This window comes from Emticicia fluvialis, from assembly GCF_024793945.1.
Lineage (GTDB): Bacteria > Bacteroidota > Bacteroidia > Cytophagales > Spirosomataceae > Emticicia > Emticicia fluvialis.
Window position 1 is genome coordinate 114,205 of the sequence record NZ_JANUSD010000004.1, and the last position, 57,671, is coordinate 171,875.

Below are 57,671 nucleotides of genomic sequence, written 5' to 3' on the forward strand. Positions count from 1 at the left end.
TGGCCAACAGAGCTATACAAATTGAGGCAACCGAGGCCATAAATAATATGTATAATTTTAATTATGATGCCGCCGAGCGGGATTTTAAGTGGTTGACGGTGAAATACCCTGAGCATCCGATTGGTTATTTTCTGATTGGCCTGAATGAATGGTGGAAGATACTACCCGATAGTAAGAATGAGAAATATGACGACGCCTGTTTTTATTACATGGATAAAGCCATTGACCTGGCCGATGACATGCTGGATGATGACAGTGAAGACAAAGAAGCCGCATTCTTTATGTCGGCGGCGTATGCTGTAAAGGGACGCTTGCATTCAGAACGTGAAAACTGGATAAAGGCCGCCTGGGCCAGTAAACAAGCCATGAAATACCTTGAAAAATGCCGGGGCTTTGGCGATTTCAGCCCCGAACTGGCTATTGGCGATGGCCTATATAATTACTATTCAAAGTGGATACCTGAGAATTATCCATCTTTAAAACCTATGCTGATTTTCTTCCGTAAGGGTGTAAAGAATGATGGTATTAAACAATTGGAGTATGTAGCACAAAATGCTTTTTATACCCGCATGGAAGCCAAGTATTTTCTGATGCAGATATACTCTATGGAAAACCAGCATCTGAAAGCCTATTACCTGGCGCAGCAGTTGCATCAGATGTACCCTAACAACTCCTTTTTTCATAGGTATGCTGCGCGCACGGCCTTTGTTATGGGGAAGTCGGCAGAGGCTGAGCAACTGGCTGAAGAGCTGCTGCATAATGTTAATTCGGGCAAAACGGGTTATGAAGCCACTGCTGGCCGATATGCCGCGTATATACTGGGCTATATAAACATGAATTACAAAAATGATATACCCAAAGCCAAAGAGTATTACCTGAAAACAATAGAATATGCCGAACAAGCCAAAGCCAAAGAATCGGGATATTTTCTGGCAGCTAATATGGCATTAGCTAAGGTTTCAGTAACCGAAAAAGATTATCCGAAGGCCATTCAATATTATACCATTGTGATGAATAATGCCGAAAAGAAATCTGACAATTATAAAGAAGCCAAAAAACAGATTGATGATTTGAAGAAACAAATGAAGGCAGCTAAAAAGAAGTAACCTTTTGCGAAAGATTTTTTCGGATAAAAAAAGAGCCTTTTCCGGCAGGAGAAGGCTCTTTCGTATAGAAAGCCGTTATTTTCATGGCACAGGTAATACCTGACTGTCTTTGAAACTGGAAAGAATAACCATTGTTTGTGTATTGGCTACTTCTTCTATTTCATTAATAGTTTCCATTATCAGTTTTTGATATGAATTAATATCTTTGGCAATAACTTTCAATAAGAAATCGCAAGAACCTGTCACATGGTGGCATTCAATAATTTCCGGAACCCTCAGTATTTTCTCTACAAAAGCATCAGTAATAGATTTTCTATGGCCTGAAAGAGAAACCTGAACGAAAGTCATAACACCAAGGCCAACTTTTTCTCTGTCAATCTGGGCATGGTAACTTTTAATAATTCCTGATGATTCAAGTTTTTTTACACGTTCTAGTGTAGGTGCAGGTGATAATCCAATTTCTTTTGAAAGCTGTGCGTTGGTAATCTTGCCATTGCTTTGGAGAATCTCCAGAAGTTTATGGTCGATCGGGTCGAGTTTATTAATACTCATTGCTTATAGGTATTTTGAAGTGCAAAATTTTATTTGGCGCAAAGTTATCGGTTTTTTCTTTAAAAGCCTAATATAATACGGAATAGTTGCCAAAATGGGAAATTATTTTTTGTAAATCCTGAAAAATCAAAAAACTGCCTTGTTGCTTTTATTGAAAGTAAATATGGAATGTAATTTTTCCAATTAGTGTTATTTGATTAATAAAACAGAATTGATTCAGGTAAAATACGTATAGAAATGGCTTCTCAGATAAACGTAATTGTAACAGGCGCCACTGGCATGGTAGGCGAGGGGGTTCTGCATGAATGCCTTTTACATAAGGAAGTGGCTCAGGTATTGGTTATTAACAGAAAGCCTTGTGGTGTGCAGCACCCTAAGTTAAAAGAAATTATTCATAATGATTTTCATGATTTTTCTGCAATTGAATCTCAACTGACTGGATACAACGCCTGCTTTTTTTGTCTGGGGGTTTCGTCTGTGGGCATGAAAGAAGAGCAGTATTACAAACTTACCTATTCGTTAACCATACATGTAGCCTCTACATTAGCAAAACTTAATCCGGACATGACATTCTGCTATGTTTCAGGTTCAGGTACTGACAGCACCGAGGCTGGCCGGTTAATGTGGGCCCGAGTAAAAGGAAAAACCGAAAATGATTTGGCGAAATTGCCATTCAGGCAAGTGTTTAACTTTCGTCCTGCGGCTATTGAAGCCACCAGAGGCCTTAAAAATGTGCTGCCATATTATAAATACTTTAGCTGGCTTTTTCCGGTTGTTAAGTTATTTGCCCCAAACGCAGTTGTGAAACTCAGTGAAGTAGGTTTGGCTATGATTAACACAGTAACAAAAGGGTATGAAAAGCAGATTCTGGAAGTAAGCGATATAAAAATACGGGCAGCCAGATAAAAGAAAAGTCTCGCTAAAACAGAGAGACTTTCTTGCATTTAACCAACAGTTACATTTCTGTAAATGCTTAAATAATCTTTAGAGCAAGTGTTAATTGCCAGCCACTTGCTTTCTGGCTAAACTGAGCATTGTTTTGCAGGTTCAGGGCAGATATCTCAGACAAACTACCTTCTTTTCGCAGGTCTATATCAAATCTTAAAAGCTTAATGCCTACACCAACCTGATACCCAAAGGTGGCTTTTTTCATAGCTTCATCAAAACTGCCTGATGAATAGCCCTTAATGGCGTCTTTCAGGCTTTGGTCTTCGCTAACTTTAAAAGTGGCTACCGGGCCACCCATAATGCGTATAAATTTAAATACTTTTACACCCAGCAGAACAGGTACATCAATGTTACTGTATTTATACTTTACTTTGCCAATGTTCTGCACTTCAATGGTGCCGCCGCGTTGGGCAAATAATACTTCCGGTTGTAGAAACAACTTATTACCGACACGACCAAAGGCACCAAAAACATAGCCTGTCTGGGTATCAAGGCTTTCTTTTATATTGGTTTCCATGTTTCCGGCATCGGTATAAACCTTATTGAAGTTTACACCGCCTTTAATTCCTATACCAGACTGAGCCACGGCAGAGGTATAACAGGTAATAAGAGCAAAAAGACCAAGCAATTTGATTTTTTTCATAAAGTTTTTTGTTAAAATGTTGGCAATGAACAATGATTTTGTTTCTGACTGTAAAGTTGAATCATCAATATTTCTGTAATGATTAACGATAATCAATTTCAAAATTGTATTATTAAACTCATTTTCCAAACTGAATGTTACCAGTTTTTTATTTAACAGCCAAAACGTATTTATTTTATATAACAATTGTGTATCTGCATAAACTTTAAAAATTTAATAGAAATCTAAATGGCAAAAATCAGAACCGCATACTTCTGTCAGAATTGTGGCTATAATTCACCTAAATGGTTAGGTCGTTGCCCATCCTGCGGTGAGTGGAACACCCTGGTTGAGGAGGTTCTCACAAAAGAAGAACCCGAGAAAGGTAACTGGAAGTTCTCAACATCTGGCGCACCCAAAACGGCCAGTAAGCCTAAAACCCTGGCTGAGATTTCAAAACATGAAAGATACAGAATCATAACTGAGGATAATGAGTTAAATCGTGTGCTTGGCGGTGGGCTGGTACCGGGCTCGTTGGTTTTAATTGGCGGAGAACCGGGCATTGGTAAGTCTACCCTAATGCTTCAGATAGCACTAGGGTTGCAAGATTATACGGTATTGTATGTGTCGGGCGAAGAAAGCGAGCAGCAGATAAAAATGCGTGCCGAACGAATGGGTATCATGAACGAGCGCTGTTACATTCTGAATGAAACTTCTACTGACAATATTTTCAGACAAATAGAGTTGACAGAACCAGATATTGTAGTAGTAGATTCTATTCAGACACTTACTTCTCCTTTAATCGAATCAGGTGCCGGGAGTGTATCGCAGGTGAAGGAATGCACTGCAGAGCTAATGAAGTTCTCGAAAGAATCTGATACGCCGGTTATAATGATAGGGCATATAACCAAAGACGGCTCTTTGGCCGGGCCTAAAGTACTTGAGCACATGGTAGATACCGTTCTGCAATTTGAAGGCGACAGGCACATGACTTACCGCATACTGCGTACCACCAAAAACCGATTTGGCAGTACCTCTGAACTGGGCATTTATGAAATGCAGAGCGAAGGGCTCAGGCAGGTGAGTAATCCATCAGAAATATTGATTTCGCAGCGCGAAGAAGACCTGAGTGGCATTACCATTGCTGCCATGCTGGAAGGTAACCGCCCCTTACTGATTGAGATACAGTCTTTAGTTAGTGCGGCTACTTATGGTACGCCTCAAAGAACCAGCAATGGTTTTGATAGCAGGCGTTTACAGATGCTATTAGCCGTTCTTGAAAAAAGAGGGGGATTCAGGTTGGGTACTCAGGATGTATTTCTGAATATTGCAGGTGGGCTGAAGGTGGAAGACCCGGCCATTGATCTGGCCATTTGCACATCACTGGTGTCGTCATTTGAAGACCTAAGCGTGCCTCATTTGTTTTGTTTTGCCGCAGAGGTGGGTCTTGGCGGAGAGGTACGCGCGGTAAACAGAATAGAAAACCGCATTACTGAAGCTGAAAAACTGGGTTTTACCAAGATATTTATTTCAAAGTTTAATATGAAAGGTTTGAATCCGAAAAACTATAAGATAGAAATTTTTGCTGCCAGTAAACTGGAAGAGGTTTTTACTGAGCTTTTCGGATAACAAAAGTTTTTACCGATATGAGCCTGCTGAGGCAACTCGCTGGCTCATGCTTTTGTCAATCCGGTATTTGATTGTTTTGTTATCTGACAGCCAGAACTTTTGCCTGCGAGTACCCACCACAGGAAAGTCTGATAACATAATTGCCAGCAGGCAAGTTTTGCAACTCAATTTTTCTTGAATACTTTCCTGCGCTTAGTTTTTCATCAGGCAAGGCTTTTATTTTTTTGCCTGATGAATCAAAAACAGAAATGGATAAACTGGTATTTTGTTTGATTGAGAAATCTACCGATACTTCGTCTGCCGCCGGGTTAGGCAATATTTTCCAGTCAACAAAATTGACCTTTGGTTCTACTCCTGTAAGCGAGGGCCTTTCTTCTTTTACATTTTTCAGAATCTTGTTTTCAGGGTCAAAAATAACTTCAAGAACCTCGTCTTTCAGATTCGGAACTTCAATTTGAAAGGTTTCTTTATCTACAAAAACAGTAGTGGTAAATTCTGTTGAAGAAGTAACAATTTTAATATCTACCGGCATAGTAAAATACGCTGGTGTTGTATTTTTTTCCTGCGTTATTTTTAAGGTTAAGGTCGTTGTTCCGTCAGCAGTCGGCCTGACATCCCAGGCATAAGTATAAACCGGGAAATTCTCTCCGTATATCCATTGCTTAAAAAAGTAATCCAGATTTAAGCCAGTGGTGCTTTCGGCAATCTTCTGAAAATCTTCAGTGGTGGCTGACTGATAAGCTAGCGGTGAGTTAAGGTAATTCTGCAATATTTTAAAGAATTTATCATCGCCCACTATTCCTCTTAGCATGTGCAGTACCACCGAACCTTTGGCGTAGGTTCTGTTATAGTTAAAAATCTGGTTTTCGTCTTTGGTGTTCTGCACATAGATGCTGCCAATAGCTTTTTTTGCATAAATCATATTTGAGTTGATGTCTGCCTGATAACCTGCTTTGCCGCCGGTTGCCTCTGCATAAATTGACTCGCTGAAATTGGCAAATCCTTCGTTTAGCCAGATGTGTTCCCAACTTTTGCAGGTAATTTTATTGCCAAACCATTGATGCGCCAGCTCATGCGCCACAAGGCTGCTTTCAAAGTTCCCCATTGAGCTGCAGGTCTGGTGTTCCATGCCACCGCTTATTTTGCATTGGGCATGACCATATTTTTCTTTTATAAAGGGGTACTGCCCGTATTTTTCGGTGAAAATCTTCAGCATGGCAGGCGTTTTGTCGAGCTGTTCTTTTACGGCAGGCGACAAATACTCCGGATATACATAATGCGTAACAGCCATTGAATCGTCAGGCGCGTATCTGAAATAATTTTTGTATTCTGTATAGTTGGTACAGGCAATAGAAATTAGATAGTGGGCAATGGCGTATCTGTTCTTCCATTGGTAGGTACGCGTTCCGTCTGAATTATCAGTTACCTGCCCAAGAACCCCATTTGAAACAGATACAAATTCTTTGGGCATAGTTACCCAAACATCAGAAGAGTCGGCTTTGTCAGCCGGGGTGTCCTTACAGGGAAACCAGCCAGGCGCACCATAAGGTTCGCTGAGTGTAGAAACAATTGGGGCGGGGTTTATTGTGCCATGTGTGCCAAAACTGAAACTACCAAAACCCGTGTTAGCCGGGTAACCTCTGTAGAAAACAATTATTGTAACATTTTCATTTTCAGAGTAAGGGTAATCAAAATAAATATAGAGTCGGGAATCTGCCTGATTGAAAGCCAGTTTTTTGCTGCCGAGTTTAATTGAATCAACCTTCATATTATTGTTCAGGTCAAGAAAACAATCTCCAATGGTTTTTACGGTTTTAAAGCCGATGGCTGCCTCGCCTTTCAGGTATTTTTGTGCATAAGAGATATCCAGATTCAGCTTGTAATAGCCAATATCAATGGTTTCGTCGCCAGTGTAAGCGGTTACACCGATACGAGCATTTTTTTTAAATGCTGCCTGCTTGGTAATCGCACAACTTTGCCCACCTATTAAGGTTTGGGCAGACGCAAACAGCGGCAAAAGTAAAATAGCCAGCAACAAAAAACGGTTTCTCATGTTTTTAGTAAATCAGAATTCCCAACGGTAACTTAGAATCGGTATAAGGCCTAATTGATATTGTTTCACCACTTTTTTCTGATACACATCATAATAGCTGTAGGCTATGTTCTGATGCCCTGCTACATTTTGCAGGTCTAAAGCCAGGGTGCGAGCGTATTTTTGTTTAGATTTTTTCAGGTAAATCCGTAAATCAGGTCTGAAATAATCAGGCTGTTTAATGGTGAAAGCTTTGCTGGTCTCGTAAACAGCCTGGCCATCCCTTTGTGAAAGTGTCTCATTAATTGGTGTTTCATAAAATCCACCTAACCAGATTACCCGTATGCTTGCGCCAATGGTGCGGTCTTTACTTCTGCTCCACTCTTTACCTGCCGTCAGGTTAAAGATATGCTTGCCGTTATAGCGGCTATTTCTTTTTATACCGTCTCCGCCTATATATGTTGCATTGTAAAGTGTTCCGTTTACAAGGGTATAAAATCCATTAGTAAGATATTGCTGATAAGTAAGTTCAATACCATAGTTTTGGCCGGTTCCTTTATTTTGCAAAGGGTCTCCTGAAAAATCCTCAACCAGATTTAAGGTTGAAAAGGTACCGTCTCCTTCCTGAGCTGACTGCATTGTGGAAACCTTAACCGGCGCATTAAATATTTTCTGATAAAACAATTCAGTTTTAAAATAAGAACCGCTTTTAAAATAATACTGGTGGCTTAGTACATAATGATGTGCTTTGGTGAAATTGAGGCCAAGGTTTTTATTGATTTGAGAACTGGGGTCAATACCAAAATATACCTGCGGTAATTGTAACTGGCTGTGCAGGCCGTAAGCTATACTTAAAGATTGGTTGGTAGTTAATTGATAACCAACTGAAACCCGAGGTTCAAGGGATTGGGTTTTGTTAACTGTATAATTCAGATAATGTAAACCGATGTTTGCGGTTAATTTGTAGACAGGTGTCAGCTGCCAGTTTGCGTAAGGTTGTAACACATAGCCGTTGCCTTTGCCTAGAGCTTCTTTATTGCCCGATTGTGAATAGATCGCATCAGACTGATGTGTGATAAAAGCGCCGACTTTCAATAAGTTTTTTGAGTTTATTTTATAGCTCAAGGCACTGGAAACTGAGATTCTACTTTTGGTTACACTGTCTGATTGGGTTAACTGTCTTTGAAGAGTTGTTTTGTCGAGCATATATCCTTTGCGCACACTTTCTAATCCGGAACCCACCAATACGGTTCTCCACAAAAGTTTGTTACCAATGTTTTTGCTATGCGTGGCACCCAAAGCACCCATTTTGTTGGTGTAATTAATATCGTAACCGTCTTTCTGAACTTCCCATAAAGAGACATCACGGTTACCTTTAAAATAATTACTGCTGAGCCCGCTCATCCCAAAAATTGTAAACGAACCAGCTTTGGTGGTAGGTAATGAAATATTGAACGATAAATCCTGAAAAGTGATGTCTTCACCACCAAACGTTACCCCCATTAATCCTAAAAGACCTGTAAATGAATAACGGTAATTAACCAGATAACTGCCATTTTTTTTAGTTTTACTGAATGGGCCTTCGGCAGCTACATCAAGGCCTATTAGTCCGGCCTGAGCTGTAAATTCGTGTTTCTGATTGTTTCCTTTTCTAAGGCGCATATCCATCACACCAGACAGTGCATTGCCATACTCAGCAGGAAAAGCTCCGGTAAGGAAGTTCATATTGCCCAGTAATTGGGCTGAAAGAATATTTACTCCGCCTGAGTTTTGCGTAACACGGTCGCTGAAAGTACCAGCATTACTCAGGTGGTTAGGGTTTACTATTTCAACGCCCTCCAGGCGCCATTGCATACCATTCGGAGAGTTACCACGAATAACCATTCCATTGGCCTGGTCATTTGAATTGGCCACACCCGCATAGGCAGATGCCAGACGTGCAGGGTCCATGTATGTACCCGGATAGCGGAAAATCTGCTCTGTTGTAATCGTGTGTATGCTTGTAAGCGAGCCTGATAGGTTATTTGATGGTGCCTTTACCTGTGCTTCACCCAATAGTTTGGTGGCCTCTTGCAAGCGTATTTCAAGCACAATTTCTTTACCAGATTCAACCAGTATTTCAGAGATGGTTTGCATTTCGTAACCAACTGAACTGATTTCTATCTGATAGCGCCCGACCTGCACTTTCTCAAGTCTGAAGTATCCGTTTTCGTCTGTCTTGGTTCCCTGTTTTGTGTTTTTTAAAGTTACACTGGCTGCAGCCAAAGGTTGTTCAGTATTGGTGTCGATTATTCTTCCACGAATGGTCTGGGTGGTTTGGGCATAAACGCAGGCAAAAGGTAAAATTATGATGAAAAACAGGAGAACTTTCTTAAACATTTGATTGTGTAGTTGAAATATAAGCGTACTTTAAAAACATAACAATGCCCGAAGGGGAAACAAAAGCCTGAGGCTAATTGCCCTTGTTACAAATTGCTGCAAATCTACATAAATCCAGTTTCAGAACATTGTTTTTTTGCCGTCATGATTCATAAATGTTCAGTATGCTTTATCATTTAGGGGCATACAATAATTGAACCCCATCTTAATTTTTTTCATATACAAATTTATCATACTCATTCACAGGTAGTTATGTGCCGCATTTAGACCAATCCGGATCCGCTTTTTATAAATGTGGTAGCTAAATTAACATTGATATTATACTCAATTCGGGTAAATGTTGTAATATTGTACCCTCACAAACCTGACGCATTAGTCGGTTTTGAATTTTCCCTGTCTATTCTGTAGCCAGGTGCTGTGAAATACTTTGATACATTAAATTTTCATTTTTAGCTTGACGAACTCAGCAAAAATCGCAAAGAACACCTTCTTTCTTTATATCCGTATGTTTTTTACTTTGGGTGTGGGCTTGTACTCATCCAGAATCTCACTCAACGTTTTAGGTTTTGAAGACTACGGCTTGTATGATTTGATAACGGGTGTGGTTATGGTTTTTAGCTTTTTGCAAAGTTCTTTGATGGTTACCTCTACACGTTTTTTTAATCTGGCTCTTTCTGAGAATAATAGTGCTCACCTGAAAGATGTTTTCGGTAGTGCATTATATCTGCACCGTCAGTTTGCATTAATTCTTTTTTTAGCATCTGAAACCCTGGGCATTTGGTTCTTGAACTACCGATTAAATATATCTGATTCAAAATTGCTTGAGGCAAATATTCTCTTTCAGTTTTCAACGTTAAGTCTTATGTTTCTGGTAACCCAGATTCCGTATCAGTCAATCATTCTGGCCAGAGAAAAAATGTTAGCATTTGCTTACATTTCGGTTCTAGAAGCCCTGCTAAAGCTATTGGTACCCTTTGCACTTTTATGGGTGAGCCACATTCAATATAAGGTTGCTATTTACGGTGGTCTGGTTTTCTCGGTTGGCGTTGTAATCAGATTGATTTACATGAATTATTGCCGTAATGAATTTCAGGAAACAAGAACAACAGCTGTTGGCAATAAAGATATAGTAAAAAAAATGAGGACCTTCTTTGGATGGGACCTCTACAAGAAATTCAGTGAAATTCTGCTGGTTCAAGGTGTTAAGGTCAATCTTAATTTGTTTTATGGTGTAATAATTAACTCGTCTGTTGCAATTGCCAACCAGGCTCAGGGTGGAATAGCCGCATTTGTAAATAATTTTACTTCGGCTATCAGACCGCAGACAACACAAAGTTTTGTTACCAAAGAGTTCAAAAAGCTAAATGCAATTATTGATCAGGGTACACGAATAGGTTTTTTCTTGCTGTATGTAGTTTGTGTACCGGTTATTTTTAATGCAGATTTCGTTTTTTCGCTGTGGCTTGGCAACGTTCCTGGTTTTGCTGTGCCATTTTTTAAACTAGGCATTTGCGCAGTTCTTATCAGTGTAGTTACTTACCCCGTTTTGATGACTATTGAGGCCTCTGAAAAAATGAAATGGATGAGTTTTACCTGTGGTACCTTAAATATAATTGGCCTGATTGTAGGATACTATCTTTTGAAAGCCGGATATCCTGAAACAACTCCGTTTATAATTAAGATAATTATTGAGGCTGTTTTCTTTGTTTTTTATGTTGTATACCTGAAAAAAGTGGTTTATTATCAATTTCAGATTCGTCATTTTTTACTCAAAGTTATCTTACGCATTGCAACTGTTGTAATATGTTCCGTAACTTTGCTATACTGGTTTAATAATGCGGTTTTAGATGCTGAGTCTTTTATCCGGTTAATATTGAATTTTGTAATATGTTTATTTACAACCGTATTACTAGGTTTTAGAAAGTCTGAAATCAATTATGGTTTTAATCTAATTATTCTAAAGCTCAGGCAGAAGCGCTGAATACAATGATTTAAATATTGTTTGCCTATTCTTAAATTTAGAATCTGCGTTTTATTGATATTGTGATGGAGAATTATCAATTATTGATTTCGGGAGTCTACTTATTTATGAGCATTCTGGCGCTCGTAAATGCGTTGTGTCTCGACTTTCTGAGAAAAAGAATAAAAGGTGAATTATACATTTTTAATATCTTTATTCTGCTTTTCTTTATCCTGATATTTGGATTCAGAGATTTGGAGATTGGAACCGATACTTGGTTATATGACTGGCAATATACAAATCCTGAAAAAGTTGAATATGGCTTCGATTTCCTGATGCCATATATTAACAAGTGCCTGTATCTGGTAAGTAATAATTCAACGGTTTTCTTTTTGTTTATGGCATTTACCTTTATGGTTACGTTTTCTCTTGCATTAAAGAGTTTATCTAACTATTATCAGGCCAACTGGTTTTTGGTATGTTTCTCTTTATTTAGCTTTTATTTCTTCTATAGTTTAGGAACGAACATAATAAGGCAAGGCACCGCCTTAGGATTTTTAATGCTTGCAATTGTTAACTACGCTTTAAATCCTGGCAATAAAAAACTGGTTTTCTTCTTTGCAATTTGTTCGCTGGGTATACACTCAACCCTAATTGTGGCAGTTTTTATCTTTTTGCTGAGTATATTATTACGAAGAATAAAGCTCATATATTTTTACCTGACTTATTTATTGGTTATTGTTGCGGCCGCACTTAATATAGGAATAATGCAGCTGGAACCCATTATTGGATTATTACTTGTTGACGACCGGCGTTCTTCATATCTTACCAATGAAAGCGTGGTTTATACAGTTGGGTTCAGGCCTACTTTTGTTTTGTTTAATACTTTTTTTCTTGTAATTTTTATGTTTATATATAGAACACTCAAAGAAAAGTCTGAGCCTTACAAGCTTATTTTTATTTATTATATACTCACGAGTGTCTTTTTCTTTTTTACGTTTCAAATTCCGTATTCAGACAGATGGGGTGTGATATCCTGGGTTTGTATTCCTTTTTTAATGGCGCCTCTGTTTTCAGAAAAGAACGCATTCAGACTTGCAACTGCAGGCGTAGCTACTTTATTTGTCATTTATGTTTTTTTTCAGTTTTATTTAGTAAGTGGAAATTAAAAAGGACAATTTGAAATGGAGGATAATTTTACCGGGCAAGCTGAAGCTTTAGTTACTGTAGGGTTACCGGTATATAACGATTCTAAATATTTGAAGTTCGCCATTCAGTCAGTAATAAATCAGACTTTTACCCGATGGCGCTTGATTATTATTAATGATGGCTCGGTTGATAACACAGAAGAGATTATAAAGGGTTTTCTGTTTGATAAACGGATAACTTATTTAACCGGAGAAAATGAAGGATTAGTAGCACGTTTGAATCAGCTGTCAAATTTGTGCAAAACAAGGTACTACTGCAGGATGGACTCAGATGATATCATGCATCCTGAAAAACTTCAAAAGCAAGTAGATGTACTTGAAGTCCATCCTGAAATTGATGTATTGGGTACAAATGCATATACCATTGATGCCTCTAATATAGTGTCAGGTATGCGTAATGAATACCATGAGATTAATTATATTAGAAAAGTCAGGTCATTTATTCACCCGACAATCATGGGTAAATCTGAATGGTTCAGGGCTAATCCGTATGACCCGGATGCCATAAGGCTTGAGGATGTGGAACTTTGGTTCAGAACGGCCGGAAAATCTAATTTTATGATCATTACCCAGCCTCTGTTCTTTTACAGGGAAGTTGGCGAAAACTATTTTAAAAAGTATGTTCTGATTGGAAGAAGTAGATTTAAAATACTTGAAAAATACAATGGAAATACCAAATGGCAAAAGTTTTTTATCAAGAATGCCTTTGTAGGAATGGTGTATCGGTTATTTAATGTTTTCAATAAAGAACAATGGCTTATAGCCAGAAGAAACAAGGTTAACTTTGAAGAAAGGAAACACTATGAAAACTATTTACACTCTTAGCGTCTTAATTATAGCATTTTGTAGTTTCGTTTTTTCAATAGATATATTTGAGGTAAAAGCTGTGCCTGAGAATCTTTCCAGAAGATATTTCAACCCTGATGCTAAATTCAGTGTTCCTGCAAATACGTATCGCATTACCAATCAAGAGGTTAAAAATCAGCCCAATTTAACGGCATATATACAAGATATTCTCAACAGGCACACATCTGTTTTATTGGCTGATACAGTTTTAAGAATTGAAAAGCCGGGGCTGTTGATTCCATCAGGAAGAACCCTGTATTTTAGTAAAAATACACTGATTGAGTTTGTAAGCCAGGCAACATCAAGATTAGACGATATTCTGAAGATTTACGATGTGTCTAATGTTAAAGTTTACAATGCAAAAATTAAAGGAAGTAAAAGTCTGGAAGGACAGAAAGGGGAATGGAGTGCAGGGATAGCCATTCTTAACGGAACCAATATTTACATAGAGAATGCCCATATTTATAATACATGGGGAGACGGATTGTTCATAGGTTCTGAAAGCAATGGTGTTTCAAAGAATATAACAGTAAGAAACGTCTGGATCGATAATGCCAGGAGAAATGCAATATCTGTTACTTCTGCAATTAATGCAAGCATTCATAATGTATTATTAAGTAATACAAATGGCACCTTGCCAGAGTGCGGGGTAGATGTTGAACCCAGCTTGTCTGGTGAATACCTGCAAAATGTTAAATTCAGAAATCTGTATTCTTATAACAATAAAAATGCGGCTTTTAATATAAACCTGGGTTCATTTAGCTCAGACACCTACCAATACCCGCACCCTGTGGATATCGAACTGAATAACTTCGTTGATGAGCACTCCACACGTTTTGTAGGCATAAACATTAATAATGCTCACAATAAGTTTACACCTGCAGGAAAAATACGTATATTCAATGGCATTTCTTTTTCAACGAATCATAACGTAGAATTTTGGAAAAAGGAACCAGAGGCCAATATTGATTTGATTTATGGAAATATCAAAAAGAAAAGTAATTAGAACCAGTACCGTGCCAGGTTCACTTCGTGCATTATTGAAAGGACAATTGGCTTTTTTGAACCAGTATTTTGATGTGATAGCGGTGTCAGGCAATGGCAAATCGCTTGAGCATGTAAAAGAAACAGAAGGTGTGCGTACCTTTGCGTTAGAGATGCAGAGGCAGATATCCCCGGTAAATGATTTTATTTCATTAATAAAGCTCTACCTGCTATTTAAAAAAGAAAAACCACAAATTGTTCATTCTATTACACCTAAAGCCGGTTTGCTATCTATGCTTGCTGCCAAATTGGCGGGTGTGCCAATCAGGATGCACACTTTTACGGGTCTTATTTTTCCGTCTAAAAAAGGGCGTTTGCAAAAGTTGCTTATAAAAATGGATCAGCTGTTGTGCTGGGCTGCTACCGATGTATTTCCAGAAGGTGAGGGAGTAAAAAAAGACTTAATCAATTTCGGAATCACCACAAAACCATTAAAAGTATTAGCAAATGGTAATATTAATGGAATAGATTTTAATTACTACGACCCCGCGGCTTATTCAGACCTTCAAAAACAGGAACTAAGACAATCACTAAACATAAATCAGGACGACTTTGTATTTGTTTTTGTTGGCCGGCTGGTAAGAGACAAAGGAATCAATGAACTGGTCGCGGCATTTAAAAACCTGCTGTCGATGGTTGAAAAAGAGCAGGCAAATAGGTTAAAGTTACTTCTGGTCGGATATTATGAGCAGCATCTTGATCCCTTATTGCCTGAAACAGTTACGGAAATAGAAGATAATCAACAGATTATATTTACAGGTGCCCAGTCAGATGTAAGACCTTATTATGCTATATCAGATTGCCTTGTTTTTCCGAGTTACAGAGAGGGTTTCCCTAACGTAGTTCTTGAAGCCGGAGCCATGTCTTTACCCAGTATTGTAACAGATATTAGCGGAAGCAATGAAATAATAACAACCGGGTATAACGGAATAATTGTACCCAAAAGTGACACTGAATTACTGCTGGAAAACATGCTTTATTTGTTTAAAAACAAAGATGCCAGAACTGAAATGGCCTTCAACAGCAGAAAGAATATAATTGAAAAATATGACAGACAATTAGTGTGGAATGCAGTTTTAAACGAATATAATTCTGCTCTGGCTAGTAAAAATATCTGAAATTAGTTTTAAAGTGAAAAACATACGCTACTACATTTTCTGGTTGGCCGATTACTTAAAAGGTTCAAAAATCAGGAAACACTATAAAGAAATTGAGAGCATCTATAAAAGCGAACCTGGGTCGGTAAAGCAAAAAAACAATAGACTATTTGATTTATTAACTTACGCTACTCAAAACACCGCATTTTATAAAGATTGTGATGCCCAGGATTTAGGCACTTATCCGGTACTTACCAAACAAAGTATTGTGCGTAACATTGAGGCCTTGTTTTCAAGAGAATATGCCGATATTAAGGAATCTCTTAAAACCATGACCACCAGTGGTTCAACGGGTACCCCGCTTAAGGTATATCAGAACATCGAAAAAGTCAGAAGAAATAAGGCCGATTTATTGTTCTTTTACAAAATTGGTGGTTATGATATCGGAGACAGGTTTTATTTCATGCGCACATGGACAAAACTGAACCGGAAATCGGCACTTAACCGATTTTTTGAAAATCTGAAAGAATTTAATCTGATAAATCTGGATATTGAAGGCGCAAATCAATTTACAGAGAGCATGGTTGCAGACACAAGGCCAAAAGTACTTTTAGCATATGCCTCAACTATCCATGCACTTATGGCCAATATCAGAAATGTTAACATAAATTGGCGTATTAAAGCTTTTTTTACTGGCGCTGAGGAGTTACCGGTGAATATAAAGAAGCAGATGCAGGAGACATTCCGGTGTCCTATTATGTCAAGGTATTCAAATCAGGAATGCGGGATTTTAGGGCAGCAACCTATTACCGGAGAAAACTTTTTCAGGTTAAACGAGGGCAGTTATCATTTCGAGTTTTTAAAGATTGGGTCAGACGAAAACGCAGAAGAAGGAGAAAAAGCAAGGATTGTCATTACAGATTTATTTAACAAGGCAATGCCAATAATCAGATATGATACCGGTGATATCGGTGTTTTTCGTATTGATCAAGAGGGCAAAAGAATTTTATCTGAAATAAATGGCCGGTATACTGATTTTTTAAAAACGAATGATGGTAAAATGCTCTCTCCGCATGTAATTACCAATCTGATGTGGGAATATAACCATATCGTCCAATTTCAATTTATTCAGGAGAGCCTCACCGCTTTTAAAATGATTTTGAAATATGCAGGTGGAGAAGACATTACAACCATTGCCAAAGACCTGGAAACAAAACTAAGAGATATTTTTGGCCAGCAAAGTGTAATTGAAATTATCAGAGCAGACGAAATACCGTCTGAGAAGTCAGGAAAAAGAAAGTACATTATTTCTAAAATTTAGCGCGTGTGGTTGGTGTTGTTAGTTTAGCCGGGCTTAAAGAAGCTGCAGTAATTAAATTTCCTGCTTGTTAATAATGAAAGACATAAGGTATTATATTTTTTGGATTTCAGATTTTCTGAGGGGCTCACCCGTTTACAAGCACTTTAGAGAGGTAAGAGGTATTAATAAAAATGAACCTTTGTCTGAAGTAACAAAAAGTAACAGGTTATCTTCAATATTGTCGTATGCCACCGCTAACTCTCCTTTTTATAGTTGTTTTAACCATCAAAGCATTGAATCGTTTCCTGTTTTGAAGAAAAAGGATTTTCAAGACAACATGGATTCAATGTTCTCTCGCCAGTATCTGAATCTGAAAGACAGATTGAAAAAAATGTCTACCAGTGGGTCAAGTGGTATTCCGTTCAAGATTTTTCAGGATTCTGATAAAGCCGCCAGAAATAAGGCAGATCTGCTTTATTTTTACGAGCTCGGTGGTTATCATCCCGGAGACAGAATCTACTCAATGAGAATCTGGAATGACTTGAATCAAAGAAGCAGTTGGACACAGCTCAAAGAGAATTTCCGTATGTTTGATACCTCTGAAATTGACGATAGCGGAGCCCGGAATTTTGTTAAAACCATGCTTGCCGATACCAATTCGAAGGTGTTATTGTCTTATGCCTCTTCATTTGTAAGTTTAATGAATCATATCAGCCCAGGTGAATACAGATGGAATATTAAGGCAATTTTTACTGGTGCAGAAGAGCTACCAGCCGACACCAGGCTTAAAATGATTGAGGTATTCAAATGCCCGGTTATTTCAAGATATTCTAATCAGGAAAACGGTATTCTTGCGCAACAGCCTGCAGCAGGCGGAGATTTTTTTTGTCTCAATGAGGCCAGTTATTATTTTGAGTTCCTGAAAACTGATTCGGATGCACCTGCCTCTGCGGGGGAAGAAGCCCGTATTGTAGTTACCGATTTGTTTAACAAGGCAGTGCCGATGATCAGGTACGATACCGGAGATATAGGTAGATACCAATTACAAGAAGATGGCAGAAGGGTACTTACAGAAATTAGCGGCAGAAAACTAGACTTTCTGAAAACCACTGATGGCAAAACCATTTCACCTTATGCAGTAACAATACTGATGCGGGAACTCTTCAATTTGAATGATAACATTAGTCAGTATCAGTTCATTCAGGAAACCGAATTTCATTTTACCTTGAAGATTGCTTATAAGAAAAAAGATAAACCAACTATTGATGAAAATGCAATGGTTGAAAAACTGAAAGTGATTTTTGGTAAGGAGAGCATAATTTCAATAATGACAGAATTTAGCATTCCGATGGAGTCCTCTGGTAAAAGAAAATACATTGTTTCGAAACTCGGATAGGTAAATCTGTTCTAAAATCATTGTAAAATGTATGAATATAAGCTCAATTATTAAGTTTGCTTTCAACTTTTTGCTGGATTCTGACCGGAAGCCGATTTTTGCAATGCTGAAAGATATCAGGGCTTTGAAGAGCCAATACAATTACAACCAGATGAGCCATTATTTTACATGCCTGATGTACAAAAAGAATTCTGGTATGGTAAGCGATTATTTAAGTAGGGAAGAGCTATTGCCGATACCGAATAAATTTCATCTGCACAATGGGTATCATCCTGTATTGAGCAATAAGATTGCTTTCAGAATGTACCTTCAAAAAAAGGGTTTACCCCTTGTAAAATTTCTGGGAGAAATAAAGCACAATACAATCATCAGCGATTCCGGGGAATTGATACCTTTAGCTGATACATTTAAAGTACAGTCCGTTGTTCATAGCTGGCTTGAAAAGCATGGGAGTATATTTATTAAACAGGCAAATGGGCTTGGAGGGAAAGGCATTTTTAAATTTGAAAAGGGCCAAAGTATTAACCTCTCATTATTGCCCTCCCATGAAGCGTATATTATTGAGGTTGGTATTAACCAGCATAACCTATTAAATAACATCAACCCGAATTGTGTAAGCACACTAAGAGTCAGCACTTTTTACAGTCAGGGTAAAGTAGTTATGCTAAGTAGTTTCCTGAAAATGGGTACCGGGAATTCTTTTGTTGATAATGGCGCCATGGGAGGTATTTTTGTAAACTATGACATACAAAAAAATGAGCTTGACGAAGTGGCCTACCAGCTGCCCAAATGCGGAGGGCGTTCATTTTTTCAGCATCCGAATACTGGTTTTGTTTTCAAAGGATGTACCCTCCCTTATCCAGCAGCTATTATTAACCTGGTAACCGAGGCCGCACGGGCGTTTCCGGACAAAGAAATTATAGGTTGGGATATTGCCTATACTAACCATGGGCCAGTAATTGTAGAGGGCAATAATAATCCGGATCTGACCATGACCCAAATTTGTGCGAAGGGAATCAATAATAATCCTGATTTCAAATTAGCCTATAATTTACCATAGTTGCCTTAACAGTTAACCTTATTTTTAGTGCCAGGTATGTTTTGAGTAGCCGTGATATTGAGTATTAAAAATATTACATTAAAAAAATTAAGTAATAATGCTTAGTTAATCTGTTTATTTTTTCTATTTTTAAATAAATATTAAACCCGCTCACTAAAGTTTTACGTTTTTCAGAGATTTTTACGTATAGACGTAATTTTTTAATATGAGCTTATTGTTTCCAAAAATGTATCGATTTTTTTTCAAGCGATTCTTTGACATCTTTTTTTCTTTTTTCGGGTTATTGATTTTTAGCCCTGTTTTTATAGTCATTACTGTCTGTTTGTATTTTGTAAATGAAGGGAAACCGTTTTTTTTTCAGAAAAGACCCGGAAAAAATGGGAAGATATTTTCAATTATCAAGTTCAAATCAATGAATGAAAAAAAAGATGCCAATGGTAAATTACTGCCGGATAACCAAAGACTAACCGGGATAGGGGCATTTATCCGCAACGCATCGCTTGACGAAATACCCCAGTTAATAAATGTTCTGAAAGGTGACATGAGCCTTATTGGCCCCAGACCATTGCTGATAAGATATCTCGATTATTACAATGATTTTGAAAAAAGGAGGCATGAGGTTAGACCTGGTATAACCGGCTGGGCGCAAATAAATGGCCGTAATGCTATTTCATGGTCCAGAAAATTTGAATTAGACGTGTACTATGTCGATCATCTCTCTTTATGGTTTGATATCAAAATTCTATTTAAAACTATAAAAAAAGTACTTTCTTCTGATGACATTGCGCTTGTACCCATAGAGCAATTTTTTAATGAAAAGATTAGAAATAATGAAAGTGAAGAAGTTAAGTAGCACCCATTTAGAGAACCGTTTGGCCTGGTTAAATCATCCTGACGTTTACCAGTACATGAATATGCAGTATCCTTTAACTTTTGAGGAGATGGACAGTTGGTATGATAGAATTAAAGGTAATCAGCTGCGGATAGATTTGGTTTTTGAAGAAGAAAATGAAGTGGTAGCTATGACCGGGTTAACAAATATTGATTTTGCTGATGGATTGGCCGAGTATTATATTCTGGTTAATCCTGATAAACAGGGCCAGGGTTTTGGTAAAGTTTCTACCCAATTTACCACAAACTATGCATTTAATAAATTCAATCTCAATAAAATTTATTTGTATACAAACAGCTATAACGAAAGGGCAAATAAACTTTATTTAAAATTAGGTTTTCAACAGGAGGGCTTACTCAGAAAGCATAAATTCAAAAATGGCGGCTTCATTGACCGCTGTATTTTTGGCCTTTTAAAAGATGATTGGAAACAACAGTCGTATTCATCCGACATTGTTTCTTTAACATTTTAATAGGTCTCATATCAGTGCTGTGGCTATTTTGCTTTAAACTATAAATGCTGTTTCTTTTACAAATATTTACCTATTAGTGTAGGAAACATATTTGATTTTAATGATTTAAGATGAATATTTTGTTCACTTGCGCAGGCCGAAGAAACTATCTGATTAATTATTTTAAGGAGGCCTTAAAAGGTAGCGGAAAGGTGTACGCTACCGATTCAAACCTGACAGCCGCGGCCCTTGCAGAAGCCGACGTGGCTATTCATGTGCCGTCTATTTATGATGATACATATATTGATACCATTCTTGAAATTGTAAAAAAGAACGATATCAAGGCGGTTATCCCTCTCATTGACCTTGAATTGCCCTTATTGGCGGCTTCAAAGGAGCTTTTTAGTAAAATAAATGTTCAGGTAATTGTTTCCTCTGCCTCAGTAATTGATATTACCTTTGATAAGTTGCAGACTATCCGATTTCTTGAGACGGCGGGGCTGGCGTCTCCCCAAACTTTTGTGAGTCTGGATGAAGCAAAAGATGCGATAGAAAATGGAAGCCTGCGTTTTCCGGTAATTCTGAAACCAAGATGGGGAAGTGGTTCTATTGGAATAGACATTGCCGAAGATAGCACAGAACTTGAACTAGCCTATCAACTCCTGACCAAGCGGTTATCAAGAACAATACTGGCCAAAGCAAATAGTGGAAATGAGGATGCTGCCATTTTGATTCAGGAGAAAATTACAGGAGTAGAATTTGGAATTGATGTGCTTAACAACCTCAACGGAGAATATATTGGAACCTTCGCCAGAAAAAAAATTGGAATGCGCTCCGGTTCAACCGACAAAGCCGTATCGGTTCTGAATAGTGAGCTCGAATCAATAGGCCAGCGCATAGGAAGCCATTTGAAACATATCGGTAATTTAGACTGCGATGTGCTCAAATCCGGAGATAACTATTACGTTATTGATTTAAATCCCAGATTCGGAGGCGGATACCCTTTCTCACATCTGGCAGGTGTTAATACTCCGGCAATTTACCTTGAATGGCTCGCCAATGGTAATAGCATTGATCAATACATCAATTATATGCCCGGCGTATTGCATGCCAAATATGATAAACTTATAAGAATTAACACTCCTTAACTTCTTTTTTTGAGCCTCTACGGCTACAATCACCAAACATTCTTGCTTTTAAGAAACTAGTTGATTTGAATTATCAGATTCGGCGAGTATCTTTAAACCAATATGTAGATTATTCAATCGCTTTCTTTATTCAAGATGGAGTTTGAGTATAAAAATCACCAACCAAAAATGAATGCTATATTATTCTGCTCTGTGGGCAGGAGAGTCAGACTGCTGAAAGATTTAAGAAAATCTCAAAAAGACCTAAGTATCGTAGCAATTGATAAAAATCCATTCGCTCCGGCTTTATTTGCGGCAGACCGCCATTTTATTCCACCGGCAATAACTGACGGCCAGTACATTGAGTACCTGCTAGATTTGTGCCAATCTGAAGGTATTTCGGCAATTACTACGCTTATTGACCCTGAAATTGAGATACTCGGGAAAAACAGACATAGATTTATCGAAAACGGTGTTTTGCCCTTGGTGCCTACAGAAGAAACCGCAAATATATGCTATGATAAGTACCGAATGTTTGAGTATTTACAAGCGCATCAGATACCGACCATTCTGACTTACCATACGTTTGAAAATTTTGTGGAGGGTCTTAATAAAGGAGAGATTTCTTTTCCTGTTTTTATAAAACCCCGAAAAGGAAGCGGAAGCATAGGAGCTGCAAAAATTAATGACCTTAACGAACTGAAACAAAGGCTTGAAAATGCACAAACCGACTACATTATACAGCCATTGATGACAGGCCTTGACTTGGATGTAGATGTTTATGTTGATTGTATAAGCGGTAAACCGGTTTCTATATTTTCAAAGCGAAAAATAGAATCGCGTGCCGGAGGAGCCATCAAAACAGTATCTTTTAATGACATCAATCTGGTTAATTTTGTAAAGAAAGTAATAAGTAAGTTTGAGTTTTACGGGCCCATAGACCTGGACTTATTTTATGTAAATGGGCAATATTATTTGTCTGAAATTAATCCGAGGTTCGGCGGGGGGTATCCTCATGCCTTTGGTGCCGGTGTTGACTTCTTCCGGCTTATCGTTAATAATCTGAACGGCATAGAAAATATTGAGCAGATTGGAAATTATGAAGACGATGTCATGATGTTGATGTATGAAGATTTCATAATAGAAAAAAAATCAGACTTAATTCAATCGGCCTCTAAAGTACAGCCACTTACAATTGAAATGAATCTGGTTTAAATAAGTATGTTGCTTGTTGGCAGACGAGACGCCATATCAAGCCACAATTTAAAAAAGAGTTAGGTACTCATTAGAAGCACAAAAGCTATGAATATTCTATTGACAAGAAGACGTACTAATGATGGTAATTATGTGTCTGATGTAAAAGCGGCAGATGAGTACACCATCGCAAACGAGCCGATTGCCTCAATAGATCTCATGGAGCGCGCTGCACGTGCATTTGTGAATTTCTTTGAAAGCAAATATGCGGTTTCTTATAAAAAAATTGTGGTTTTATGCGGGCTGGGTGATAATGGTGGTGATGGCCTGGCAATTGCAAGAATGCTCTATCATTCAGGTTATGACGTAGAGGTTTTAGTAATGGATTATTCTGAACGAAAGTCTGATAACTTTAAAATAAATCTTGGCAGGCTTGTTAATAAAATTGATGCCCGGCTATGCAAGACAGATGTCGAATTGCCGGTCATTAATCCTGATTATTTATATATTGATGCTTTACTAGGGGCCGGGCTTTCAAGGCCTCTTGAAGGGATACTTAAAACACTGGTAAGCAGTCTTAATACAAGTGGCGCAGAGCTGGTGGCAGTTGATATTCCGACAGGTTTATTTGCTGATTCACCCAACGGGCCTGATGATATAATTGTAATGGCAAATCAAACCATTACTTTTCAGACGCCCAAACTTGCTTTTTTTCTTCCTCAAAATGCTGCTTACGTGGGCGATTGGTGGGTGGTTGATATAGGCTTGCATGCCGGATTTATCAGTCAGCTTGATTCAGGATATGAATACACTGATGCCCCAATGGCCAGGCAATTAATAAAACCAAGAAATAAATTCTCTAATAAAGGTAATTTTGGCCATGCTTTAATGATTGCCGGCAGTTATGGTATGATAGGCGCCGCCGTTCTATCTACCCGGGCCTGTCTTCGTTCGGGCGTTGGTAAGGTAACTGTTTATACCCCGGCTTGCGGATATACAATTCTTCAGTCCTCAGTACCGGAAGCCATGTGCCTGCCTACCGACAATCAGAAAGAACTGGAAGATATGCCACCCCTAAACAATTATCAGGCTATTGGTGTCGGTTGTGGTATTGGTACAAATCCTGGTACTGCCAGCATGATTGAGGCCATCCTGAAAAATGTTAAAGTGCCTTTAGTTATTGATGCCGATGCATTGAATATCATTGCTGCCGATAACCATCAATTAAGCCTGATACCAGCAGGTGCTGTATTGACACCCCATCCGAAGGAATTTCAGAGATTAATTGGTAAAACTTGGGCAAATGACTACGAAAAACTTGAGCTTCTGGCAGCCTTTGCAGTAAGGCATCAGTGTATTGTTTGTCTAAAAGGCGCCTTTACCGCAATTGCCTCGCCAGATGGTAAAATTTATTTTAACTCAACAGGTAATGCCGGAATGGCAAAAGGAGGCAGCGGAGATGTACTGACCGGTATGATTCTGGCCCTGCTGGCGCAGGGCTATGCGCCAATAAATGCTGCTTTACTGGGCGTATATGAACACGGGTTAGCCGGTGACAGAGCCGCTCAGCTTAAAGGTACTACTGCCATGATAGCATCAGATATCATTGAAAATATCAGTTTCTGATTATTTCCAGGTTTTCTTCAATAACCCAGAACCTTCTACGGCGTTACAATTATAAACTCTACCCGTCGGTTTTGCTTTCTTGCCTCCTCAGTGCTGTTGTCTGTAATGGGTTTTGTATCGCCGTATCCTTTAAACTGAATGCGCTTACCCGCAATTCCTTTCTGAACCAGATACTCACGTACATTAAAAGCCCTCTGTAAAGATAAGCGTTTGTTCTGCACTGGGTCTCCTACATTATCAGTATGGCCTTCAATCACGATGGTCATGGTTGGGCTATTCTTCATCATTTTTAGTAAGCCATCTAACTGCTCATACGATTGGTCTAACAAGCCAGACTCACCGGTATTAAAATATACTTTATCAAGCCTGAATTTGTTTTCTTCTACTTTAACCGGAGCAGACTCTTCTTTTGCTGGTTCTTTTTTGGGGGCAGCAATTGCCGGAGCTTCAGCAGGCTTGGTTTCAGCTTGTGGCGGTATTGCTTTTGGTTCAACTTTTTCAGGCGTTTTTGGCGGAACAGGATTCAGATAAATATCCTGGGTAAACTGCTGACCTTTCCTGAGTTTAGATAAATCAATACTGGTTTCTGCCGTTTCATATCCGGCAGCTGTTGCCGTAAAAGTGTATGCATCAGGCTTTAACGAGAAAGAGAAACCTTCGTTCAGTTGCACTATCTTGAATCCGGTTTTTTTCGTATCCTTGTCTACTTTATAGGTTACTTTACCACTAATTGTTTTTTGTGTTCTGGCATCAATTAATTTGCCTCTAATGGTAAGTATTACGTCAGGGTTTGTTGAGCGAGTTGCATTTTTTGGAGGATTTTTGATGTGTACACCGTTGAAATTCCAGAAAAGCAATTTTTGTCCGGGCAGGTTTTTACCCTCAACAAGATTAAACACTTCTAAACCCGGGTCAAGCTTTTCAAAATAAACACTGAATTTATATACTTCGCCCGGATAAACCCGCTGCTCACTTTGTTCATCAGACAATTCCACTATTCCCACCGATTTTATGTATCTGAAATACTTTCCGTTTGCGCTCAGATAACTATCAGGATTAAAAGAAATAGTTGTGTAGGTCTTTTGTTCCTGATTAGGTAGCGGAAAACTGTAGAGGCGGTTTTTGCGCTTGCTTAATTGGTATCTGAAATGAATAATAGTATATTCACCACGTAATTCAACTTTAGTGATATCCGTTTCGTCACTGCTTTGGTCATCAATTCTGGGAAATTCAGTAACAATCTGACCATAGCTTTCTACAGCCAGGAGTAGGAGGAGTAGCAGATAAATTTTTTTCATAGCAAAAATATTTGTTGCACCGATAGTAACGTCAAGGTTGTGTTTTTCATTTTTATCACAACGTTAATATTTGTTAAAATAGTAAAATACCGGCTATGAAACAAGGTTGAAGCACAGAATAATTAATTTGTAAAATGAAACATCTGAAAGACCTGCTTTTATTGGGCGACCCCCGTTTATATGAAGTTTGCGAACCCGTTAAACAGGAAGAATTGCCTTTTGTGCATGAATGGGTGAAAGATTTGCACCAGGTAATGGAAGAAATACGGGCAAAGTATCAGTTTGGCAGGGGCATTGCTGCCCCGCAATTGGGTATAATGAAACGCCTGATTTACATTAACATAGACCGCCCTGTTGTAATCATTAATCCCGAATTTGAGAACCTTAGCCTGGATATGTTTGAACTTTGGGACGATTGCATGAGTTTTCCGAATCTGCTCGTTAAAGTAAAACGTCATCAGTCGCTTGTGGTAAAATACAGAGATGAAAACTGGCAGGAACAGCGTTGGCAGGTAGAAGGGGCAATCTCTGAATTGCTTCAGCACGAATATGACCACCTCAATGGCATATTGTGTACCATGCGTGCCATTGACACCCAGTCATTCAGATGGCGGCCAACACCTCCAACCGCCTACCAATAGGCTGGCACGCTTTTTTAATCAGTTTCAATAAATTCACTAAACTTTAAATATCATGAAACTGATTAATTATCTATTGGCCATTTGTGTTGTTTTGGGTATATCTTCTTGCGATGCTATTGTTGGTATTTTTGAAGCGGGCTTCAATACCGGTGTTATCATTGTACTGATTGTAATTGTGCTGATAATAGCCGGTTTGTTTAAAATGTTTGGTGGAAGCAAGAAACAATAATTTGGTTTGAACTGACCTTTACTATTAAACTGCTGCAAACTAGCTATTGATCAACAGGATTCAGATTTTGTAATAACACCAGCCAGGCCTCCTTTACTTTGTTTAGGCTTAATAGTCTTTGAGCTTCCTGGTGAAGAAAATCAGTAAGAGCAGCGTTGTCTCCGGCGGCCGCTTCAAAAAACTTTTGAATAGCCGGTGTCTGACGGTAGGCCTCTATTTCTTCCGGCAATGGTAAAACTTCCGTATTACCAAGTTGCCCCAGATGGTTACCGGTAAGTATTTTTGAAAGTCTGATTTGCTCAGGTATGGCGTCATAACCGATTCCGATTTTGGTATTGGGCTTTTCAACCTCAAACAGGGCGGGTTCATTCACACGCGCATACCAATCGGCACCCAGGCGTGCAACCCAATCGGTTTTACGTTGATCAATTCGTCCGTTTTCGCCGATAATGTTATCAGCGAAATGAGCCATGATAATCTGGCAGATAAACAGGTTCATGGTGCCAATTTCACGTACTTCAAGCACCTTGCACTCAAACTGAGCCAGCGACTCCATTACTCTTGGCGGCCTTATGAGTAGTGAAGGTTCTGGCGTAAAGCCTGATTTAATAAACTCGTTTATACCTTTGGGATACTCAACACTAGACAACGACATCTGTTGAACCATGCTGTAATCTACCATATTTATTGCCACCTCGTGCACTTCGCTGATATTGAGTGCTGTATCTTTTTTAGAATTGTCTCTGCTTCGGTTATTGGGGGCAAATACAAGTAAAGGTGGATTAATGCCCATGATATTGAAGAAACTGAACGGGCTAAGGTTTACATTGCCGGCATTATCTATACTGCTTACCAATGCAATAGGGCGCGGCGCAACAGTACCGGTCAGATAACTGTAAAATATTCTGGGTTCTAAATCCAGTGGGTTAATAGTAAGCATTAATCAGTAATTATTATTGGTTTGTTGAAAGGTTTCTGGTTTTTATCATCCCAAACATCATGGCAAGGGCTGTAAGAAAAATTACCTGGGTTAATAATCCTTTATTTACCTCAAGTATCTGGTGTGAGTCTGGTATGGCCAGAAAAAGTAAAATAGTAATAAGTCCTCTGGGGGCAATGAATAACAGCGGGTCAGATTTAACCTTAAGTAATCTGAAAATCAGATAGCGCCCCCCAAATATAAATACAAGAATAACCAGGGCATTTACAAAATCTCTTGCGCTCAGAACCGCTTTCAGATTGGTGTAATAGCCGAACATAATAAAAAAGAATGACCTGATTACAAACGTAACTTCGGCTATCAGGTGTTCAAAAGAATGTACCTCTTTCTTAATGGTGTCGCTGTTTATCCATTTCTTCATAAAGTCAAACTTAATCAGGTTTACATTATTCAGAAACAAACCAAACATAAGAACCAATACCAGAGAGGGTAGGTGATAAATTTTGGCAATTACGTAAAACAGAATCAGGATGGTAATTATGGGTATATACTTGATGTGGTGATTCAGCTTGCTTATCATGCTTCCGAGTGCCAGGCTGGCTATAATAGAAAGTGCCACAATAATGACGATGTCAAAGAAAAAAGAGGTAAAGGTTGCCACCCCGAATGTATTGTGCAAAACCAGAAAGTTAAAATAAATGATACCAAGAATATCAGAAATAGAACTTTCATAGATGACAAATTCTCGGCTTTCGGCATCAAGATTTTTTACACTGGGTATGGCAATGGCACTGCTGATGATTCCCAGTGGAATTGCGTTAATCAGGCACGTAAGAAAAGGCTTATGAATAAGAAAATACAGGCCTGTGGCCAGCATCAGGCTAAAAAGCGCCAGGCCAATAAAAGCGCTCTTCACTGTCGATACAAAAAGGGTTCTCTTCTGAGCTGTGATTTCAAGCTCCAGCGAGCCCTCCAGTACAATTAGAATCAGGCCTATTGTACCTACCACGGGCAGATATGGCTCTAGATTAGGTATTTTAAGACCCAGATAAGTGGTTATTATCTGCGATATGATTCCTACTGAGAGTAAAAGGATAACACCCGGAATTTTTGTGTTTTTTGCCGATATATCAAAGATATACGCAATGAGAATCAGCGCACAAATGATAAGAATTATAGTATTTGTCATGAAGTTGCGGTATCTGGCGTTTAGATTCAGGGCGGTAAATTACAAAAAAATCAATTGGCTGCAAGTATTTTACCGCTCACTTCACCAAATCCCACCCGCAGCCCATCTTTTTGGCTGAACCCTTTTATGGTCAATACATCGCCGTCTTCAAGAAAGGTTCTCTGTTGGTTATAGTCTAATTTAATGGGTTGCCTGCCTCCGTAGGTTAGTTCCAGCATAGAGCCGCAACTATTGTGTGTCGGCCCGCTGATAGTGCCTGATGCCAATAAGTCACCAACTTTTAAATTACAGCCATTTATAGTATGATGTGCTATTTGTTGTGCCAGATTCCAGTACATATACCTGTAATTAGTACTTGAAATTCTATAGGTGTTCTGGTTGGGGGGTTGTAAAGCTACCTCCAGCTCTATGTCAAAATTACGGTTACCATCAAATTGCAGGTATTCTAAGGGTTGAGGGTCTTGCAGTGGGGTGTTTACCCTGAAATCCTCAAGCGCTTCAAGTGTTACAACCCACGGCGACATGGAAGATGCAAAGTTTTTACCAAGAAATGGCCCCAGCGGCTGGTATTCCCATCGCTGGATATCACGTGCTGACCAGTCATTAAAAAGTACCAGACCAAAAACATAATTTTCGGCCTTTGCGGTGCTAATGCTTTCTGCTAGGTCAGAATTTTTACCAATAATTGCTCCAATTTCCACTTCAAAATCCAGTTCTTGGGTAGGCGAAAAAATAGGTAAACGGCTATTGGCCGGAATTATTTGCCCTTTGGGCCTGATTATGGGTGTGCCGGATACCACAATTGAGCTTGCTCGGCCATGGTAGGCAATGGGCAGGTGCTTCCAGTTGGCAACCAGTGGGTTATCTGGCCTGAACAGCTTGCCTACATTAGTGGCGTGTTCAAGACTTGAATAGAAGTCGGTATAATCGCCCACCCGCACAGGTAGGTGCATTTTTATGGATGCAACCGGATGAAAAATCTGATTAAAGTGCTTTTTGAGTGGAGATTCCGGTTTTTTGAGCCATTCTTGCAGTTGTAGCCTTATTGCACCCGTTTTCTTTTTGCCTAAACCAATAAAAGTATTGAGGTACGGCTGATTAAAAACATGACGGGGGATTTCGAGCAGACCAAGCCGGCGCATTTGCTCCAGGTCTATTACATAATCTCCGATGCGCACACCCACGCGTGGTGCATTTTTGCCTGTACTAAATATACCAAAAGGAAGATTATGAATTGAGAAGTCTGTGTCTGTTGCTATATCTAACCAGGAATTCATGTTGATTTTTTTTAGGCCTGTACCTACCTAACTGACATTTTTATGAATGGTGTTCATGATTCTTACCAGTTCATCATAATCTGCATTAGTCAGCCCGTCCCAGGATTTCCGTCTGATTTCTCCTATCACCTCCAAAGCTAGGGCGTGCAGTTTTTCACCTTCTTCGGTCAGGTATATATTAAATTTTCTTCTGTCTTCGTCTGCCATCTGGCGTCTCACTAGCTTTTTCTCTACCAGTAAATCCAAAATTCTGGTTACAGTAGGGGCATCTTTGGCGGTATCTACAGCCAGGTCGTTCTGGCTGATGCCAGGCTTAGGCATAATGTGGTCAAGCACTACCCATTGGTCAACCGTTAGGTCTATGCCGTTATCGGTAAGGCCTTTTTGCATAAAGCTGCGGATGCGCTTAATGGTAGTGTCAATTTTAAAAAAGTATGAGCGTTGGTCAGAGTGTGTCATTTTTTATATAGTTCTTCCTTTTGTGCATTGAGCAGCTAAATACGCTGTTCTTTTGGTTACCTCCGGTTTGGGCAAAATTGAACCAAACTTTAAAAAGAATATGCTGCAATAATCTTTTTTGGCTATAATATGTTTTACAAAAGTAGGAAAAAGCGTCAATTATTGACACACTAATAATTGTTGCTCCAGAATTTTTTCAAATTGAGGCAGTGAACCATACAGTTGCTCGTAAGAATCAACAATGAAGTACTTCTTCTGGTACTCATCAATCTTTACTTCAGTTGCCAGTATTTCTCTGATATTATAGGGTACCCTTTCAGGCAGGAGGCTATACAGGCAATATTCACTTTCGCCGCTTGACGACAAAATACCACCTCCATATATTTTCAACTGATTGTCTTCTTTTATCAAACCAAACTCAACCGTGTACCAGTACAGGCGTTGCATAAGTTTAACAGCTGTTTCATCTTCGATGTATTTTAATGAAATTTTGCTGAATTCAGCCAGAAAATCGCAAAATGCCTGATTGGTAAGCAAGGGTACATGTCCGAATGTATCATGAAACATATCCGGCTCTTCAAGATATTCCAGTTGGTCCGGGCTTCTTAACCACGTAGAAGCCGGAAACTTTCTGGCGGCCAGCAGTTCAAAAAACTCTTTTATAGGCACAAGCCCCGGCACACCAATTACCGACCAGCCTGTTAGTGCCTGCAGACGGGGAGTCAGTTCCTCTTCAAAATCCGGTATGTGGTCAGCCACAAATCCGGCTTTTTCAATGCCTACTAAGTAATCTTTGCTGGCTAGTTGCGGTAATTTCAGGGTTTGTCTTTTAAACAGCATACGCCACATCTGGTGGTCTTCTGCCGTGTAGGACGAATATGACTGATTCATGATTTTCTGAGTTTTGTTACAAAGTGCCTCTCAATACCTGTTCTCGTTCAATGGCTTCAAAAAGAGCCTTAAAGTTACCTTTTCCGAAAGACCTGGCACCTTTTCTTTGAATAATCTCAAAAAACATGGTGGGGCGGGGTTCTATGGGTTTGGTGAAAATCTGTAACAAATAGCCTTCATCATCCCGGTCAACCAATATGCCCAGGGCTTTCAGTTGTTCTATTTCTTCATCAATAACGCCAATTCTTCCTTTCAACTCCTCATAGTAGCTTTCCGGCACGCGCAAAAACTCAACTCCGCGCTCTTGAAGGTGGGTTACTGTAGTAATAATATCGTCGGTGGCTACTGCAAGGTGCTGCACACCGGCGCCGCCGTAAAAGTCAAGATATTCTTCTACCTGAGATTTTTTTTTGCCCTCGGCCGGCTCATTGATAGGAAACTTAATGCGACCGTTACCGTTTGACATTACCTTGCTCATCAATGCGGTATATTCAGTAGAGATATCTTTGTCGTCAAAGCTCACCAGTTGTGAAAAACCCATTACCCGACCATAAAAATCAACCCATTCGTTCATTTCATTCCAGCCTACATTGCCAACCATGTGGTCAACGTATTTTAAACCAACCGGGCTTGGGTGGTAATCTGGTTTCCATGCCCTGAAATTGGGAAGAAATACACCTTTGTATTGGCTTCTTTCTACAAAAATATGCACGGTATCGCCATAGGTATGAATACCCGAACGAACAACCATGCCGTTTTCATCTGTTTCCGCATTGGGTTCCATATAAGGCCTGGCACCGCGAGAAATCGTTTCATAGTAGGCATCGCGGGCATCGTCCACCCATAGTGCTACTACTTTTACACCGTCACCGTGCTTGTCAATATGTCGACCAATTTCAGTTCCACCATGTAGGGGAGAGGTAAGCACCAGCCGGATTTTACCCTGCTGCAATACATAACTTTCGTGGTCTTTTACACCTGTTTCCAGACCTGCATAGGCTAGTGGCTGAAACCCAAAAGCTGATTGATAATAATGCGCTGCCTGCTTGCAGTTGCCCACGTACAGTTCCAGGTAATCGGTACCGTTAATTGGCAGAAAATCGGTGCTTTCTGATGGTTCCAGCGTATTTTTTTGTTGATGAAGCATAATTGTCAGTTTTTTTATTCTATCCAGCTATTAAAATATTTTCCGTCGTCCAGCTTTAAGGCTTCTTCTGTAAGCATTAATGGCCTGAAAGTATCAACCATTACTGCCAGCTCATGCGTTTCTTTCTTGCCGATACTTCGTTCCATTGCTCCCGGATGTGGGCCATGCGGAATACCACCCGGGTGAAGCGTAATATGCCCTTGTGCAATGTCGTTTCGGCTCATGAAATCGCCGTCTACGTAGTATATCACTTCATCAGAGTCTATATTGGAGTGATTATAAGGTGCAGGAATTGCTTTCGGGTGGTAATCATATAACCTTGGATAAAACGAGCAAACCACAAAGGCATCTGTCTGAAAGGTTTGATGTACCGGAGGTGGTTGATGCACACGTCCGGTTATCGGCTCAAAGTTGTGTATGGAAAAACCCCATGGATAATTGTATCCATCAAAACCTACTACATCGAAGGGATGATATTGGTACATCAGGCTATGTAATTGGTTCTGTTTTTTGATTTTGATGATGAATTCACCTTTTTCATCATGGGTTTCCAGGTGTTCCGGCAATTTATAATCACGCTCACAAAAAGGTGCCTGTTCAAGCATCTGACCGAAATAATTGCGGTAGCGTTTGGGTGTATAGATAGGCGAGTGAGACTCTACGTATAAAATGCGGTTGTCGGTGGTATCAAAATCAATCTGATAAATTACTCCCCGCGGGATAACCAGGTAATCGCCATATTCAAATGCAATATTGCCAAGTTGGGTGCGCAATGTACCGGTACCTTTATGAATAAAAAGTAGTTCGTCGGCATCTGCATTTTTATAAAAATAATCTCTTAATGGTTGTCTGGGTGCTGCAAGGCCAATAACGCAATCTTTATTAACCAAAAGAGGTGTGCGGCTGTTGAGATAATCGTCCTTCGGTTCTACATTAAACCCTATCAGCTTGCGCATCATTAACTGTTGCGTTTCTGCCAGCCGAGGGGTTGTATCCTTGCTTTCCTGTATTTGCATTACCTGCGTAGGCCTATGAATATGGTACATCAGAGAAGACATACCATCGAAACCGATGGTACCGAATAACTGCTCATAATACAAACCACCACCATCCGGCTTTTCGAATTGTGTATGGCGTTTAGCAGGTATTTTCCCGAGTTTGTGATAAACAGGCATATTTGCTATAACAATTATTGTTATGCAAATAAAATAAAATTAATTGTTATGACAAATAAATTAGTAATATTTTTTTATTGAATAGGATAAAATGATGTTTTATCGGATGTGGAGTTCATAAAAAAAGGTCTTACCTTACAGTAAAACCTTTTTTATAAATTGGTTGTGTTAAAACGCTAAGGGTTTGCGCTTACTTTAAAGCCTGCGCTCCTTCCTTAATTTCCTGCACCACGCTTGGGTCGAGCAGGGTAGAGATATCGCCCAGATTTGAGGTTTCCCCTTCTGCTATTTTGCGTAGAATACGGCGCATAATTTTACCCGAACGCGTTTTAGGTAAACCACTTACAAACTGTATTTTATCTGGCTTGGCAATGGGGCCAATAACGCGCGATACCGTTGCCAATATATCTCTTCTTGTCAAATCGAGGTCGTTCAGATGGCTCTCACAAATGACGTATGCGTAGATGCCTTGTCCTTTAATATCGTGCGGGTAACCTACCACCGCCGACTCAACCACACCTGTATGCATATTAATGGCGTTTTCAACTTCTGCGGTGCCTATTCTATGGCCAGATACATTCAAGACATCATCAACCCGGCCGGTAATCCGGTAAAATCCGTTTTCATCACGCATAGCGCCATCGCCGGTAAAATACAGATCAGGGTAGGCCGAGAAGTAATTGGTTCGGCAACGCTCATGGTCACCCCAGGTGGTACGGATAGTAGAAGGCCACGGGAATTTAATACAAAGGTTGCCGCTTACGTTGCCGCCGTGAATCTCATTGCCGTTTTCATCAACCAGCATCATTTGAATACCAGGCAGTGGAAGAGAAGCCCAGGCGGGTTTCAGCGGGGTAATGCCTGCCAGTGCCGATATCATAATACCCCCGGTTTCGGTTTGCCACCAGGTGTCAACCACCGGGCATTTATCTTTACCTATGTTTTTTGAGTACCAATGCCAGGCCTCCTCATTAATGGGTTCGCCTACCGAACCAAGAACTTTTAATGAGCTAAGGTCTTTACTGTCTACGTATTCGGGGCCAAAGCCCATTAACGAACGAATGGCCGTAGGCGCTGTATAAAGTATATTTACACGGTGTTTGTCCACAATGTCCCACATACGGCCGGCATCGGGGTAAGTAGGCACGCCTTCAAACATTAAAGAAATAGCACCACAAGCCAAAGGGCCGTAGAGAATGTAAGAGTGTCCGGTTATCCAGCCAATATCTGCAGTACAAAAATGTACCATACCTGCCTTATACTGAAACACATTCATAAATGTGTAGGCAGAATAAACCATATATCCACCGCAGGTATGCACCACACCTTTAGGTTTACCGGTTGAGCCTGATGTATATAAAATAAACAAAGGGTCTTCGGCATCCATTTCCTCGGCAGGGCACTCATTGCTTACATATTTTACTTCTTCTTCCCACCATACATCACGGCCTTTAATCATACTTACAGGAGTGCGGGTGCGGGTAGCCACAATTACTTTTTTAACCGACGGGCAACCAATCAGCGCATCATCTACGGTGTCTTTCATGGGTATGGCTTTGTTGCCACGCACGGCGCCGTCTGTGGTAATAACTGCCACACATTGCGAATCATTTATACGATCGGCAATAGACGAGGCAGAAAAACCACCAAAAACAACTGAGTGTATGGCACCTATACGCGCACAAGCCAGCACGGCAATGGCCAGTTCAGGTATCATGGGCATATAAATACAAACCCTGTCGCCTTTCTGAACCCCGTTTCTTTTCAAAACGTTAGCAAAAGCGCATACGCGGTCAAACAACTGGCGGTAGGTAAGTGTAATGCTATCTTCGTTGGGGTCGTTGGGTTCCCAGATAATGGCAGGATGCTGGGGTTTTTCTCTTACGTGGCGGTCAAGGCAGTTTTCAGTAATATTTAGCTTGCCACCCACAAACCATTGTATTTTTGGTTCTTTAAAATTCCAGTCTAAAACTTTTTTCCAGGGCTTTTTCCATTCAAAATTATTAGCCGCAATTTCAGCCCAGAATCCCTCCGGGTCTTGCACACTGGCCTCATAGGCGGACTGGTACTCTTCAAAGGTTTGAATAAGCATAATTTAATAAGGGGGTATTTTAAAACAATAATAATAATGGGTTGAACGCAATGCCAGAAACAAACGTACACTATTGCAAATATCGCAGTTTATCACCCTACAATCCAACTTCCGGCTTTAGGAATTTTACTGATTATTTTTACAATCAGATAACTGATAACTGCGCCCAGCAGGAAATGAACGGCGATTCCTAATAAAGGATGTATCCAGGTAAAATTGATATGAAACTGTCTTGACAGTATGCGTAAAATCAAAGCATGTACCAGGTACATTCCGTAACTACTCATATCCAGCTCTGCCATTATTCCGGGCGCAAAGGGTTTGTCATAGCGCTGTTTGAACAACAAAAACATCAGAACAGACATTAGCATAACAGGCACGCTGAGGTAATCGGTGTAATCGTAAACATATTTGCCGGCCTGCCATGAAACATCATAACAAATATAGGCTGTTAGCGCCCATGAAGCCAGAAATGAGAGGATAAGTAAGCTTTTTGGTAGAATTGTGCCTGAATTACCCAGCCAATAACCTAATACAAAGTAACCGATAAAGCCTGAAAAATACCTGAGCTCAAATTTTATTTCAATACCAAACCACTTGTTTAGCAAGGTATAAACTACATTACCAGTAAACCATAAAACCAGGAAATACAAAATTTCGGTACGTTTGGTTAAAGGATTCGCCGAGGTTTCAGCGCCCTTTATCCAACGGCTAATTACCGGTGTAATGGCATATATACCCAAAAGCATATACACAAACCACAGGTGGCCAGACCCACCTCCGTTACCAGCCAGTATTTTACTGATGAAGTCGCCCAGGGCCCAGGGAGTGCGCTCACTCGGCACACCTTTAAAGTTAGACCATATCATGTATAGCAGGCTCCAGATCAGAAACGGAACAAATATACGGCTGAACCTCTTTTTAATAAAACTACTTAGCTCTTCATATTTGCCAATCAGTAAATAACCAGAGAGCATCACAAACACTGGCACGGCAAATCTGCCAAATACGTTAATAATATGGCAAATCCACCAGTCAGTTAGCGGTATTTTCTTAACATGTAAAGAGCCGTATCCAGCTGCATGCAGCAAAACGACGGTCAGTGTGGCCATAACCCTCAGGTTAGTTACCCAGTGTTTTTTCATAATTTTTCGCCGTCCTTGGTGCTATAATCACCCTGCCAGGCATAATATCCAAATATAGACATGCCCAGTGAAATAATGGGCGCCAATATAAAAGTGTAAATAATGGCAGGTACGAGGTCGTTACCACCTGTTACCCAAAGAGGTACAGCCTGAAAATAGATAAGATAGATTCCGGCACTTACACCAATTACAATCCAGATAATGCCTAATATTTTTCTTAATGCGTTCATTGTTAGTTGCTTAAAGGTTAGTCATGAATGTTCCGGTCTTTGCCATTTATATAAAATAGCCCAATAAAAAAGCAGACCCCAGCTATAATAATGGGGTAATACAAGCCTTGCAGATAGGGTTTGTCTATTACCAGAGCTTGCCCGGCATGGGCTGCTTTGGCGTTAATTTCATTGGCCTGAGTAGCCAGAAAAGTAGCAATGGCCGGCATTAACCCGCCAAACACCCCATTGCCAATATGGTAAGGCAATGACATTGAAGAATACCTGATTTTTGTCGGGAACATTTCAACCAGAAAAGCGGCTATTGGCCCATAAGCCATGGTAACAAATATTATCAGGCAGAAAACCAGTAAAACCAATGTCCATTTATCAGCATCATTGAGTGTTATTGTTTTCTTTACTTCAGCCTTGGGTACATTAACCGATTTATCGGCCAGTATGGTGGTTCTGGCAACTTCTTTCATAATAGTGCCATCTTCGTAGTCGTGCATAGAGGTGGTAGTAATTACCGAATCTGCCAGAGTTTTTTCCATTAACTCCACTTTAACTGTGGTTTTATCTGTGGTATTGATTTCGGTTTTATTAGCTACATTGGCGGTCTGATATATCTTTTCAAAAATAGGTCTGTAAAGTAGTACCGCCAGAAACATACCTGCCAGCATGATGCCCTTACGTCCGATTTTGTCTGACAAAGCGCCAAAAACTATAAAAAACGGTGTGCCCATTATAAGCGCCCACATCATTATGCTGTTGGCTTGCACGTCATCAATGTTACAAGTCTTCAACAAGAAATTCTGTGCATAAAACTGTCCTGTATACCAAACCACGCCTTGCCCCATAGTAGCCCCAAAAAGTGCCAGCAGCACAAACTTGAAATTAAGCCTGTTGCCGAACGACTCTTTTAATGGGTTGGCAGAAGTTTTACCTTCTGCCTTTGCCTTGGCAAAGAGGGGAGACTCTGACATATTCCGACGAATGAGAAACGACACAAACACCATAATTATAGAAACCAGAAACGGCAAACGCCAGCCCCAGTCTTCAAATGCTTCTTTTGTCATTGATTTCCGGGTAATCATAATTACACCCAGAGACACAAACAGCCCTACGGTAGCCGTGGTCTGAATCCAGGATGTCCAGTATCCGCGTTGACGCGCCGGAGAATGTTCAGCCACATAAGTGGCGGCACCGCCGTATTCACCACCCAAAGCCAGGCCTTGTAACAGCCTTAATAACAGCACCAGTATGGGTGCCAAGGCACCTATGGTTTCGTAGCTGGGTATTAGTCCGATAGCAAAAGTGGCGCCTCCCATCAACATCAGAGTAACCATAAAGGTGTATTTCCGGCCAATTAAATCGCCCAGGCGACCAAAAACCAGAGCGCCAAACGGACGAACCACAAAACCTGCGGCAAATGTAGCCAGGGTGTTAAGAAAACCTGCTGTGGGGTTGTCGGTTGGGAAAAACTTGGAGGCTAAAACAGTTGCGAGGCTGCCAAAAATGTAAAAGTCGTACCACTCAATAAGCGTACCCACAGAAGAAGCTCCTATGATGTAGCCTAAACTTTGTTTTTTTTCAGACATTTTAAATGAGTAGATGTTAAGGGAATAGATTTAATTAATTATTCTTTAGTCTTTTTAGAACGCTCCCACCTGATGAGCAAATAGCTGTCGTTAATTTCGGTTGTTATGGTGCCTGTACCTTTCAGGTTTTCTTTGTCTTTATAATAGGCCAGTAATTCTTCATGTGTAACTACGGAATAGGTTGGCTTGTAATCATTGGGGTGGTCCGGAATCATAATCTTGTATTTTTCTACCCAATTCATAACCGTAACATGGCTTACACCCAAAAGCCTTTCAATTTCTCTGAAACTTACGCCGTCCAGATACAATTGCAGTGCTTTGGTTACCAGATAACCATCCAGGTTTCTTCCTTTTTTTTCAAGGGTAAAGTTATACCCGCAGGCTTTGCATTTGTATCGTTGTTTTTCCTTCACAATCCCGTTTCTGGAAATGCTGGCCGAATCGCAATGGGGGCATTGAGGCAAAACCATTATCTGCTGGGTTTTTTAGCAAATATAATTTTTTTGCGGAATAGTACAATTCAGTAGCAGTTTAATCTTCAATAAAGAATTTAAAATCTGCCTTAATCAGAAATTAAAATGGGCTATTAACAACAAAAGCCCCTCAGATAGGCGAGGGGCTTTAAAGAATGCGGTCGGATTACTGTTAATTAAAAAATACCTGATACTGTATAATTGTAGAGCCTTTGCGGTTGCTGAACTCTCCTTTGCCATTGGCATCAGTCAGGAATATCGGGCGATTCTGGTACGCCAGCGTCAACTTAGATGAATGTCCATTCAGCAGCCAGTTTACGCCAAAGTCCCAGTAGTTCATCCCCTGATTCAGGCGTTCATAATTGGCATGTTGTAAAGAAACATACGGCATCAGTGTGGTTTTGCCTATCAGGTTATCTTTCAGCTTATAACCTACTTGCGCGTAAATCACGTTTCCGGTTCCATACCCCGGAAAACCATTACCCGACCCATTGATTACATTTTTCATCGTGGTGCCGTTGGTTGGGTTCATGGCTGCAATATTGCGTATATAATTTTTGCCGAAATCAAAATGCCCCACAGACGCATAAGCGCTGATTGCCTGGCCGTCTTCACTTACCGGTGCATCATAAAAAGCATCCAGAGAAAGCTGTACCATATTTGTTTCTACAGTATCTACTTTGTTGGCGGCCATTGTCCACATAGCTTTAGGCTGATAAACAAAACCTGCTCCTATATTAAAAACCTTTTTCTTGCCCAGGTAAGTGCCTGTCATATAGGGAGTGAGGTTTGACTCCTGGTCAAGAAATTGCCACTGAAAATACCCGTTCCATTGAAATTTAGGAGGTTTTGATGAAAAATTGGCGATGTCGGGGCTGATAACAGCACTGTAAGATGATGCTTTCTGAAAAGCCATCGGGTCAGACAACACCACACGGTAATCAAACTTACCTAATTTACCTTTGGCATAGACCGCCAGTTTTCTAAGAAACTGGTCAGTAACATCGTTGGTTGATTGCTGATAAAGCGGGGCATCAACACCCAGAATACTACCAACTGCCGGAGAGGCAAAACGCGCCAGACCACTCCAGGCTGTTAAGCCACCACCTAAAGAGAATTTATTCTTTACAACGGCATACTCGCCAATGGCGTCATGAACAAAAAAACCAAACTTACGGTCCTGAATGCCGTTAAAGTTGTTTTCTCCCAATTGGGTATAAATAAACACCCTGTCGGTCAGTTGTCCATAAAGCTGCATTCTGAACCGGCGGATGCCGATGTCCCATCCGTTTTTTTTGGCATAACCAAAAATGGTTGAACCCTCATTAAACTGGGTGTTGCGTAGCCAGGTCTGATTTACGATAGTGAATTTCAGATAGCGAGACCCGTCTTCGTTCAGTGTTAGTTTTCCATCTTTTAATGCCTGTGCCATAGAAAGTACAGGCAATAAGATAACAAGTAGCCCGGTTAGGGCTATTTTTGATGACTTCATAAAGCTAGAATTATTTGTGAGATTTAGGAGCAGGCTTTAAGATAACTGCTACAACAAGAAACCGTTTCTTGTGAGCATTCTTAAAGCCTGCAACTGATAAAACTACAAAGTTAAGAAAATTATGCAACCGTGGCCAGTTTAGGCTTTTTACGGGCCGCCAGCTTATGAGAAGATACAGGTTTGTGGTCTGCAATACCAATTATTTCTACACTTCCGCCATCTCCCAGGTTTTCGTAATCGTGTTGGAAGTGTTCCAGATTTTCCATTACCGAGTGGTCAATTAACTGGGTGTTTTTCAAATCAATAAATACTTTGAATCCCGGAGGAATGGCATCCAGTTTGCTTTTTATACCCAGATAATTGGTAAATACTGCCGATTTATCAATTTCAACCACATAAGTATCTTCAGTAAAAGAAACCTGTACCGGGGCTTTGAATAAAGAACGCACCGGCGCTCCTCCGCTGATAATATGATTAATGATTTCTACCGCAATACCTGCAGCTATACCAACCAACAGGTCTTCAAAAAGAGTAAAGAAAATGGTAACAAGGAAAATGGCCAATTGCTCTTTACCAATTTTGAATGTCTGTACAAATTCTTTCGGATGGGCCAATCTGATACCCACTGTAATAAGCATGGCAGCCAAAGCAGTGTTAGGTATTAACTCAATCAGGTGCGATGCCAACAAAACGAAGCCCAGAATAAAGAAACCATGGAAAAAGTTGGCCCAGCGGGTTTTTGCGCCATTGGCTACGTTGGCCGAGCTACGCGCTACTTCTGAAATCATTGGCAGGCCACCTAATACGGCAGCAATGGTATTACCAATACCCACAGCTATAAGGTCTTTATTTGCGTTTGATTTACGTTTGTATGGGTCGAGGATATCTATAGCCTTTACAGTTAGCAGAGATTCAAGAGAACCCACCAACGCAAACATAATAACGTATTTAATAAACATTGATGTTTGGGCAAAACCAGAGAAATCGACATTTACTTTGATGCTTTCCATCAGATTACCCAGGTGAACCAGCGCATAGGCAGGTTCGGTATGTTGAAAATCAAGCAACAACTCGGCAGGAATCGAGAATATTAATACCATTAAAGGTGCCGGAATTTTTTTGATTGGGTGGTTAATAAACGGCCATATCAACATAATAAACAAACTTACCGCGCCTACAATGGTGGCTTTGGGGTCAAGGTGCATCAGGAAGTCCGGAATATGGCCTAATAGCGCAAACGGGCCTTTCCCTTTGGTCATGGCCGGGTCTACATCAAGCAAAACCGGAATCTGTTTGGCAATAATAATAAGACCAATTGCTGCCAGCATACCATGTATGGCCGAAAGCGGGAAAAAATCAGCCAGTTTGCCCAGCTTTAATACACCGAAAAGTATCTGTATAATACCAGCAATAACCATAGCACCAAGAGCCAGGTGCCAGCCTTGTTCTCCACCGCCAAATTCTCCTACGGCTCCGGCAACTATTACTATCAAACCGGCTGCAGGTCCTTTAATTGTTAACCTGGCACCCATTAAAAAACTTACTACTATACCACCAATGATGGCTGATACAAGCCCCATAATTGGTGGGAACTCCGACGCTTTGGCAATACCAAGACTAAGCGGAAGCGCCAATAGAAATACGATGAATCCGGAAATGGCATCTGTTGACCAGTTTTCTTTCAGTCCGGCAAGGCCGTCCAGGGGTAGTTTTAGTTTTTCTTTTACTTTGCTCATATTCTTGTAGTTTTAATCAGCAGGCCATTACCTGCCATTATTTGAAAATTTTGTACTGTAACAGTCAGGGTTATTTTAAGATGATCGATAGGCTACTTCATGATTAATTTTATAATGCGGCCCCATAAACACCCTTGCGTAGATTCTGAAAATGGCAAGGCCGTCAAGAATCAGACTTAGGGCGGTTAAGGCAATGAGCAGGTATTGGTTTTTACCTACATGGCCCAGTATGATGTCTTCTCCGATAAACGTAGGAGTGATGGGGAATCCTGAAATACCAAGGCAAGCCAACAGAAATACAAACGCCAGCCCCGGATATGTATATGAATGCCCATGGTAGGTGTCCAGGCTGATTGATTCTTTTTTGCTGATAAGAAACTGCATGCATGAGAAACCAATAATGGCCGACAAAAAGATGCCACTCAGGTAAAGATGAATCTGGCTAAACTCAAATTGCTCATTAAAAGCAATAGAAAGCGAGGTAAATAGCTGATTTATGATTACCAAAGACCACGCACGGCGGGCGTCTGACCTTTTGGCAAATGCCCTGAGAGCCATGATCAGGCCAAGCACCGCAAAAAGTATAGGCAGTGCGCCCATCAGTTCTTTTGATATGATATCTTCATGATACACCAGATATAGGCCAATCAGATAAATCGGTATAAAAAAGAAGTAAATGTCTTTAAACCCAAAGGTGGCAAATGCCAGGCCTAGTTTCTTAAGCGGGTTCCAGAGTGTTTTAAACATCAGGGCGTCCAGATTCCATTCTTTAATGCAGAGTACATAAAAACTCATTTTTATTTTTCCCCAGAAGTTATCTTTCATGTCGGTCTGAGGCCTAATAAAGTTAAAGAACTGGTCGTGTATCAGATAGCTAAGCACCGAAGGGGATACCAGCAACTGGTAGGTACGAAGAAAAGTATTACCCACAAAGTGGATAAGCACAAGCCAATGCCAACCTAAAGCTACTTCAATAAACATTATGCCTATTTGTGCTATAGAAGAGTAGGCTATCTGGGTCTTAACAGTTGATTGAACCCTGCCAATACCTGTGGCTATCAATGACGTAAACAAACCAAAAATGATGACAATGATTTTAAAGGTTGTGTTTTCTTCCCACAAAGGGTAAGTTCTCAGCATCAGAAAAACGCCGATATGAACTGAAAGCGAGCCATAAAAAATAGCGCTTGATGTGGTTGGGCCTTCCATGGCACGCGGTAACCATGAAGAAAACGGAAACTGAGCCGATTTTACCAGCGCTACCACCAGAAACACAAGCGGGATAATCAGTTGAAAAGATTTGTCATGGAGAATCTCAATGTGCCGGCTTTCAAGCGAATAAAGCTCCTGAAAGGTTATGCTTCTCTCAAACACATGATGACAAAACCAGATACCCAACAAAAGAAAAATATCTGCAAGGCGATAAAAAGATACTACCTTTAGCGCATTTTTAACAGGCAGGTAGCGGTCGCGGTAATAAGAAATCAACAAAAACGAAGCAATACCTATGATTTCCCAACCAATAAACATGGTTTCGAAATTGCCTGAAAAAATAATGAAATTGATACCCAGATAAAAAAACAGAATAGTATTAAAAAAGCGTTTGAAGCCTCTCTCGCGGTGCATGTAGTATCTGCTGAAAACGCTTACCAGAAAAGTGATGGCACTGGTAACCATACCGTAAATTACGGTTATTTTATCGAAGTAAAAATTGATTGAAAAATGAGACTCATGGGTTGCATAAAGGTCAATTCCTTTATAAAAAATACCCGGGGCTCCGTTCATCAGCCAAACAATGGTAAAGACACTACCCAGAACGAGATGCCCAACAATGGTGGTGATAGTTACTCCGAAGATGATTTTCTCCTGCCTGTTTGGAAAAAACGTACTCAGGATAAACCCTGTAAGCGGAACCAGAATAAAATATATCAACAATTGGTTATTCATAATTATCTTTCTATTACATGAACAGGTAGGTTTTCTTTGGTAGCATTGGTAATATGGCTTACCTGCATTTTAGTGGCCGACTCCAGAAACGCGTGTATGTCATCCAACTTATTTACTTTATCAGAAAGCGGTTTGAAAGGCTCAAATTTTTCATTTCTGAAGAAATAGAACTCGTTGGTGTCTGGATGAATAGATACCAGATGCACCCATTCATTGGCAAACCATTCATACAGTGCAGCTTCAGACCTGATGGTATTCAGAATTACTTCAGGGTAATGCTCAACCATTATTACCAGTCTTACAGGGTCATGCACTTCAATCATCTGTTGGGGTAAGCCCGGGCGTAAATCTCCGTCGCAGCTACTTACAACACCTACAAGGCCTACAATATTATGAGACAGCTTTGTGCCGGCACCCATTTTGGCGTTATCCATTCTTGAGAAGAAGTACTCCAGATTAATACCTCCGCAAACGGGCGGCAATGGCCGCATAACACCTAATAGGCGTTTTCCATCAAGGTCAGTCCGGTAATCATAAGAGTTCATGAATGCCCGGCGGTCAAGAAAAATATTTTTTGTAAGACTACGATGCCCAACAAAGCACAAAGCATTGGTGCTGTGGCCCAATTCTGGCCGCGGCTCAAAAAATGAAACAGACCGTTTCTTGATGGCCTCACGTACTTTTTTGATGTCTTGTTTTGTGTCTATCGATACAAACCTTCTTGAGCGTTCTTTGGCGTTGAGGTCCAGTGCGTTTTCAAAAGCCTCTTTATTCGCCTCATGTGCCTTCCGGTTTTGGGTAGATATCTGAAGTTCATCATAGAAAGCAATTTCATCGCTTGATGTATCGTGCAGGGCGCCAATAAACTGGGTTTGCTCTGGTATATGAAGCCCGCCTGCATCAAGCAAGGCTCTTACTTTGGGGTGATTGGCCATTGCCGCAAAAACCCTGGCATTAACAGAACCCGGTCTACCACTACATGCGCCGCAGTCATAAGCTCCATGGTGTGGATTATTGGCACTGCTGGCGCCATGCCCCACTACATAAACTAGTGGTGCAAAATCTTTTACCATACCTATGCCTCTCAGAAGGCCTTCTACTCTTACCGCCATTTCTTCAACGGTAAAGCCAACCTGCAGGCCGTTTTCTATGTCGTCGGGGCTTTTGTTCTCAAAATGCAGTTGGCCGTCAATATTCATGTGTCTGAACGCACTGGCAAACGCGGGGCTTGATTTTGGCACAAACAAGCCTTGCAGTAATTTCCAGGCTGCCATTAATCCCAATGAAAGAGAAATAAAAAAGCCCTGAACAAAATTGTGAGATTGCTTGGTATATAGCAGCTCGTGTTTTTTCTTTTCTTTTACATCATATTCTTTCACCAGATACTTCGGTGTTACAGGGGCAGGGCATAGTTTTTCATAGAACTTACCATTCTGTGGCTGAAAATAAAACTCAACCCCAAAAAAACCGGGGCATCCGAGCGTTTCTGAATTCGTATCGACACTTTCAAGGTGCCGGCGAAGCGAATCTTCACGCTCGTCGATACAGAATATAGCCTGAAAACTTTTCTGAGTTACATCATCTTTATCAGCATAATTCAGCTTGGCATATTTTACCGCCGAAAATACCTGGTCATAATAGCTCCATTCAAAAGCATCCTGCCATATTTTTAAAACCTCCTGTCGCTCGCTTGGTTCTACTTTGGCAAAGAGGTCTACAGGTGGTGCGCTTACATGGTTTGTCAGTGCGTTCCAATGCTCGCCCAATGCAGAATCGAGTGCGTCAATCTCAAGTAGCAAATCAAGGATTATCAGGTCTTTAAGCGATATTTTTTTATGATATAAAACCGTATCAGGATTATCTTCTATAGAAGCCACCAGTCCGCTCCATCCTCTGTGGCTCCATTGCTGGTCAAAAACGTATTGTTCAAAATAAGACTCATCACCAACCAGTATACCCAACAAACCGCTTATTGTTATGGTCTCGTCAAGCAGTAGGTTTCTGGCTCTTTTGTTTTTAAAGAAACTGCTGTAACTACCTTTTTCTAGTTGTCTGATGGCAAACAGCAGGCCTTTGTCTTCAAACGGAAAGTGCCATAAGGCAATGCCCTGATCCAGGTAGCTACCGAGAATCCTGAATAAAATAGGTTGTACCAGGTTATCCAGGTCTATTTTATACACAGATTTCCAGTAAGCTCTTAACCGGCCTACCCGAGGATTAAAAGACTGTTGAAAGTCTTTTTCAAGCACAAGTTTTTTCCAGTGTTCAAAATCTTTCTCCCCCTTGCGGTCTTTAATAATTTTAGAGAGTACGTCTGCCCTGATGCGGCCGTTTTTGTACAAAGCTCTGTAATCATTAACAGGGAAAGCCACTTCAATTCCAAATATTTCAGATGCCTTATAAATAGCATCATAAAATTTCTGACTCTGAAAGGCATGCAATGAGTTGTGATGGATAAAGTCTTTCAGGGGTGTTTGTGAAGGTAAGTAATGCTTTAATTCATGTAAAACATGATGCTCGTCGAAATTCAGATTACGCATATTTCACTATAATTTATTGATTTTTTGACTTGTCGACGGTGATTTACCTTAACTGCCCTTTCTCATTAGAGGAAACCCTTAGCCCCTTTCTCCTCTTCAGATACAAAGGCAGTAAACAGGTAAATAATGCTGTATGAAACCGGGCCGGGTTTTAGGTAATGCTTTACCGGACGAAAACTATTTATGCCTACTTGCATTCGGTCCAGAATTGACCGACTGATAAGAACAAGGCATATAATTGAAGATAATTAAAGGGAAATAAAGTGTCTCCAGGAACAATAAAGGAGATACAAATGGCGATTGTTAGCCGTTGAATGGCTATGCGCTTTGGCAATTACCTGTCGGGAATTAAATGACTGAATCAATAAAACCGGATGATGCTGATAAAAATTTTCCAGAACGTCATCATCGGGCATTACTTCTTCGGCCATAATTACTTCAGCAGGAAGCTCATGGTGAAAAAAAGTAGATAATGTAAACGGATGAAACAGGGCCGACTGATGCAGGTTGGCAGGAATATCTGCCGGCATAGTGGCCAGTTGAGGTGCAGCAATTGAGTTGGTGTAAAACAAAGATATCAATACCAACCATTGAATGGCCAGAATCCGAAAAGAATGGGTATTGAAAAATCTTTTAAACATTACAATTTGAACAATTTTCCTCCTGAATAAGAAACTACTGTTGCAAATGTAAGAAATAGCTAAAATGACACAAGAGGGGTTTTTATAAAACGGACTTTAATCTTGGATTTGTCCTATTCTGTTAGCCCGAATGTCCAATCGTAAACGTTAATTTAATCAGCTTTTAATCTGATTTTCAAACGATTAGAAATAAAAAAAGACGCCCGTCATAGCAAATACAATTTGCTGACAGACGCCTTTAAAAACAAACGCAAACTGTCTCTTTAAACGTCTACCTCTTCTATCGCTTTCTTCTTTTTCTTGTTAAAATCAAAGTTGTAGACATCTTCCAATGCATCATGGTCTTTCGATTCAATCTCAATAATAGGTTTAATTAAACCTGTTTTCAGGTCTACCACCCAGCCATGTATCATCGGGTACTCGCTATTAGACCACGCATTCTGAACAATGGTTGTTTTGGCAACATTTTTTACCTGTTCAATTACGTTCACCTCAACCAGCCGGTCAAATCTTTCCTGATCGTCATCAATGCTCTGTAATTCGTCCTGATATTTGGTATAAACATCTTTAATGTTTCTCAACCAGTTATTGATTAATCCGTAGTCGTTGTTGGTCATCGAAGCCTTTACGCCTCCGCATTGATAATGCCCTACCACCAGAATATGCTTAACCTTAAGCACCTCAACTGCATATTGCAAAACACTCAGCATACTCATGTCAGTATGTATTACCAGATTGGCCACATTCCGGTGAACAAAAATTTCTCCGGGTTGCGTGCCAGACACCTGGTCGGCTGGTACGCGGCTGTCAGAGCAACCAATCCACAAAAACTCCGGCTTTTGGTCAGCTGCCAGGTTCTTGAAATAGGTTGGGTCTAGCTGAAGTTTCTCAGAAGCCCAAGCTTTATTGGCTAATAAGAGTTTTTGATACGATTCCATCACTTTTCCTGTAGTTTAATTTTCTTCTTTTGATATTCTTAAATTCAATATTAATATGTCTTGATTTGGCTTCTGCCTGAAATTCTTCAAGTGTCAGGAAAATGTCATGGTCAATAAATGTAGTTCTGGTACCGTCTATCAGCACAATATCGCCCGAGTTAAGGGAAGCCAGGTTCTGCATCAGCTCCGACTTGTTAAAATAAAATATGTCTTTATTAAACTGAATCAAAACATTGTTCTTGTCTCTTACTACCGACATAGAACCTTTATAGTTGGTATATAATATGTATATCATAGCTACCAGTGTGCCAACACCTATACCTGTAAGAAGGTCAGTAAAAACAACAGCCGCCACAGTAACCACAAATGGTATAAACTGGTCTGGTCCTTCTTTAAACATGGTTTTAAAAACGCTTGGTTTGGCAAGTTTGTACCCAACCATAATTAGCACCGCAGCTAAAGAAGCCAACGGAATAAGGTTGAGCATGGAAGGAATACTCAGGGTACAAATTAAAAGAATGAGTCCGTGAATAATAGTTGACATCTGCGATTTACCACCGGCAAGAATATTGGCCGAACTGCGCACAATAACCTGTGTTACAGGAATACCACCCAATAGCCCCGATACGATATTGCCCGTACCCTGCGCAACTAGTTCGCGGTTGGTAGGTGTAATTCTGCTTTGGGGGTCAAGTTTGTCGGTTGCTTCTACCGATAAAAGCGTTTCAAGGCTGGCAACAATTGCAATTACAAAAGCTGTTTTCCAGATGAGAGGATTTGATATAGCAGCGAAATTGGGAAAGGCTAAAAGGCCCGAAAACTCAGAAATAGAACCTGCTACCGGTAAAGTTACCAGATGGTTACTCTGTAAATGAAAATTGGCAGGTAAAATTCCCAGGCTGCTGTTCAGCAAAATACCCAGTAAAACGGCAATCAAAGGCCCGGGTATAATGCCCAAAAGTTTATTTTTTTTGATAAAGTTCTGGTCCCAAAGTATCAATACCAGAATTGATATTACCCCAATTACCAGTGCGCCTTCGTTAAAAAATTCAGTGATGTTCAATAATTCAGAAAAGGTGTTTTCACCGTCTTTCTGAGCAAAGGCTTCGTCTCCTTCATAATCTTTGTCTATTCCGGCTACATGCGGAATCTGCTTCAGAATAATTATTATACCGATGGCGGTGAGCATTCCTTTAATAACAGATGACGGAAAGTAATAACCGATTACACCTGCTTTGAGGGCTCCGAGAATAATCTGTATTACCCCGGCCAGCACAACTGTCAGTAAAAAAGAATCAAATGCGCCAATTTCAGTAATGGCATTCAATACAATTACGGTAAGCCCGGCCGCCGGGCCGCTTACGCCCAGCTGAGACCCGCTAACCAGGCCCACAACAATGCCACCTACAACACCTGCAATTATACCCGAAATGAGTGGTGCGCCTGATGCAAGAGCAACGCCCAGGCATAAAGGAAGAGCCACAAGAAAAACGACAAGACCCGCAGGAAGATCGCTTTTAAGATTTGAAAAATTTATACTTGATTTCATTGTTTTGGATAGATGATTGTTCAGATTGCTCTTCAAGTGGTTCTGGTGCAATAACCTAAAACCGGTTTAGAATATAGCCAGAAAAGCCTGCAGAAAACCCCAACAGCTTGCTCAATGCCTATGATTGGCATAAAGACAAATAAAAACGGATTTTACTTTGCAACAGAATGATAAAAGGCGAAGCCAATTGGTAAGGAATTACGCCTTTGGAGGGGGAGATTGTATGAATCTGTAAGGAAACCGCTCGGAGGATTTCGTATCTAAATAGGTACTTTTTTCAGTCTGAAAAACATCAAAAGTAAAATTGAGCTCGAAGAATGATATCAGATACTTGTTCGGCTCATTTTTGTTCTCCTGATTCTCATTTTCACATTCATTGCCGTCTCCTTCACAGATATCAACGCTGCAAGAGATTACCTCGCCAAAGAAATCTTTGACGTATTCGCTGAAGGTCGAACATTCGATAATCAGAAACAGAATGAAAACTGCAAATCTTTTGGTCATAAAATGAGAGTGGAATCCCTTTGAGTTGACAAAATAACGAAAAAATTTTTAAATTCGTTCATGCGTTCAGGTCTTGTACCATAAAAAAAACTGAGTTGTGGACATTTTATAAGAATTTAATTTTGGGTTTGTCTTTCATTAAAGAATTTAAGTTTAAAATTTCCTTATTTTTAAGTGTTTTCTGATTGTTGTAAGCGGGTTATCATACCCGGTAGCATACTCATCAGTTCTCAAATCCATACTTTTTATAAAATTCGTTTCTTTTCTTTAGCATTTTATCTGCAAACCTTCTGTCAAACCATATAAAATGTCCTCCGCCTTCGAGCGGTTGAAAATCAATGTCTGCATTTCCGGCTGAAATCATATCTGTTGCAAATTTTCTGGCGGTTTCAAAAGGAACATTCATATCATTAGTACCATGAAACAGAAGTGCGGGCGGCAAGGTTTTATCTACCAGAAAATTAGGAGATATGCTTCTGGCCTGGTTTTTATCTGGTAAGTATTTTCTTATCCACGCTGTTATGTCGTCGGTCAGGTCATACACGCCGGCATTAATAACCAGTGCATTAGGTGCCGGGCTAACGGACAAATTATCCGTTTTTTCGTTCCAGTTATTTACCAATGCTGTTGCAAGGGCCAGATGCCCGCCTGCCGAGTTTCCGGTAGCAACAACTCTGGATGTATCAATATGGTAGGTTCGGGCATTTTCTCTTACCCATCTTATGGCCGAGCGGGCGTCTTTTACAGCTTCAAAGGGTAGGGTGCCATGCCTGCCATAAGTTCTGTATTCAACGGCACAGGCTACCCATCCTTTGACTGCATAGCTTTGGCAGGTGCTGAAAAACCAGTCAGGTTTTCCTTCACTCCAGCTACCTCCATGAAAAAAAACAATAGTAGGCCTTCCCCCGGTGTATTGAAGTGTATCAGGCACAAAAACATGAATATCCAAACTAAAAGACCCTGCTTTTTTATAGGGTTTTATAACGTGGTTTTTCAAGGCTGCAAGGTCTTCATCATACAGGCGTTTAACCTTCTTAACTAACGAGGTATCTGATGTGGTGCTTACAAACTTTTTATAATACTTGTCTATTTGCTTGGTTCCGTTGTTATCAATTTGGTTATACAGGTAATCAAACTGCCAGTATTCCAGACATTTTTTGTTGCTGATATACGATTGAATGGTTTTCCATGAAACCAGAAAATGCTGGTTGTCATGGTTTTTATAATTCCCTTTGCGCAGCTCCAGACTTGTTTTCAGGGCTATAAATGCGTTAAAGTAGCTAGTGAAGTCGGTGTTGGTTAATAAATCCGGTTTATTGAAGTCTGCCTGATTTGCCTTTAACAAAAGTGGAATTTTTGAACGATTGGCAGGTGAGGCATCAACATAAACTTCATGTGTTAAAGGATATTCAATCAAGAGTTTGTCGAAATAATACTTTATTTCTGCCTTTTGGTTTTGGTAAAATTTAGCATCAAGTTTGCCTTTATATTGTTGAAGCGCATGATTGAAAACTGTTCTGGAAGAATCTATCAATTGAATAAACTCCTTTTCAGGTCTGCTGTAGATAGTCTTGTAGTTGCGGTAAAAACTACCACTGAATTGTTTTCCTATCGTTTTTATTTCAGCAAGATAAGCCTGCTTCTCAGTGTCAATGGTTTGCGCCTTTAACAGACAAACAGTAACTAATTGTAATGCTAAGGCTAAGTAAAAGTTTTTCATAAGTAAATTAAGTATTAGTTTACTGATACTCTACATGCAATTTAACCATTTTTTAGGTTTTGTAATGAGTGCCAGGCAATAAAGTTTTTATTTGGTTTTTATTGGGTGGGCAACCGTTAAACCGCAAGTTTCATTTGCCGGGGCTGTCTAATTCTTTTAATTTTACTGCTTAATTGTGGTAGCAGGACGAACAAGCTAAGTAGATGAACATTGAAACACTCAGGCTCGCAAGAGATAAAGCATGGCAGTTGCAAATTACTGATATTAAGGCGTATGTTCTGAAAAATCCGGATAAACTGAAAACTGACTTTTTGCATCTGGTAGCCGACCAGTGGGTAGCCAGGCAAAAAGCAAAATTTAAACTGCCGGGTTGGTATGCCAATCCGGATATCATTTACCCTGCATCCCTTTCAGTAGAGCAGTCTTCGTCTGAGGCTACTGCAGAATACAAGGCCCGACTTTTTTTTAATGCCGGATACCCGAATTTAATTGACCTGACAGGCGGAATGGGAGTAGACAGCGCAGCGTTTGCCAGAAGTCATCAGTCTGTCATTTACGTTGAAAGAAACAAAAGCCTTACCGAAATAGCAGCCAGCAATTTTAAAACGTTGGGGCTTAATAACATACAAGTGGTTAATGCAGACGCGGTTCAGTTTTTGTCTGCTGCAAATCTGGCTGCCGATACGCACTTTTATATGGACCCAGCCAGAAGAGACGCTTCAAAAAACAAAGTTTTTAAAATTGAAGATTGTGAGCCAGATATTTTACAGATAAAGCATAAATTATCCAGCTTTTTAATAAAGTATTCACCCATGCTGGATATAAAGCTGGCCATGTCTCAGCTGGAAGCGGTGGCGGAGGTGCACATTGTAGCAGTGGACAATGAAGTAAAAGAGCTACTATTTTTGTGCCATAAATCCGACGGCCATGCTAAAATTACGGCTGCCAATTTAATAAATAACCACTGGCAAACCTTTAGCTTTAACTATGAGGCAGAGCAAATGGCTGAGGTGCAGTTTAGTTTGCCTTTGGGCTACATTTATGAACCCAACGCTGCTTTGCTAAAAGCCGGAGCATTTAAAAGCATAGCTCAAAAGTACGGGCTGAACAAACTCTCTGTCAACAGCCATCTGTATACAACTGATACACTTATAAAAGATTTTCCGGGAAGAGTTTTTGCCTGCCAGTCGGTTTGCCGATTCGATAAAAGTGAGGTGCTGGCACATCTGAATAACAACCAGGCAAATGTAAGTACAAGAAATTTTCCAATAAAGGCAGAAGAAGTAAAAAAGAAACTTGGCTTAAAAGACGGCGGCGACACTTATTTGTTTGCAACTGAAAATTTTAAGCACCAAAAAATAATATTGATTTGCCAGAAACCCACTGAACCATGGCAAACCTAAGAGCAAGGTTAAGCATAAGCACGCTGAATTATAACAAAAGTTAATAAATGCAATCTCTAACTACTTTAGGCCTTAAATTACCTACTGACCCACGTTGGGTTGATATTGCAGAAATGAACCTGGCGGATATTCTGATAGACCATGCTTTTTGCGAGCAAAAGGCGGCTTCTTCTTGTATATCGCTCATTGTCAGATATCCGGAAAAAGAAAAACTGGTTGAAACACTTACACCTGTAGTTGCAGAAGAATGGGGGCATTTTCAAAGAGTACTAAAAGAAATGCGCAAAAGAGGCATAAAACTGTCTCATAAAAGGAAAGATGAATATGTAGAGAAACTTCAGGCCTGTATCACTAAAACTTCTGACAACGGCATCAGGCTAATGGAGCAGCTACTAATATGCGCTTTAATTGAAGCGCGCAGTGCAGAACGTTTCAAGTTGCTTTCAGAACACATTGCTGACGAAAGCCTCAGGAAGTTTTATCATGAACTGATGATATCTGAAGCAGGGCATTACAGAAACTTTATAGAACTGGCCGAGGAATACATGCCAAAAGAGCAGGTTAGAGAAAGGTGGGTAAGGTTTCTTGAGCAGGAAGCCGAAATCATGAAAACGCTTGAAGTAAGAAAAGACCGTTTTCATTAATGCCACCTGATAACCAATTGTTTAAAGTACATTTGTGCTGCAAATGATGAGCAGCCACTGGTTATTTCAAAATTCTGAATTCTGCCGAAATCTCCTTTGCATTAAAGCAACAAGTTTTTTAATTTTTACAATTCATTAAATACCATACATTTCATCTTTTGCATTTTTTTCTATTTTTGCAAATACCACCTAAACAAACCTATCATGACTGAATTGGCGGAGAAGATAAGACTTAACCTAAGAAAAGATAACAAAGGATGGAAGCGATGGGGGCCCTACCTGTCGGAAAGACAATGGGGAACAGTGCGAGAAGATTACAGTGTTTATGGCAGTACTTGGGACTACGTTTCTCATGACATGGCTCGCTCGTGGGCCTATCGTTGGGGCGAAGATGGCATCGGTGGTATATCAGATAACAAGCAGTTTATGTGTATCGCCTTTTCGTTCTGGAATCATCAGGATAAAATTATAAAAGAAAGATTATATGGGCTTGCTGGTTCAGAGGGGAATCACGGAGAGGATGTTAAAGAACTCTATTACTACCTGGACAGCACCCCCACGCACTCATATATGAAGATGCTTTACAAGTATCCTCATAATGAGTTTCCATACAAACGCATTATTGAAGAAAACCAGCGCAGGTCCAGAAAAGACCCTGAGTTTGAGATTTTAGAAACCGGTATTTTTGACAACGACGAGTACTTTGATATTTTTATTGAATACGCCAAAGCTGATGAAACCGATGTGCTGGTTAAATTAACCGCCCATAATCGTGGGGCAAAGGCGGCCAGGTTAACTATTCTGCCAACTATATGGTTCAGAAATACATGGTCTTGGGGCTACGAGAATTTTAAGCAAAAGCCGATGCTTACCGGAATTGCCAATTCTCAGATTGAGGCCAATCACCACATGGTAGGCAAATACAAATTGTATCTGGACGAAGCCGACGAGCTGCTTTTCTGCGAAAACGAAACCAATATGGAACGTGTTTTCGGAAAGCCCAACAATACCATGTACGTAAAAGACGGAATCAGCAATTATGTCATTACCGGAAAAGATAAGTATGTTAATCCGAACAAGATAGGTTCTAAGGCAGCCGCCAGATATACCCGTACCATAGAAGGTGGCGACTCATTTACGGTCAGGCTCCGGTTCAGCCAGAACAAGCTGAATAAACCGTTTCAGGATTTTGATGATATTTTTGAGGCAAGAATTCAGGATGCAGAAGATTTTTATGCCGAAGTACAGAAAAACGTTAATTCAGAAGAACTGCGCCGAATCCAGCGGCAGGCATTTGCCGGTATGATGTGGAACAAGCAGTTTTATTACTATAATATAAACGAGTGGACCAACGGCGACCCTAAAATGCCGTTTGAGTTTAAAGGCAGGGCGTACCAGCGTAATCATACCTGGAAACACGCCTACATGGCAAATATATTGTCAATGCCTGATAAATGGGAGTATCCGTGGTTTGCAGCCTGGGACCTGGCCTTTCATACCCTTACACTAGCCCGAATAGACCCCGACTTTGCCAAACGGCAGCTGGCAGTTATCCTGCGTGAATACTACATGCACCCTAACGGGCAGCTACCTGCCTATGAATGGAACTTCTCTGACGTAAACCCTCCGGTACACGCCTGGGCAACCTGGAAAGTTTATGAAATTGACAAAAAAAATAACGGCAAAGGCGATATTTTGTTTCTTGAGAAAGTCTTTCATAAACTGTTAATGAACTTTACATGGTGGGTAAACCAGAAAGACGAAGAGGGTAACAATATTTTTGGTGGTGGTTTTCTTGGGCTGGATAACATTGGTGTATTTGATCGCAACACCCAGATACCCGGCGTAAGGCTTGAGCAGGCCGATGCCACAGGCTGGATGGCCATGTATACCCTGAATATGCTTCGAATTGCCTGTGAAATTGCCCTTGAACGGCCCGTTTATCAGGATATGGCCTCTAAATTTTTTGAGCATTTTCTGCACATAGCCGGGGCCATTAACAGACCCATAAAAGGTAATGACCTGGGGCTGTGGGATGAAAGCGACCAGTTTTATTATGATAAACTGCATGCCCCGAATGGCGAAACGATATTTATGAAAATCCGCTCTTACGTAGGGCTAATTCCATTGTGTGCAGTAGAAGTTTTAGATGAAGATATGCTCGACAAGCTGCCAGACTTTAAACGCAGGGTAGAGTGGGTTTTAAATAACAGGCCAGACCTGGCTTCATTGATTTCGAGATGGCATGAACCGGGCAAGGGTGCAACCCATTTGCTTGCCTTGTTGCGCGGGCACCGAATGAAAATGGTAGTAAAACGGATGTTCGACGAAGCCGAGTTTCTGTCTGACTACGGCTTAAGGTCATTATCCAAATCGCATCACGAAAATCCATATAAATTTAATATGCATGGCGAGATTCTTAGTGTGCAGTACACACCGGCAGAATCTGATTTGAGTATTATGGGTGGAAATTCTAACTGGCGTGGGCCTATCTGGTTTCCAATCAATTTCCTGATTATTGATTCAATGCTTAAATTTTATGAGTATTACGGAGATGATTTTGAGATTGAGTACCCAACCAATTCGGGCAATATTATGTCAATCAAAGAAGCTACAATGATGGTAGCCCAACGGCTCATTAATATTTTTATGGCCGGAAAAGATAACAAGCGCCCGGCCATGAATGGACATAGCAAATTTGACGACGATGTTCATTTTAAAGATTTATATCTGTTCTACGAATATTTTAACGGCGATACCGGAGCTGGTCTGGGAGCCGCCCACCAATGTGGATGGACAGGCCTGGTGGCAGATTTAATTGCTGCCGTAAGCGACAAAGAAGCTGCTAAAATCCAGTAAACGCTTATTTGACTGATATTTGAATTTTGTTCAGCCTCATTCCGTTAAAACGGGTGAGGCTGTTTTTTTAGACGTTACAAAAGATTTTAATTTAAAAAACGTTTCAAATATTAGTTCCGGGCCAATATTATTAAAATAAGCAATTTGTATATTTGCCGGCTAACTCAACAAACAAAACCTGCAATGAAAAAAGTCTTAAAAGCACTGGGTATAAAATCAGTAAATGAAGGCGTAAGCACCGGAGTTGCGTCGTGGGCCGGAGCCGGAAAGGTTCTCAGCTCGTTTTCGCCGGTTGAAGGCGCCCTTATAGGTAAGGTTCGTCAGGCAACACATGCCGATTATGAAAAAGTAATGATAAAGGCAGGAGAAGCCTTCAGTATCTGGCGGAATGTGCCGGCTCCGAAAAGAGGAGAAATAGTGAGGCAGATGGGAGATGCCCTGCGTTCAAATAAAGATAATCTGG

Annotated in this window: 48 protein-coding genes (2 of these 48 only partly in view); 22 read left to right on the top strand and 26 right to left on the bottom strand. The window is 40.2% G+C overall.

Annotated features, from left to right (window positions below; translation table 11 throughout):
* Nucleotides 1–1,106, top strand: the 3' portion of a protein-coding gene (locus NZ848_RS06005) for a tetratricopeptide repeat protein (RefSeq protein ID WP_259014761.1). Its footprint begins 109 nt before the window's first position; 1,106 of the gene's 1,215 nt are visible here — the last part of the coding sequence; its start codon lies beyond the left edge, outside the window; the stop codon is at nucleotides 1,104–1,106.
* 81 nt (nucleotides 1,107–1,187) lie between these two features.
* Here the strand turns inward: NZ848_RS06005 and NZ848_RS06010 are convergent, their stop codons facing one another.
* Entirely contained in the window at nucleotides 1,188–1,658 is a 471-nt protein-coding gene (locus NZ848_RS06010) for an Lrp/AsnC family transcriptional regulator (RefSeq protein WP_101728498.1), read from the bottom strand.
* Nucleotides 1,659–1,895: 237 nt separating this feature from the next.
* Here NZ848_RS06010 and NZ848_RS06015 point away from each other — a divergent pair, with 237 nt between their 5' ends.
* Nucleotides 1,896–2,564, top strand: a complete 669-nt coding sequence (locus NZ848_RS06015; RefSeq protein ID WP_259014762.1) for an NAD-dependent epimerase/dehydratase family protein — start codon at nucleotides 1,896–1,898, stop codon at nucleotides 2,562–2,564.
* Nucleotides 2,565–2,631: 67 nt separating this feature from the next.
* On the opposite strand, the gene NZ848_RS06020 is transcribed toward NZ848_RS06015, so the two are convergent.
* The gene (locus NZ848_RS06020; RefSeq protein WP_253534491.1) at nucleotides 2,632–3,249 is read right to left on the bottom strand and encodes a porin family protein; all 618 of its coding nucleotides are present in this window, start codon (nucleotides 3,247–3,249) and stop codon (nucleotides 2,632–2,634) included.
* Between the two features lie 228 nt (nucleotides 3,250–3,477).
* On the opposite strand from NZ848_RS06020, the gene radA reads away from it, so the two are divergent.
* Complete coding sequence (radA, locus tag NZ848_RS06025; protein ID WP_259014763.1) at nucleotides 3,478–4,857, top strand: DNA repair protein RadA; 1,380 nt, start codon at nucleotides 3,478–3,480, stop codon at nucleotides 4,855–4,857.
* Between the two features lie 79 nt (nucleotides 4,858–4,936).
* Here radA and NZ848_RS06030 read toward each other — a convergent pair whose 3' ends face one another.
* Both NZ848_RS06030 and NZ848_RS06035 read right to left on the bottom strand, forming a co-directional pair.
* Nucleotides 4,937–6,910, bottom strand: coding sequence for a M1 family aminopeptidase (locus NZ848_RS06030; RefSeq protein WP_259014764.1), 1,974 nt, complete (start codon nucleotides 6,908–6,910; stop codon nucleotides 4,937–4,939).
* A 12-nt stretch (nucleotides 6,911–6,922) separates the two neighbouring features.
* The gene (locus tag NZ848_RS06035) at nucleotides 6,923–9,268 is read right to left on the bottom strand and encodes a TonB-dependent receptor (protein WP_259014765.1); all 2,346 of its coding nucleotides are present in this window, start codon (nucleotides 9,266–9,268) and stop codon (nucleotides 6,923–6,925) included.
* Nucleotides 9,269–9,722: 454 nt separating this feature from the next.
* Between NZ848_RS06035 and NZ848_RS06040 the strand changes: the two genes are divergently transcribed.
* From NZ848_RS06040 to NZ848_RS06100, 13 genes are all read left to right on the top strand, one after another.
* Nucleotides 9,723–11,249 (top strand): lipopolysaccharide biosynthesis protein, encoded by a 1,527-nt coding sequence (locus NZ848_RS06040; protein WP_259014766.1) that lies wholly within the window; start codon nucleotides 9,723–9,725, stop codon nucleotides 11,247–11,249.
* A gap of 65 nt (nucleotides 11,250–11,314) precedes the next feature.
* On the top strand, nucleotides 11,315–12,397 hold the full coding sequence (locus tag NZ848_RS06045; RefSeq protein WP_259014767.1) for an EpsG family protein: 1,083 nt from the start codon (nucleotides 11,315–11,317) through the stop codon (nucleotides 12,395–12,397).
* 15 nt (nucleotides 12,398–12,412) lie between these two features.
* Entirely contained in the window at nucleotides 12,413–13,261 is an 849-nt protein-coding gene (locus tag NZ848_RS06050; protein ID WP_259014768.1) for a glycosyltransferase family 2 protein, read from the top strand.
* On the top strand, nucleotides 13,239–14,288 hold the full coding sequence (locus tag NZ848_RS06055) for a right-handed parallel beta-helix repeat-containing protein (protein ID WP_259014769.1): 1,050 nt from the start codon (nucleotides 13,239–13,241) through the stop codon (nucleotides 14,286–14,288). The genes NZ848_RS06050 and NZ848_RS06055 overlap by 23 nt, the downstream gene beginning before the upstream one ends.
* Nucleotides 14,260–15,444 (top strand): glycosyltransferase family 4 protein, encoded by a 1,185-nt coding sequence (locus NZ848_RS06060; RefSeq protein ID WP_253534506.1) that lies wholly within the window; start codon nucleotides 14,260–14,262, stop codon nucleotides 15,442–15,444. The genes NZ848_RS06055 and NZ848_RS06060 overlap by 29 nt, the downstream gene beginning before the upstream one ends.
* Nucleotides 15,445–15,457: 13 nt before the next feature.
* Nucleotides 15,458–16,744 carry a hypothetical protein gene (locus NZ848_RS06065; RefSeq protein ID WP_253534508.1) on the top strand — a complete coding sequence of 429 codons (1,287 nt, stop codon included), beginning with the start codon at nucleotides 15,458–15,460 and terminating at the stop codon, nucleotides 16,742–16,744.
* A gap of 73 nt (nucleotides 16,745–16,817) precedes the next feature.
* Entirely contained in the window at nucleotides 16,818–18,119 is a 1,302-nt protein-coding gene (locus NZ848_RS06070) for a hypothetical protein (RefSeq protein ID WP_259014770.1), read from the top strand.
* A 31-nt stretch (nucleotides 18,120–18,150) separates the two neighbouring features.
* Complete coding sequence (locus NZ848_RS06075) at nucleotides 18,151–19,179, top strand: sugar-transfer associated ATP-grasp domain-containing protein (RefSeq protein ID WP_259014771.1); 1,029 nt, start codon at nucleotides 18,151–18,153, stop codon at nucleotides 19,177–19,179.
* Between the two features lie 226 nt (nucleotides 19,180–19,405).
* Nucleotides 19,406–20,032 (top strand): sugar transferase, encoded by a 627-nt coding sequence (locus tag NZ848_RS06080; protein ID WP_259014772.1) that lies wholly within the window; start codon nucleotides 19,406–19,408, stop codon nucleotides 20,030–20,032.
* Nucleotides 19,992–20,543, top strand: coding sequence for a GNAT family N-acetyltransferase (locus tag NZ848_RS06085; protein ID WP_259014773.1), 552 nt, complete (start codon nucleotides 19,992–19,994; stop codon nucleotides 20,541–20,543). The genes NZ848_RS06080 and NZ848_RS06085 overlap by 41 nt, the downstream gene beginning before the upstream one ends.
* Nucleotides 20,544–20,653: 110 nt before the next feature.
* A complete protein-coding gene (locus NZ848_RS06090) occupies nucleotides 20,654–21,670 on the top strand; it encodes an ATP-grasp domain-containing protein (RefSeq protein ID WP_259014774.1) in 1,017 nt (338 codons plus the stop codon).
* Between the two features lie 168 nt (nucleotides 21,671–21,838).
* On the top strand, nucleotides 21,839–22,864 hold the full coding sequence (locus NZ848_RS06095; RefSeq protein WP_259014775.1) for an ATP-grasp domain-containing protein: 1,026 nt from the start codon (nucleotides 21,839–21,841) through the stop codon (nucleotides 22,862–22,864).
* Between the two features lie 87 nt (nucleotides 22,865–22,951).
* The gene (locus NZ848_RS06100) at nucleotides 22,952–24,469 is read left to right on the top strand and encodes an NAD(P)H-hydrate dehydratase (protein ID WP_259014776.1); all 1,518 of its coding nucleotides are present in this window, start codon (nucleotides 22,952–22,954) and stop codon (nucleotides 24,467–24,469) included.
* A gap of 35 nt (nucleotides 24,470–24,504) precedes the next feature.
* On the opposite strand, the gene NZ848_RS06105 is transcribed toward NZ848_RS06100, so the two are convergent.
* Nucleotides 24,505–25,767, bottom strand: a complete 1,263-nt coding sequence (locus tag NZ848_RS06105) for an OmpA family protein (RefSeq protein WP_259014777.1) — start codon at nucleotides 25,765–25,767, stop codon at nucleotides 24,505–24,507.
* A gap of 134 nt (nucleotides 25,768–25,901) precedes the next feature.
* On the opposite strand from NZ848_RS06105, the gene NZ848_RS06110 reads away from it, so the two are divergent.
* A complete protein-coding gene (locus NZ848_RS06110) occupies nucleotides 25,902–26,408 on the top strand; it encodes a peptide deformylase (protein ID WP_259014778.1) in 507 nt (168 codons plus the stop codon).
* Between the two features lie 52 nt (nucleotides 26,409–26,460).
* Nucleotides 26,461–26,637: a hypothetical protein gene (locus NZ848_RS06115; RefSeq protein ID WP_253534526.1), complete on the top strand. Its 177-nt coding sequence runs from the start codon at nucleotides 26,461–26,463 to the stop codon at nucleotides 26,635–26,637.
* 43 nt (nucleotides 26,638–26,680) lie between these two features.
* On the opposite strand, the gene NZ848_RS06120 is transcribed toward NZ848_RS06115, so the two are convergent.
* The 21 genes from NZ848_RS06120 to NZ848_RS06220 all read right to left on the bottom strand — a co-directional run bounded on the left by NZ848_RS06120 (nucleotide 26,681) and on the right by NZ848_RS06220 (nucleotide 52,302).
* Nucleotides 26,681–27,577, bottom strand: coding sequence for a flavin reductase family protein (locus NZ848_RS06120; RefSeq protein ID WP_259014779.1), 897 nt, complete (start codon nucleotides 27,575–27,577; stop codon nucleotides 26,681–26,683).
* A gap of 13 nt (nucleotides 27,578–27,590) precedes the next feature.
* On the bottom strand, nucleotides 27,591–28,766 hold the full coding sequence (locus NZ848_RS06125; protein ID WP_259014780.1) for a cation:proton antiporter: 1,176 nt from the start codon (nucleotides 28,764–28,766) through the stop codon (nucleotides 27,591–27,593).
* A gap of 50 nt (nucleotides 28,767–28,816) precedes the next feature.
* Nucleotides 28,817–30,043, bottom strand: a complete 1,227-nt coding sequence (gene fahA / locus NZ848_RS06130) for a fumarylacetoacetase (RefSeq protein ID WP_259014781.1) — start codon at nucleotides 30,041–30,043, stop codon at nucleotides 28,817–28,819.
* A gap of 27 nt (nucleotides 30,044–30,070) precedes the next feature.
* Complete coding sequence (locus NZ848_RS06135) at nucleotides 30,071–30,502, bottom strand: MarR family winged helix-turn-helix transcriptional regulator (RefSeq protein ID WP_253534533.1); 432 nt, start codon at nucleotides 30,500–30,502, stop codon at nucleotides 30,071–30,073.
* A gap of 159 nt (nucleotides 30,503–30,661) precedes the next feature.
* Nucleotides 30,662–31,396, bottom strand: a complete 735-nt coding sequence (gene phhA / locus NZ848_RS06140) for a phenylalanine 4-monooxygenase (RefSeq protein WP_309600824.1) — start codon at nucleotides 31,394–31,396, stop codon at nucleotides 30,662–30,664.
* Between the two features lie 13 nt (nucleotides 31,397–31,409).
* The gene (hppD, locus tag NZ848_RS06145; RefSeq protein WP_259014783.1) at nucleotides 31,410–32,540 is read right to left on the bottom strand and encodes a 4-hydroxyphenylpyruvate dioxygenase; all 1,131 of its coding nucleotides are present in this window, start codon (nucleotides 32,538–32,540) and stop codon (nucleotides 31,410–31,412) included.
* Between the two features lie 14 nt (nucleotides 32,541–32,554).
* Entirely contained in the window at nucleotides 32,555–33,715 is a 1,161-nt protein-coding gene (locus tag NZ848_RS06150) for a homogentisate 1,2-dioxygenase (protein WP_259014784.1), read from the bottom strand.
* Nucleotides 33,716–33,905: 190 nt separating this feature from the next.
* Nucleotides 33,906–35,807 carry an acetate--CoA ligase gene (gene acs, locus NZ848_RS06155; RefSeq protein WP_259014785.1) on the bottom strand — a complete coding sequence of 634 codons (1,902 nt, stop codon included), beginning with the start codon at nucleotides 35,805–35,807 and terminating at the stop codon, nucleotides 33,906–33,908.
* A gap of 92 nt (nucleotides 35,808–35,899) precedes the next feature.
* Entirely contained in the window at nucleotides 35,900–36,952 is a 1,053-nt protein-coding gene (locus tag NZ848_RS06160) for an acyltransferase (RefSeq protein ID WP_259014786.1), read from the bottom strand.
* Nucleotides 36,949–37,182, bottom strand: a complete 234-nt coding sequence (locus NZ848_RS06165) for a DUF6814 family protein (protein ID WP_259014787.1) — start codon at nucleotides 37,180–37,182, stop codon at nucleotides 36,949–36,951. The genes NZ848_RS06160 and NZ848_RS06165 overlap by 4 nt, the downstream gene beginning before the upstream one ends.
* Before the next feature lie 17 nt (nucleotides 37,183–37,199).
* Complete coding sequence (locus tag NZ848_RS06170) at nucleotides 37,200–38,762, bottom strand: MFS transporter (protein WP_259014788.1); 1,563 nt, start codon at nucleotides 38,760–38,762, stop codon at nucleotides 37,200–37,202.
* Nucleotides 38,763–38,800: 38 nt separating this feature from the next.
* Nucleotides 38,801–39,232 carry an IS1/IS1595 family N-terminal zinc-binding domain-containing protein gene (locus tag NZ848_RS06175; protein ID WP_259014789.1) on the bottom strand — a complete coding sequence of 144 codons (432 nt, stop codon included), beginning with the start codon at nucleotides 39,230–39,232 and terminating at the stop codon, nucleotides 38,801–38,803.
* A gap of 175 nt (nucleotides 39,233–39,407) precedes the next feature.
* The gene (locus NZ848_RS06180) at nucleotides 39,408–40,727 is read right to left on the bottom strand and encodes a hypothetical protein (protein ID WP_259014790.1); all 1,320 of its coding nucleotides are present in this window, start codon (nucleotides 40,725–40,727) and stop codon (nucleotides 39,408–39,410) included.
* Nucleotides 40,728–40,846: 119 nt separating this feature from the next.
* A complete protein-coding gene (locus NZ848_RS06185; protein ID WP_259014791.1) occupies nucleotides 40,847–42,463 on the bottom strand; it encodes a SulP family inorganic anion transporter in 1,617 nt (538 codons plus the stop codon).
* Between the two features lie 75 nt (nucleotides 42,464–42,538).
* Entirely contained in the window at nucleotides 42,539–44,410 is a 1,872-nt protein-coding gene (locus NZ848_RS06190) for a proton-conducting transporter transmembrane domain-containing protein (protein WP_259014792.1), read from the bottom strand.
* 2 nt (nucleotides 44,411–44,412) lie between these two features.
* On the bottom strand, nucleotides 44,413–46,950 hold the full coding sequence (locus NZ848_RS06195) for a YbcC family protein (RefSeq protein ID WP_259014793.1): 2,538 nt from the start codon (nucleotides 46,948–46,950) through the stop codon (nucleotides 44,413–44,415).
* A gap of 248 nt (nucleotides 46,951–47,198) precedes the next feature.
* A complete protein-coding gene (locus NZ848_RS06200; RefSeq protein WP_259014794.1) occupies nucleotides 47,199–47,591 on the bottom strand; it encodes a hypothetical protein in 393 nt (130 codons plus the stop codon).
* A 263-nt stretch (nucleotides 47,592–47,854) separates the two neighbouring features.
* On the bottom strand, nucleotides 47,855–48,529 hold the full coding sequence (locus NZ848_RS06205) for a carbonic anhydrase (protein ID WP_253534560.1): 675 nt from the start codon (nucleotides 48,527–48,529) through the stop codon (nucleotides 47,855–47,857).
* A complete protein-coding gene (locus NZ848_RS06210; RefSeq protein WP_259014795.1) occupies nucleotides 48,495–50,078 on the bottom strand; it encodes a SulP family inorganic anion transporter in 1,584 nt (527 codons plus the stop codon). The genes NZ848_RS06205 and NZ848_RS06210 overlap by 35 nt, the downstream gene beginning before the upstream one ends.
* Nucleotides 50,079–50,276: 198 nt before the next feature.
* Complete coding sequence (locus NZ848_RS06215) at nucleotides 50,277–50,582, bottom strand: hypothetical protein (protein ID WP_253534564.1); 306 nt, start codon at nucleotides 50,580–50,582, stop codon at nucleotides 50,277–50,279.
* 223 nt (nucleotides 50,583–50,805) lie between these two features.
* The gene (locus tag NZ848_RS06220) at nucleotides 50,806–52,302 is read right to left on the bottom strand and encodes an alpha/beta hydrolase (RefSeq protein ID WP_259014797.1); all 1,497 of its coding nucleotides are present in this window, start codon (nucleotides 52,300–52,302) and stop codon (nucleotides 50,806–50,808) included.
* 203 nt (nucleotides 52,303–52,505) lie between these two features.
* Here NZ848_RS06220 and NZ848_RS06225 point away from each other — a divergent pair, with 203 nt between their 5' ends.
* From NZ848_RS06225 to amaB, 4 genes are all read left to right on the top strand, one after another.
* A complete protein-coding gene (locus NZ848_RS06225) occupies nucleotides 52,506–53,705 on the top strand; it encodes a THUMP-like domain-containing protein (protein ID WP_259014798.1) in 1,200 nt (399 codons plus the stop codon).
* A gap of 47 nt (nucleotides 53,706–53,752) precedes the next feature.
* Nucleotides 53,753–54,349 (top strand): tRNA-(ms[2]io[6]A)-hydroxylase, encoded by a 597-nt coding sequence (gene miaE, locus NZ848_RS06230; RefSeq protein ID WP_259014799.1) that lies wholly within the window; start codon nucleotides 53,753–53,755, stop codon nucleotides 54,347–54,349.
* Nucleotides 54,350–54,553: 204 nt separating this feature from the next.
* Entirely contained in the window at nucleotides 54,554–57,208 is a 2,655-nt protein-coding gene (locus NZ848_RS06235; protein ID WP_259014800.1) for an MGH1-like glycoside hydrolase domain-containing protein, read from the top strand.
* 183 nt (nucleotides 57,209–57,391) lie between these two features.
* Nucleotides 57,392–57,671 carry the beginning of an L-piperidine-6-carboxylate dehydrogenase gene (gene amaB, locus NZ848_RS06240; protein WP_259014801.1) on the top strand. 1,247 nt of this gene lie beyond the right edge of the window, so 280 of the gene's 1,527 nt are visible here — the first part of the coding sequence; it begins with the start codon at nucleotides 57,392–57,394; the stop codon falls past the right edge of the window.

Bases quoted from the DNA above. Each gene is read 5' to 3' on its own strand.
- NZ848_RS06160 (WP_259014786.1), bottom strand. From the start codon at position 36,952: ATGAAAAAACACTGGGTAACTAACCTGAGGGTTATGGCCACACTGACC.
- radA (WP_259014763.1), top strand. From the start codon at position 3,478: ATGGCAAAAATCAGAACCGCATACTTCTGTCAGAATTGTGGCTATAAT.
- NZ848_RS06200 (WP_259014794.1), bottom strand. From the start codon at position 47,591: ATGTTTAAAAGATTTTTCAATACCCATTCTTTTCGGATTCTGGCCATT.
- NZ848_RS06170 (WP_259014788.1), bottom strand. From the start codon at position 38,762: ATGTCTGAAAAAAAACAAAGTTTAGGCTACATCATAGGAGCTTCTTCT.
- NZ848_RS06080 (WP_259014772.1), top strand. From the start codon at position 19,406: ATGTATCGATTTTTTTTCAAGCGATTCTTTGACATCTTTTTTTCTTTT.
- NZ848_RS06010 (WP_101728498.1), bottom strand. From the start codon at position 1,658: ATGAGTATTAATAAACTCGACCCGATCGACCATAAACTTCTGGAGATT.
- NZ848_RS06045 (WP_259014767.1), top strand. From the start codon at position 11,315: ATGGAGAATTATCAATTATTGATTTCGGGAGTCTACTTATTTATGAGC.
- NZ848_RS06190 (WP_259014792.1), bottom strand. From the start codon at position 44,410: ATGAATAACCAATTGTTGATATATTTTATTCTGGTTCCGCTTACAGGG.
- NZ848_RS06060 (WP_253534506.1), top strand. From the start codon at position 14,260: ATGGAAATATCAAAAAGAAAAGTAATTAGAACCAGTACCGTGCCAGGT.
- NZ848_RS06135 (WP_253534533.1), bottom strand. From the start codon at position 30,502: ATGACACACTCTGACCAACGCTCATACTTTTTTAAAATTGACACTACC.
- NZ848_RS06235 (WP_259014800.1), top strand. From the start codon at position 54,554: ATGACTGAATTGGCGGAGAAGATAAGACTTAACCTAAGAAAAGATAAC.
- NZ848_RS06175 (WP_259014789.1), bottom strand. From the start codon at position 39,232: ATGGTTTTGCCTCAATGCCCCCATTGCGATTCGGCCAGCATTTCCAGA.
- NZ848_RS06225 (WP_259014798.1), top strand. From the start codon at position 52,506: ATGAACATTGAAACACTCAGGCTCGCAAGAGATAAAGCATGGCAGTTG.
- NZ848_RS06015 (WP_259014762.1), top strand. From the start codon at position 1,896: ATGGCTTCTCAGATAAACGTAATTGTAACAGGCGCCACTGGCATGGTA.
- NZ848_RS06195 (WP_259014793.1), bottom strand. From the start codon at position 46,950: ATGCGTAATCTGAATTTCGACGAGCATCATGTTTTACATGAATTAAAG.
- NZ848_RS06070 (WP_259014770.1), top strand. From the start codon at position 16,818: ATGAAAGACATAAGGTATTATATTTTTTGGATTTCAGATTTTCTGAGG.
- NZ848_RS06075 (WP_259014771.1), top strand. From the start codon at position 18,151: ATGAATATAAGCTCAATTATTAAGTTTGCTTTCAACTTTTTGCTGGAT.
- NZ848_RS06215 (WP_253534564.1), bottom strand. From the start codon at position 50,582: ATGACCAAAAGATTTGCAGTTTTCATTCTGTTTCTGATTATCGAATGT.
- NZ848_RS06210 (WP_259014795.1), bottom strand. From the start codon at position 50,078: ATGAAATCAAGTATAAATTTTTCAAATCTTAAAAGCGATCTTCCTGCG.
- NZ848_RS06110 (WP_259014778.1), top strand. From the start codon at position 25,902: ATGAAACATCTGAAAGACCTGCTTTTATTGGGCGACCCCCGTTTATAT.
- NZ848_RS06115 (WP_253534526.1), top strand. From the start codon at position 26,461: ATGAAACTGATTAATTATCTATTGGCCATTTGTGTTGTTTTGGGTATA.
- NZ848_RS06120 (WP_259014779.1), bottom strand. From the start codon at position 27,577: ATGCTTACTATTAACCCACTGGATTTAGAACCCAGAATATTTTACAGT.
- NZ848_RS06220 (WP_259014797.1), bottom strand. From the start codon at position 52,302: ATGAAAAACTTTTACTTAGCCTTAGCATTACAATTAGTTACTGTTTGT.
- NZ848_RS06050 (WP_259014768.1), top strand. From the start codon at position 12,413: ATGGAGGATAATTTTACCGGGCAAGCTGAAGCTTTAGTTACTGTAGGG.
- acs (WP_259014785.1), bottom strand. From the start codon at position 35,807: ATGCTTATTCAAACCTTTGAAGAGTACCAGTCCGCCTATGAGGCCAGT.
- miaE (WP_259014799.1), top strand. From the start codon at position 53,753: ATGCAATCTCTAACTACTTTAGGCCTTAAATTACCTACTGACCCACGT.
- NZ848_RS06125 (WP_259014780.1), bottom strand. From the start codon at position 28,766: ATGACAAATACTATAATTCTTATCATTTGTGCGCTGATTCTCATTGCG.
- NZ848_RS06100 (WP_259014776.1), top strand. From the start codon at position 22,952: ATGAATATTCTATTGACAAGAAGACGTACTAATGATGGTAATTATGTG.
- NZ848_RS06185 (WP_259014791.1), bottom strand. From the start codon at position 42,463: ATGAGCAAAGTAAAAGAAAAACTAAAACTACCCCTGGACGGCCTTGCC.
- NZ848_RS06105 (WP_259014777.1), bottom strand. From the start codon at position 25,767: ATGAAAAAAATTTATCTGCTACTCCTCCTACTCCTGGCTGTAGAAAGC.
- NZ848_RS06020 (WP_253534491.1), bottom strand. From the start codon at position 3,249: ATGAAAAAAATCAAATTGCTTGGTCTTTTTGCTCTTATTACCTGTTAT.
- NZ848_RS06165 (WP_259014787.1), bottom strand. From the start codon at position 37,182: ATGAACGCATTAAGAAAAATATTAGGCATTATCTGGATTGTAATTGGT.
- NZ848_RS06085 (WP_259014773.1), top strand. From the start codon at position 19,992: ATGAAAAGATTAGAAATAATGAAAGTGAAGAAGTTAAGTAGCACCCAT.
- NZ848_RS06090 (WP_259014774.1), top strand. From the start codon at position 20,654: ATGAATATTTTGTTCACTTGCGCAGGCCGAAGAAACTATCTGATTAAT.
- NZ848_RS06035 (WP_259014765.1), bottom strand. From the start codon at position 9,268: ATGTTTAAGAAAGTTCTCCTGTTTTTCATCATAATTTTACCTTTTGCC.
- NZ848_RS06205 (WP_253534560.1), bottom strand. From the start codon at position 48,529: ATGGAATCGTATCAAAAACTCTTATTAGCCAATAAAGCTTGGGCTTCT.
- NZ848_RS06055 (WP_259014769.1), top strand. From the start codon at position 13,239: ATGAAAACTATTTACACTCTTAGCGTCTTAATTATAGCATTTTGTAGT.
- NZ848_RS06150 (WP_259014784.1), bottom strand. From the start codon at position 33,715: ATGCCTGTTTATCACAAACTCGGGAAAATACCTGCTAAACGCCATACA.
- fahA (WP_259014781.1), bottom strand. From the start codon at position 30,043: ATGAATTCCTGGTTAGATATAGCAACAGACACAGACTTCTCAATTCAT.
- NZ848_RS06030 (WP_259014764.1), bottom strand. From the start codon at position 6,910: ATGAGAAACCGTTTTTTGTTGCTGGCTATTTTACTTTTGCCGCTGTTT.
- NZ848_RS06180 (WP_259014790.1), bottom strand. From the start codon at position 40,727: ATGAAGTCATCAAAAATAGCCCTAACCGGGCTACTTGTTATCTTATTG.
- NZ848_RS06095 (WP_259014775.1), top strand. From the start codon at position 21,839: ATGAATGCTATATTATTCTGCTCTGTGGGCAGGAGAGTCAGACTGCTG.
- hppD (WP_259014783.1), bottom strand. From the start codon at position 32,540: ATGCTTCATCAACAAAAAAATACGCTGGAACCATCAGAAAGCACCGAT.